This is a genomic window from Lentzea sp. NPDC036955 (genome assembly GCF_055608005.1).
Map to the genome: position 1 here is coordinate 1 of NZ_JBVJRC010000011.1, position 55,467 is coordinate 55,467.

The 55,467-nt window shown below is 68.9% G+C and carries 60 protein-coding genes and 2 pseudogenes (1 of these 62 only partly in view); 37 read left to right on the forward strand and 25 right to left on the reverse strand.

The features are described from left to right. Positions 1–11: 11 nt before the first annotated feature. The 4 genes from ACZ7CF_RS33390 to ACZ7CF_RS33405 all read left to right on the forward strand — a co-directional run bounded on the left by ACZ7CF_RS33390 (position 12) and on the right by ACZ7CF_RS33405 (position 2,163). A complete protein-coding gene (locus ACZ7CF_RS33390) occupies positions 12–164 on the forward strand; it encodes an Imm1 family immunity protein (protein ID WP_470371810.1) in 153 nt (50 codons plus the stop codon). Positions 165–182: 18 nt separating this feature from the next. Further along, a complete protein-coding gene (locus ACZ7CF_RS33395) occupies positions 183–875 on the forward strand; it encodes a recombinase family protein (protein ID WP_470371485.1) in 693 nt (230 codons plus the stop codon). Between the two features lie 85 nt (positions 876–960). After that, positions 961–1,701, forward strand: a complete 741-nt coding sequence (locus ACZ7CF_RS33400; protein ID WP_470371486.1) for a hypothetical protein — start codon at positions 961–963, stop codon at positions 1,699–1,701. A gap of 144 nt (positions 1,702–1,845) precedes the next feature. Continuing rightward, the gene (locus tag ACZ7CF_RS33405; protein ID WP_470371487.1) at positions 1,846–2,163 is read left to right on the forward strand and encodes a hypothetical protein; all 318 of its coding nucleotides are present in this window, start codon (positions 1,846–1,848) and stop codon (positions 2,161–2,163) included. Positions 2,164–3,059: 896 nt separating this feature from the next. Here the strand turns inward: ACZ7CF_RS33405 and ACZ7CF_RS33410 are convergent. The 7 genes from ACZ7CF_RS33410 to ACZ7CF_RS33440 all read right to left on the reverse strand — a co-directional run bounded on the left by ACZ7CF_RS33410 (position 3,060) and on the right by ACZ7CF_RS33440 (position 6,830). After that, entirely contained in the window at positions 3,060–4,241 is a 1,182-nt protein-coding gene (locus ACZ7CF_RS33410) for a tyrosine-type recombinase/integrase (protein ID WP_470371488.1), read from the reverse strand. Positions 4,242–4,282: 41 nt separating this feature from the next. After that, complete coding sequence (locus tag ACZ7CF_RS33415) at positions 4,283–4,732, reverse strand: hypothetical protein (protein WP_470371489.1); 450 nt, start codon at positions 4,730–4,732, stop codon at positions 4,283–4,285. Then, positions 4,729–5,253: a hypothetical protein gene (locus tag ACZ7CF_RS33420; protein ID WP_470371490.1), complete on the reverse strand. Its 525-nt coding sequence runs from the start codon at positions 5,251–5,253 to the stop codon at positions 4,729–4,731. The genes ACZ7CF_RS33415 and ACZ7CF_RS33420 overlap by 4 nt, the downstream gene beginning before the upstream one ends. Then, the gene (locus ACZ7CF_RS33425) at positions 5,250–5,474 is read right to left on the reverse strand and encodes a hypothetical protein (RefSeq protein WP_470371491.1); all 225 of its coding nucleotides are present in this window, start codon (positions 5,472–5,474) and stop codon (positions 5,250–5,252) included. Before ACZ7CF_RS33425 ends, ACZ7CF_RS33420 begins: the two co-directional genes overlap by 4 nt. Continuing rightward, positions 5,474–5,755: a hypothetical protein gene (locus tag ACZ7CF_RS33430; protein WP_470371492.1), complete on the reverse strand. Its 282-nt coding sequence runs from the start codon at positions 5,753–5,755 to the stop codon at positions 5,474–5,476. The genes ACZ7CF_RS33425 and ACZ7CF_RS33430 overlap by 1 nt, the downstream gene beginning before the upstream one ends. A gap of 169 nt (positions 5,756–5,924) precedes the next feature. Next, entirely contained in the window at positions 5,925–6,254 is a 330-nt protein-coding gene (locus ACZ7CF_RS33435; RefSeq protein WP_470371493.1) for a hypothetical protein, read from the reverse strand. Positions 6,255–6,317: 63 nt separating this feature from the next. Beyond that, the gene (locus ACZ7CF_RS33440) at positions 6,318–6,830 is read right to left on the reverse strand and encodes a DUF6283 family protein (RefSeq protein WP_470371494.1); all 513 of its coding nucleotides are present in this window, start codon (positions 6,828–6,830) and stop codon (positions 6,318–6,320) included. Between the two features lie 227 nt (positions 6,831–7,057). Between ACZ7CF_RS33440 and ACZ7CF_RS33445 the strand changes: the two genes are divergently transcribed. Both ACZ7CF_RS33445 and ACZ7CF_RS33450 read left to right on the forward strand, forming a co-directional pair. Next, complete coding sequence (locus tag ACZ7CF_RS33445) at positions 7,058–8,302, forward strand: hypothetical protein (protein ID WP_470371495.1); 1,245 nt, start codon at positions 7,058–7,060, stop codon at positions 8,300–8,302. Then, positions 8,299–10,248, forward strand: a complete 1,950-nt coding sequence (locus ACZ7CF_RS33450) for a pentapeptide repeat-containing protein (protein WP_470371496.1) — start codon at positions 8,299–8,301, stop codon at positions 10,246–10,248. The genes ACZ7CF_RS33445 and ACZ7CF_RS33450 overlap by 4 nt, the downstream gene beginning before the upstream one ends. Positions 10,249–10,426: 178 nt before the next feature. On the opposite strand, the gene ACZ7CF_RS33455 is transcribed toward ACZ7CF_RS33450, so the two are convergent. Then, a complete protein-coding gene (locus ACZ7CF_RS33455; protein WP_470371497.1) occupies positions 10,427–11,653 on the reverse strand; it encodes a hypothetical protein in 1,227 nt (408 codons plus the stop codon). Between the two features lie 464 nt (positions 11,654–12,117). Between ACZ7CF_RS33455 and ACZ7CF_RS33460 the strand changes: the two genes are divergently transcribed. The 8 genes from ACZ7CF_RS33460 (at position 12,118) to ACZ7CF_RS33495 (ending at position 20,842) form a co-directional block, all read left to right on the forward strand. Continuing rightward, positions 12,118–14,121: a hypothetical protein gene (locus ACZ7CF_RS33460; protein WP_470371498.1), complete on the forward strand. Its 2,004-nt coding sequence runs from the start codon at positions 12,118–12,120 to the stop codon at positions 14,119–14,121. Positions 14,122–14,282: 161 nt separating this feature from the next. Beyond that, positions 14,283–14,672: a hypothetical protein gene (locus tag ACZ7CF_RS33465; protein WP_470371499.1), complete on the forward strand. Its 390-nt coding sequence runs from the start codon at positions 14,283–14,285 to the stop codon at positions 14,670–14,672. A 319-nt stretch (positions 14,673–14,991) separates the two neighbouring features. Continuing rightward, complete coding sequence (locus ACZ7CF_RS33470; RefSeq protein ID WP_470371500.1) at positions 14,992–15,558, forward strand: hypothetical protein; 567 nt, start codon at positions 14,992–14,994, stop codon at positions 15,556–15,558. Further along, entirely contained in the window at positions 15,555–16,391 is an 837-nt protein-coding gene (locus ACZ7CF_RS33475; protein ID WP_470371501.1) for a hypothetical protein, read from the forward strand. Before ACZ7CF_RS33470 ends, ACZ7CF_RS33475 begins: the two co-directional genes overlap by 4 nt. After that, positions 16,388–16,735, forward strand: coding sequence for a hypothetical protein (locus ACZ7CF_RS33480; RefSeq protein ID WP_470371502.1), 348 nt, complete (start codon positions 16,388–16,390; stop codon positions 16,733–16,735). Before ACZ7CF_RS33475 ends, ACZ7CF_RS33480 begins: the two co-directional genes overlap by 4 nt. 491 nt (positions 16,736–17,226) lie before the next feature. After that, positions 17,227–17,535, forward strand: a complete 309-nt coding sequence (locus tag ACZ7CF_RS33485) for a hypothetical protein (RefSeq protein ID WP_470371503.1) — start codon at positions 17,227–17,229, stop codon at positions 17,533–17,535. A gap of 318 nt (positions 17,536–17,853) precedes the next feature. Continuing rightward, a complete protein-coding gene (locus ACZ7CF_RS33490; protein WP_470371504.1) occupies positions 17,854–19,491 on the forward strand; it encodes a hypothetical protein in 1,638 nt (545 codons plus the stop codon). A gap of 220 nt (positions 19,492–19,711) precedes the next feature. Beyond that, a complete protein-coding gene (locus tag ACZ7CF_RS33495; protein WP_470371505.1) occupies positions 19,712–20,842 on the forward strand; it encodes a hypothetical protein in 1,131 nt (376 codons plus the stop codon). A gap of 138 nt (positions 20,843–20,980) precedes the next feature. Here the strand turns inward: ACZ7CF_RS33495 and ACZ7CF_RS33500 are convergent, their stop codons facing one another. Together ACZ7CF_RS33500 and ACZ7CF_RS33505 are read right to left on the reverse strand one after the other, a co-directional pair. Beyond that, a complete protein-coding gene (locus ACZ7CF_RS33500) occupies positions 20,981–21,244 on the reverse strand; it encodes a hypothetical protein (RefSeq protein ID WP_470371506.1) in 264 nt (87 codons plus the stop codon). A 112-nt stretch (positions 21,245–21,356) separates the two neighbouring features. Continuing rightward, positions 21,357–22,388: a hypothetical protein gene (locus ACZ7CF_RS33505; RefSeq protein WP_470371507.1), complete on the reverse strand. Its 1,032-nt coding sequence runs from the start codon at positions 22,386–22,388 to the stop codon at positions 21,357–21,359. A gap of 437 nt (positions 22,389–22,825) precedes the next feature. Between ACZ7CF_RS33505 and ACZ7CF_RS33510 the strand changes: the two genes are divergently transcribed. The 4 genes from ACZ7CF_RS33510 (at position 22,826) to ACZ7CF_RS33525 (ending at position 29,064) form a co-directional block, all read left to right on the forward strand. Beyond that, positions 22,826–24,058 (forward strand): hypothetical protein, encoded by a 1,233-nt coding sequence (locus ACZ7CF_RS33510; protein WP_470371508.1) that lies wholly within the window; start codon positions 22,826–22,828, stop codon positions 24,056–24,058. Further along, complete coding sequence (locus tag ACZ7CF_RS33515; protein ID WP_470371509.1) at positions 24,055–26,301, forward strand: M3 family metallopeptidase; 2,247 nt, start codon at positions 24,055–24,057, stop codon at positions 26,299–26,301. Before ACZ7CF_RS33510 ends, ACZ7CF_RS33515 begins: the two co-directional genes overlap by 4 nt. Before the next feature lie 262 nt (positions 26,302–26,563). After that, positions 26,564–27,418, forward strand: a complete 855-nt coding sequence (locus ACZ7CF_RS33520; RefSeq protein WP_470371510.1) for a ParB/Srx family N-terminal domain-containing protein — start codon at positions 26,564–26,566, stop codon at positions 27,416–27,418. A 5-nt stretch (positions 27,419–27,423) separates the two neighbouring features. Beyond that, positions 27,424–29,064 (forward strand): hypothetical protein, encoded by a 1,641-nt coding sequence (locus ACZ7CF_RS33525; protein WP_470371511.1) that lies wholly within the window; start codon positions 27,424–27,426, stop codon positions 29,062–29,064. On the opposite strand, the gene ACZ7CF_RS33530 is transcribed toward ACZ7CF_RS33525, so the two are convergent. From ACZ7CF_RS33530 to ACZ7CF_RS33540, 3 genes are all read right to left on the reverse strand, one after another. Beyond that, the gene (locus ACZ7CF_RS33530) at positions 29,046–29,420 is read right to left on the reverse strand and encodes a hypothetical protein (RefSeq protein WP_470371512.1); all 375 of its coding nucleotides are present in this window, start codon (positions 29,418–29,420) and stop codon (positions 29,046–29,048) included. The two genes, ACZ7CF_RS33525 and ACZ7CF_RS33530, sit on opposite strands and share 19 nt — an antisense overlap. Before the next feature lie 235 nt (positions 29,421–29,655). Next, on the reverse strand, positions 29,656–30,087 hold the full coding sequence (locus tag ACZ7CF_RS33535; protein ID WP_470371513.1) for a pentapeptide repeat-containing protein: 432 nt from the start codon (positions 30,085–30,087) through the stop codon (positions 29,656–29,658). A 952-nt stretch (positions 30,088–31,039) separates the two neighbouring features. Continuing rightward, a complete protein-coding gene (locus ACZ7CF_RS33540; RefSeq protein WP_470371514.1) occupies positions 31,040–32,344 on the reverse strand; it encodes an AlbA family DNA-binding domain-containing protein in 1,305 nt (434 codons plus the stop codon). A 38-nt stretch (positions 32,345–32,382) separates the two neighbouring features. Here ACZ7CF_RS33540 and ACZ7CF_RS33545 point away from each other — a divergent pair, with 38 nt between their 5' ends. From ACZ7CF_RS33545 to ACZ7CF_RS33555, 3 genes are all read left to right on the forward strand, one after another. After that, the gene (locus tag ACZ7CF_RS33545) at positions 32,383–32,526 is read left to right on the forward strand and encodes a hypothetical protein (protein ID WP_470371515.1); all 144 of its coding nucleotides are present in this window, start codon (positions 32,383–32,385) and stop codon (positions 32,524–32,526) included. Between the two features lie 76 nt (positions 32,527–32,602). Further along, positions 32,603–33,214, forward strand: coding sequence for a hypothetical protein (locus tag ACZ7CF_RS33550; protein ID WP_470371516.1), 612 nt, complete (start codon positions 32,603–32,605; stop codon positions 33,212–33,214). A gap of 13 nt (positions 33,215–33,227) precedes the next feature. Further along, on the forward strand, positions 33,228–33,593 hold the full coding sequence (locus ACZ7CF_RS33555; protein WP_470371517.1) for a hypothetical protein: 366 nt from the start codon (positions 33,228–33,230) through the stop codon (positions 33,591–33,593). Positions 33,594–33,627: 34 nt separating this feature from the next. Here ACZ7CF_RS33555 and ACZ7CF_RS33560 read toward each other — a convergent pair whose 3' ends face one another. The 5 genes from ACZ7CF_RS33560 to ACZ7CF_RS33580 all read right to left on the reverse strand — a co-directional run bounded on the left by ACZ7CF_RS33560 (position 33,628) and on the right by ACZ7CF_RS33580 (position 37,399). Further along, on the reverse strand, positions 33,628–34,701 hold the full coding sequence (locus ACZ7CF_RS33560; protein ID WP_470371518.1) for a hypothetical protein: 1,074 nt from the start codon (positions 34,699–34,701) through the stop codon (positions 33,628–33,630). 536 nt (positions 34,702–35,237) lie between these two features. Next, on the reverse strand, positions 35,238–36,032 hold the full coding sequence (locus tag ACZ7CF_RS33565) for a hypothetical protein (RefSeq protein WP_470371519.1): 795 nt from the start codon (positions 36,030–36,032) through the stop codon (positions 35,238–35,240). A 261-nt stretch (positions 36,033–36,293) separates the two neighbouring features. Then, on the reverse strand, positions 36,294–36,938 hold the full coding sequence (locus ACZ7CF_RS33570; RefSeq protein WP_470371520.1) for a hypothetical protein: 645 nt from the start codon (positions 36,936–36,938) through the stop codon (positions 36,294–36,296). 111 nt (positions 36,939–37,049) lie between these two features. After that, entirely contained in the window at positions 37,050–37,241 is a 192-nt protein-coding gene (locus tag ACZ7CF_RS33575; protein ID WP_470371521.1) for a hypothetical protein, read from the reverse strand. A gap of 20 nt (positions 37,242–37,261) precedes the next feature. Next, on the reverse strand, positions 37,262–37,399 hold the full coding sequence (locus tag ACZ7CF_RS33580) for a hypothetical protein (RefSeq protein ID WP_470371522.1): 138 nt from the start codon (positions 37,397–37,399) through the stop codon (positions 37,262–37,264). A gap of 339 nt (positions 37,400–37,738) precedes the next feature. Between ACZ7CF_RS33580 and ACZ7CF_RS33585 the strand changes: the two genes are divergently transcribed. The 13 genes and pseudogenes from ACZ7CF_RS33585 (at position 37,739) to ACZ7CF_RS33645 (ending at position 46,299) form a co-directional block, all read left to right on the forward strand. Beyond that, positions 37,739–38,074: a hypothetical protein gene (locus ACZ7CF_RS33585; protein WP_470371523.1), complete on the forward strand. Its 336-nt coding sequence runs from the start codon at positions 37,739–37,741 to the stop codon at positions 38,072–38,074. A 170-nt stretch (positions 38,075–38,244) separates the two neighbouring features. Further along, positions 38,245–38,451 carry a hypothetical protein gene (locus tag ACZ7CF_RS33590; protein WP_470371524.1) on the forward strand — a complete coding sequence of 69 codons (207 nt, stop codon included), beginning with the start codon at positions 38,245–38,247 and terminating at the stop codon, positions 38,449–38,451. A 22-nt stretch (positions 38,452–38,473) separates the two neighbouring features. Further along, on the forward strand, positions 38,474–38,749 hold the full coding sequence (locus tag ACZ7CF_RS33595) for a hypothetical protein (protein ID WP_470371525.1): 276 nt from the start codon (positions 38,474–38,476) through the stop codon (positions 38,747–38,749). A 78-nt stretch (positions 38,750–38,827) separates the two neighbouring features. Continuing rightward, entirely contained in the window at positions 38,828–40,162 is a 1,335-nt protein-coding gene (locus tag ACZ7CF_RS33600) for a helix-turn-helix domain-containing protein (protein WP_470371526.1), read from the forward strand. Positions 40,163–40,341: 179 nt separating this feature from the next. Continuing rightward, positions 40,342–40,686, forward strand: a pseudogene (locus ACZ7CF_RS33605) (SAM-dependent methyltransferase); the annotation flags it as partial. A 55-nt stretch (positions 40,687–40,741) separates the two neighbouring features. After that, positions 40,742–41,245 carry an SAM-dependent methyltransferase gene (locus tag ACZ7CF_RS33610; RefSeq protein WP_470371527.1) on the forward strand — a complete coding sequence of 168 codons (504 nt, stop codon included), beginning with the start codon at positions 40,742–40,744 and terminating at the stop codon, positions 41,243–41,245. Then, positions 41,242–41,502 carry a hypothetical protein gene (locus ACZ7CF_RS33615; RefSeq protein ID WP_470371528.1) on the forward strand — a complete coding sequence of 87 codons (261 nt, stop codon included), beginning with the start codon at positions 41,242–41,244 and terminating at the stop codon, positions 41,500–41,502. Before ACZ7CF_RS33610 ends, ACZ7CF_RS33615 begins: the two co-directional genes overlap by 4 nt. 296 nt (positions 41,503–41,798) lie before the next feature. After that, positions 41,799–43,025 (forward strand): tetratricopeptide repeat protein, encoded by a 1,227-nt coding sequence (locus ACZ7CF_RS33620; RefSeq protein ID WP_470371529.1) that lies wholly within the window; start codon positions 41,799–41,801, stop codon positions 43,023–43,025. A 155-nt stretch (positions 43,026–43,180) separates the two neighbouring features. Beyond that, positions 43,181–43,552, forward strand: coding sequence for a helix-turn-helix transcriptional regulator (locus ACZ7CF_RS33625; RefSeq protein WP_470371530.1), 372 nt, complete (start codon positions 43,181–43,183; stop codon positions 43,550–43,552). 243 nt (positions 43,553–43,795) lie between these two features. Then, positions 43,796–44,650 (forward strand): helix-turn-helix domain-containing protein, encoded by an 855-nt coding sequence (locus ACZ7CF_RS33630; protein WP_470371531.1) that lies wholly within the window; start codon positions 43,796–43,798, stop codon positions 44,648–44,650. Positions 44,651–44,774: 124 nt separating this feature from the next. Next, positions 44,775–44,962, forward strand: a pseudogene (locus ACZ7CF_RS33635) (helix-turn-helix domain-containing protein). A gap of 742 nt (positions 44,963–45,704) precedes the next feature. Next, positions 45,705–46,070, forward strand: a complete 366-nt coding sequence (locus tag ACZ7CF_RS33640; RefSeq protein WP_470371532.1) for a hypothetical protein — start codon at positions 45,705–45,707, stop codon at positions 46,068–46,070. A gap of 85 nt (positions 46,071–46,155) precedes the next feature. After that, complete coding sequence (locus ACZ7CF_RS33645; RefSeq protein ID WP_470371533.1) at positions 46,156–46,299, forward strand: hypothetical protein; 144 nt, start codon at positions 46,156–46,158, stop codon at positions 46,297–46,299. Between the two features lie 73 nt (positions 46,300–46,372). Here ACZ7CF_RS33645 and ACZ7CF_RS33650 read toward each other — a convergent pair whose 3' ends face one another. Both ACZ7CF_RS33650 and ACZ7CF_RS33655 read right to left on the reverse strand, forming a co-directional pair. After that, positions 46,373–47,308, reverse strand: coding sequence for a hypothetical protein (locus tag ACZ7CF_RS33650; protein ID WP_470371534.1), 936 nt, complete (start codon positions 47,306–47,308; stop codon positions 46,373–46,375). Between the two features lie 537 nt (positions 47,309–47,845). After that, positions 47,846–48,196: a histone-like nucleoid-structuring protein Lsr2 gene (locus ACZ7CF_RS33655; protein ID WP_470371535.1), complete on the reverse strand. Its 351-nt coding sequence runs from the start codon at positions 48,194–48,196 to the stop codon at positions 47,846–47,848. A 95-nt stretch (positions 48,197–48,291) separates the two neighbouring features. On the opposite strand from ACZ7CF_RS33655, the gene ACZ7CF_RS33660 reads away from it, so the two are divergent. Beyond that, on the forward strand, positions 48,292–48,696 hold the full coding sequence (locus ACZ7CF_RS33660; protein ID WP_470371536.1) for a hypothetical protein: 405 nt from the start codon (positions 48,292–48,294) through the stop codon (positions 48,694–48,696). On the opposite strand, the gene ACZ7CF_RS33665 is transcribed toward ACZ7CF_RS33660, so the two are convergent. Together ACZ7CF_RS33665 and ACZ7CF_RS33670 are read right to left on the reverse strand one after the other, a co-directional pair. After that, a complete protein-coding gene (locus tag ACZ7CF_RS33665; protein WP_470371537.1) occupies positions 48,670–49,842 on the reverse strand; it encodes a hypothetical protein in 1,173 nt (390 codons plus the stop codon). The two genes, ACZ7CF_RS33660 and ACZ7CF_RS33665, sit on opposite strands and share 27 nt — an antisense overlap. A 718-nt stretch (positions 49,843–50,560) precedes the next feature. Then, on the reverse strand, positions 50,561–50,848 hold the full coding sequence (locus tag ACZ7CF_RS33670) for a hypothetical protein (protein ID WP_470371538.1): 288 nt from the start codon (positions 50,846–50,848) through the stop codon (positions 50,561–50,563). Positions 50,849–51,211: 363 nt separating this feature from the next. Here ACZ7CF_RS33670 and ACZ7CF_RS33675 point away from each other — a divergent pair, with 363 nt between their 5' ends. Further along, positions 51,212–52,204, forward strand: a complete 993-nt coding sequence (locus tag ACZ7CF_RS33675; RefSeq protein ID WP_470371539.1) for a hypothetical protein — start codon at positions 51,212–51,214, stop codon at positions 52,202–52,204. 358 nt (positions 52,205–52,562) lie between these two features. Beyond that, on the forward strand, positions 52,563–52,796 hold the full coding sequence (locus tag ACZ7CF_RS33680) for a hypothetical protein (protein WP_470371540.1): 234 nt from the start codon (positions 52,563–52,565) through the stop codon (positions 52,794–52,796). An 884-nt stretch (positions 52,797–53,680) separates the two neighbouring features. Here ACZ7CF_RS33680 and ACZ7CF_RS33685 read toward each other — a convergent pair. The 3 genes in view from ACZ7CF_RS33685 to ACZ7CF_RS33695 are tightly spaced (each overlapping or abutting the next) and all read right to left on the reverse strand, a layout consistent with a single transcriptional unit that may run on beyond the window. Further along, a complete protein-coding gene (locus ACZ7CF_RS33685) occupies positions 53,681–53,917 on the reverse strand; it encodes a hypothetical protein (protein ID WP_470371541.1) in 237 nt (78 codons plus the stop codon). After that, on the reverse strand, positions 53,914–54,678 hold the full coding sequence (locus ACZ7CF_RS33690) for a hypothetical protein (protein ID WP_470371542.1): 765 nt from the start codon (positions 54,676–54,678) through the stop codon (positions 53,914–53,916). The genes ACZ7CF_RS33685 and ACZ7CF_RS33690 overlap by 4 nt, the downstream gene beginning before the upstream one ends. Continuing rightward, on the reverse strand, positions 54,675–55,467 hold the 3' portion of the coding sequence (locus ACZ7CF_RS33695; protein ID WP_470371543.1) for a hypothetical protein. 203 nt of this gene lie beyond the right edge of the window; only the last 793 of its 996 coding nucleotides appear in the window; its start codon lies beyond the right edge, outside the window — the gene reads right to left on this strand; its stop codon occupies positions 54,675–54,677. Before ACZ7CF_RS33695 ends, ACZ7CF_RS33690 begins: the two co-directional genes overlap by 4 nt.

A 55,467-nucleotide genomic window follows, 5' to 3' on the forward strand; every position in this document is an offset into this window, starting at 1 on the left:
TCCCGGACGACGTGCCGACCCTGTACGTCGATTCGGCGAACGAGACGGAGTTCCCGCGCGACGCGATCATTCCACGCGACCTCGCGGTCGCGGCGTTGCTCGAGTTCGCGGTGACCGGCGTGCGTCCGGAATCCGTTCGATGGCAGCCGTTCGAAACTTACTGACGCAGCGAACTCACGGTAATGATCGACATCCGCATCGGCTACGCCCGCTGTTCGCACCTCACCCAGGAACTGCAGTACCAGCTCGACGCCCTGGCCGCGCACGGCATCCCGCGCAACAAGATCTACGCCGAGAAGATCTCCACCCGTGTCCGAGTGCGGCCGAAGTTCGAGGCCGCCCTGCAGCAGTGCCGCGAGATCAAGGCCCACGCCCCGCACTGCCGCGTCATCCTCACCGTGCACGAGATGAAGCGCCTCGGCCGTGACTCCGCCGAGCTCACCGCCCTCGCCGATCACCTGGTCGCGCACGGCATCGTGCTGGAAATGCTCGCCGGGCCACTCACCGGGATCTACGACCCGACCGGCACTGGCCGGGTGCTGTTCGCGTTCTTCGCCGCGATGGCCGAGACCGAACGCGAGAACATCCGCGAGGCCACCCTCGAAGGCCTCAACGCCGCCTCCCGCAAGGGAAACCATGGCGGACGCCCCAACGTGATCACCGACGACATGCTGCACACCCTGCTGCGCCGCCGCGAGAACGGCGAGTCCGTCGAGGACATCCGCAAGGACCTGATCATCCCCACCGGCAAGCGTCGCGGCCAGAACCCCAGCCCCGCGAGCGTCTACCGGGCCCTGGCCGAGCACGACCGCGCGCAGCGCTATCCCGACGCGATCGCCCAGGCGCACAACGACCTCGCCGCATTCACCAGTTGAGCGTTCACCGGCGTGTCAGACCCGATGGGCGCGACGCCGACACAGCACGATCATGTGCAAGTCCACCTGGGGGAGAGGAGTCGCGGTGAGCGACCTGGAACGCGCCACCGAGAACAAGCTCGTCCGCGGATGGGCCTCGGCGCCACGGGTCCGCGTCCGGCAGGCCGGTGTGGACGACCTGGACGACCTGGAGCGGATCTGCGGGCTGGCCGACGTGCCGTTCGAGACGCCGCTGCGCGAGGCGATCACCGAGCAGATGGCCGGGGCCGGACTGCGCGCCGGGCTCCGTGGCGGCATCAAGGACTACCGGATGTTCATGGCGGGGAAGTTCCTGGCCATGCGCCAGCAGAACCTCAGCCCGCTCGGCGCGTACATGTACGCCGCCCTCGTCCTGGTCGCCGAGCACCGCGACCACGGCGTGGTCGGCGGGCTGATCGCCTACCCGCCGGTCAACGTCGCCGAGGACTTCCTGACGACCCTGGAGTCCGCCGGCGCCTCCGGCCCGGAGATGGAGAAGGTCATGCTCGGCATGGGCATGATGCTGACCAGGGTCAAAGCGGTGGCCGTGGACGAGCACGCCCGCGGCGCGAACATCGGCGGCTCGCTGCTCAAGCGCACCCGGCAGGTCTACACCCAGCTGCAATACCGGTACATCTACGGCGCCATGCCGCCCTCGCCCGGCCTGGACGCCTTCTACCAGCGCGTCGGCTTCACCGTGCTTGACCCCGGCGACCCCGTGGACCTGTGGGTGCTGTTCGGCAATGACACGAAAATCTTCCCGGCCGACGAGGAACGGCTCTTCGTCCGGTACACCGCCGCCCAGTAGATCACTGACGTCCCAGCCCGGCTACGTACGCTATTTTCGCTGGTCAAAGACATATCCGCCCGATGTTCGGCGGATACTACTGCGACCCCCACCTGGCAGGTCACTCCAGCTCGCGTCCGCGCTCTGCTGCGCCGCGAGGTCGACGTGATCCGTCGCGGCACCTGGCCCTTGTGGGAGCGAGCGATCAACGGCAAGGCGGTGATCTCCTGCGATCCGCGGGTGCCCGGCCTGCCTGGGTCGCACGGTGGCACGCTGATCAGCCTGTCGCCGGACGAACACGACGTGGAGCGTGACGCTGCACATCGGATGGCCGGCGCGGACGTCGACCCGGCGGTGCAGTGGTTGACCGGTGAGCTGACCGCCGAGGAGATGGCGGTGGTCTGGTTGTCACGTCGACGGCGGGGCCACGTGGCGGCGGGCGGCGCTGCTCTGCGAGTAGGACGAGCGGATGGGCGAGAGTAGGCGGTGCAAGGCCAAGCGCCTGGTGCGCCGACGTAGAGGCATGCTCGGTGCCGCTGCTCGTTGACAGACTGGCAAGCAGCAGGCTCACTAGCAAGCACAGGCTGAAGTGGCGGATCTTCGGCAGCAGTCGGGACGGCTCTGACGCTCTGTGGTGCCCGCAACCACTGGCTGTGGCGATGGTCACATGGCGATGGCTGTTCGATGCCTGGCCGCGTCGCGCCGCTCAAGTTGGATCCAGACGGTGATCATCCTGCACACCGCGTTGTTCATCGCCGTGGCGGGGCTGGCCACCGCCGAAATGATCATGATCGTCAGCGGTTCAGGAGGGACACAAAGGCTAGGTTAACGCCGCTGACCTGCGGTAATAGTGACGGAGATGTGGATGGGCCTCAACGCGGCGCAGAGGAAAGAAGGTACACCGAATGCCCCTGGGGTTGATCACCAGGGGCTGGCGCGCTAGGATCCGTCCCGTGCCTGTTGGCGCAGGCACAGTTCGGCACCACGTAGCTAATCTCTAGCCACTCAAAGCTCCGGCTTTGAGATTAGCCAACTCAATTAGGAGCGTCAAGTTAGGACTATCTAAAGCCGGATAGTAACCGATAAGACAACTTCAGAGGGTCGGGGAGATGGCCTCCCCGGCTGTGGTGCCGCCTACCCGAAAGGAAGGCGCACCATGCGCTATGACACTCAGTACTGCTACATCACCTGCCAGGACTACACCGAGTCGTGCTTCGACGGAGTGACCTGGGTCTGTGCGGGGTGTGGCTGGCCGAGACCGCGTCGTCGTCGCACGACGCGTTGAGTGAGCGGTCCCCCGCGGTACGCGGGGGACCCTCCCATCGATCATGATCATTCAGGCTGTCGATGTTCCCGGCGGGCATCGTCTTCTTCGTCGGCTACGCGCCGGTTCCGCTGCGCCGAGGTCGGAAGGTCAGCACCACGGCGCCGTCGGAGTCGGTGGAGTCCGCGGTGTTCTCGGGCGCGGGCGCGATGTCGGGCGGCGGGGCAGCTTGGCGTTGGTCGTCCGCGCTTCGGGCTGGCTCGCGGGCCGCGCTGGCTTCGGCGTCGGCGAGCGCGCCGGCCAGGCCGTATGAAGGACTGTTGTCGAGCTTCTCGCGGCTGGCCAGGTAGATCAACGTCGTTCGGGGGTCGGAGTGACCCAAGAAGTCCATGATCTCCAGCAGGCCTCGCTTCTGCCCGAGGAGCAGGTGGGCTGCGGAGTGTCGCAGGGTGTGCGGGGTGATGCGGTCGATCTCTGCCAGGCCGGCGCCGGTCGCCAGCTCCTTGACGAGGTTGTAGATGTCGCGGGAGGTCAGCGCCGTGCCGGTGGTGGTGACGAACAGCAGCCCGGCCAGCTGGTCGACGTCGACGCCTTCACGCGCGGCACGCGCGGCCTGGTAGGCGTACAGGCTCCGGAAACTCCAGGGCGGCAGGACGGCGAGCTTCTCCTTGCCGCCCTTGTTGCGGTAGCGCAGGACCTGGTGGCCGCCGGTGCTGAACAGGTCACCGCCGGGCCCGCACGTCGCGTGCAGGACCGCTCCCGTCCGCACACCGGTGACCAGCAGCAGCTCGAGGATCGCCAGCCGCCGCAGGGCAGCCTCGGTGCCGAGCCGTTCGGCCTCGGTGACCGCGTAGTGCAGCAGCCGCCCGATCTCCTGGCTGGTGAGGGTCTTGGGGGCGAGCCCGTCTCGTTCCGGCCGTGGAACGAGCTTGGCCGGGTTGATCTCGCACACCTGGTTGTTGATCAGGTATTGGTACCAGGCGGAGACGGCGGCGAGCCGGTTGCGCACGGTCTGCGGGGAGTCGCTGTCGAGCCAGTCCGTGCGCCACTCGTCCGCGTCGAGCAGTCGCGCGGCCATCGGGTCGAGCCGATGCCAGTCGCAGTACGACAGCCACTCCCCTAGGCCGCGCCAGTACGAGCGGCGGGTGTTGTGCGTCTTGAGCTGCCGCAGGAAGACCTTGGTCAGCGAGCGCAGACCGTACCGGTCACCGATGTCGGGCGGCAGCGCGGGCAGCCCGGAGACGAGCTCGGCGAGCACGTCGCTCAACGCCGCCGGATCGGGTTCCTTCGCAGGCATGGCCGGGACCGCGTACGGAGCAGGCAGAGGCAGTGCAGCGGTCACGAGCGGGTCTCCTCGACATCGTCGGGGACGGGCGTCGCGTGCTCGAACGCCAGCACCGCGTGCGGGCCCAGCCCGCGATGGCAGTTGCCGCACAGGTCCTCGTCGGCGAACACCGACACCGCGGCGTCACCGTGGCCGTCGCGGTCGTGGCGAGCCGCGTAGCCGCAGACCGTGGCGACGGGCGCGGTCAGCATCGCTCCCAGCTCCGACCAGGCCAGATCCACGATGGGCGTACGAGGATCGGCCGGGCGCCGCACGTGCACGGTGCCGGTGTGCCGATGACGCACGAACCGCAGCTCGACCGGCGGCCCCTCGGCGGCCGCGCGGTCCAGCAGCGCACGCAGCGCCGCACCGCCGGCGTGCACCAGGCACCGGCCCCCGGCGGTGGGCAACACCGCCGGGGTGGTCACGGCCCCGGCGTGGATCGTGGCGCCCGGCGTGGTCATCGTCGCGCGGCCGCGGCGGGCAGGGCCGTGGCGTCGCCCCGCGCGAGCGCGCGCAGCCGCTTGGTCGAGATCGAGCGCCAGTTGAGCCGGTCGAGCTGGCGCAGGGCTTCGGCGAGCAGATCGGTGCGGATGTTGCCCTCGTCGAACCGGCGGTGCAGGAACGCGGCCTGCGCCGCCATCCGGAAGAACGACGAGCGCGCTTGCTCCGCCGACTCCGGCAGGGCGTTGTCGACGAGCTCGTCGTGCCAGTCGCCGGTGTCGTGCCCGGCGGGCAGCAGCCAGGACTGCAGGCGGCGCGGGTCGGCGTCCGGGGAACGCAGGACCGGCACCGTGGCCGGGGTGTTGGCGTGCGCGATGTGGTGGACCACGACGTCGTCGGCGGGCGGCAGGTGGACCGGCTCGCTGACGCCGAAGTCGGGCACGGACAGCGCGGCCAGGCGGACCTGCCCGTCGATCTCGGTGGTCGCGTAGACGGCTGTCGCGGGCCGCACGCCGTCGTGGAGGGGCGGACTCGGGCTCATGTCTGGTTCTCGTCTCGCTGGTGTCCGGGGAGAGGGCGGCGTGCGCCGGCCGGGATGTCGAACTGGGCCCGCAGCCCGCGGACCTGGGTGGGCGTGATGCTCAGCGCGGCGGCGATGGTGGGATCGTCGCGGCCCGCGCGGGCCAGCGGCACGATGAGCTCCGCCAGGCTGGCCCGCACCGCGCCGGTGAGCGGCCGGGCCCCTGCTGCACGCGGTGGCATCACGCCGCTCCGGCGAGCTCGTCGGTGAGGTACCGGGCGACCTCCGTACACACCGACACAGTCGGGCCGACGAGCTGGCCGTCGCGACCGACGCGCAGGCCGCCGTCCTCGAGGTCGGTGGAGGTACACAACACCCGATACTTGCGGTCGTCGTACACCCCGCCCAACGCCTGCTGCGGTGTGACGATCTTCAGCCCCCCGGCGGCGTCGAGCACCAGCACGGTGCGGTCCTGGCTGCGCGCGCACAGCGCGCGGACGTGTTCCACGGTCACGATCGTCATTGCGTTGCCTCCGTCGCGTCGGCGACGAGCCCGTGCCCGCCGTCTCCGGTGCCGCGAGTTCCGAACGGCGACTCGGTCCGTGCCGAAATCACGGTCGTGTTCGGTCGGCCCCTCATGTTGGTGCCTTCTGCTCGTGGTGACGCCGCGGCGATTGAACGTCACCGTGACGTTAGTGGCTGGTGTCTCCGGATGGACCGGCGACGAAGTTGGGGCGGCTCTCCTGGGCAGCGCCGGGCTCCACGATCGCGCGGGCGAACGCCACGGCGGCGCGGGCGAGCTTCGGCACCCGGTCGAGAATCGTCTGCTCGTCCCAGCCACGCTCCTCGTACGGCTCGACGTGGTCGATCGCGGCGACCAGCAGGTCGGCGAGCGGGTTGACGTCGACCTGGCGGGCCGGGGCGCCGGTGAGCACGGCCTGCACCTCCAGGTGGCCGTCCTCGCGGATGCGGCGGGCGGCGTGGCGGAGCAGGCCGGTCAGCGTCTGCTCGGTGTCGGTCATGTGAGGGTTCCGTTCGGTCGCGGTTTGCGGGCGGTTGTCGCGTGGTCGGCGGGACGGGGCGGGTCAGGTCCCGTCGGCCGTCCTGGTGTCGGGACGTGCGGGCTCATCGGGATGGGCGGTCTGGTGGCGGACGACGTCGTCCCAGGTGTCGTGCAGCGGGGGCCAGTGATCACCGGCCTTCAGGGCAGCCGCGGGCAGGCGGCCAGTGGCGATGGCGAGCCGGACGGCGATGTGGTCGGCGCCGAACTGCGCCAGCCAGCCGGCACAGGCGAGGTCGTTGTCGGTGCCCGGCTCGCCCTTATGACAGCCGAACATGTCGTCGTCCGGCATCGGCTGGGTGCCGGTCTGCGGGTCGCGCACGGTGACGCTGAGCGCGTCCCACCGCTCGGCAGGGAACTTCGCATCGGGGTTGTCGCGGTTGTCGGCCCGGATCGGGCACGGGCCGCAGGGAAACTTCCGGTACGGCAGCGGCCGCGTTCCGGAGGCCGGTGCGGCGGGGCACCGGCCGGCATCGGCGTCCCCGGTGCTCGCGGTCCGCTGCGACGGCCCGAGCCGCACGTGCTCGGCGGCGGTCATGAGTGCCCCTGTCCAAGTTGGTGCCCACTTTTCGGGCGTCGATCCAGGTCACGCGCGGGCGCGCGCGAGGTGTTCCACGATAACCGGGATTATCGTGACTACGCAAGTTAGAGGTTTTAAAACCTAAAACTAAACACAAGGTTTCGTTTCCGAAACTGATACCCTGCAGTGTGCCTGAAAATCCCCTGGTTAGCCCCTCCGCACCGTCTAGTGCCGGGCAGCGCTCCGTGCCGACCGTGTTCTGCCGGTTCTCGCTGTGTGGTGAGCCGATCGACTGGACGCCCGGCGCGAGCGGTGGCCGCCCGCCCACCTACCACCAGGACAAGACCTGGGCACCCGACGGCCAGACCTGCGCCCAGCTCGGCAAGCAGGAACAGGCGCCGCTACGCGCCTACGAGGCAGCCGGGCGCACCACCGCGCCGCGGCTGGACCTGACCGAGTTCGCACACGAGCTGCGCACCTTCGACGACCGCACCCTCGACCCGCTGCGCGAGCTCGCCCAGGCCGTGCACCACCTCGACGGACGCGTCGGCCAGGCACACACCCTGCTGAGCCACGACGTCACCGAGTCCCGCGCCGCCGAGGACAGCGCCCGCGAGCACGCCGCCGAGCAGCGCCGCCTGCGCGAACGCGCCGACGCCGACCGCGAGGCGCACAAGACCGCCCGCGAAGCCGCCGAGGCCGTCGCCGCCGAAGAACGCCGCCGGCGCGAGGAGGCCGAAGCCGCGCGCGACGCCGCTGCGCAAGCCGCCCACCAGGCCATCGGTGCACGCGACGCCGTCAGCGCGGAGCGCGACCTCGAGAAGCAGCGCCGGGAGGCGGCCGAGGCCGCCTCCCAAGAGGCAGCCGCCGATGTCGCCGCACTCAAGGCCACGCTGGAGGCTGAGACTGCCCGCGCCAACACACTGAAGGGCGAGCTGGAAGCGGAGCGCACCGGCCGCGCCGACGACGCCCGCGCACACGTCGACGAGATCAACCAGCTCAACACCACAGCGATGACCCAACGCGATGACCTGCGCACGCAGCTCACCGCCGAGCACGAACAGCGCCTCAACGCCCGCGAGGCCGAGCATCGCGCCACGCTCGCCCAGCGCGACCACGACCACGCCCGCGAACTCGAGGAGCTCCGCGCCCACCTGCAGGCTGAGGCGGAGAGCCAGCTCGCCCAGGCCACCGCCCTGCACGAGCAGCAACGCGACGCACTCACCACCCAGGTCGACGACCTCACCGGCCGCGCCGAACGTGCCGAAGCCGCGCTTTCGGGCACTCAGGGTGACCGCGACCGCTACGCCGACGAACTGCACACCCTGCGCGAAGCTCTGCTGCTCGAACTCGCCCAGGGCCCCGATGCCGCTCCCCTGGCAGGCCGGATCGCCGCGGCGCTGGGTGCCGGTGCCCGGCGGATGGCACTCGGCACCCAACCCGGACCGGGCGCGGAGCCGGGCCCGGACGCGGACGGTGATCTCCGATGACCGCGGCCGACAGGCCGAAAGCCACTGGTCCGCGCGTACCGCGCCTGCCCGAGGACGAGTGGGACCAGTGCGACCGTGATCAGAATTGCACCGGCATAGTCCTGCCTGAGGCCCAGGGCGCGTGCCTGGCGCACGCCGACCCCGGTGCGGTAAAGAAGGCACTGTCCCGCATGCTCGCCGACCGCGCCTACGACCTGCGTGGCACCACGCTGCCCGGCGACACGCTCGCGACGATCTTGGCCGCTCCCGACCAATACGACAACCGTCATGCAACGAACCCCCGCACCACCGACCCCACCGTCCAGCCCGAGATCCGCTACGACCTGCGCCACTGCACGATCGCCGGACCGGTTCGCCTTGTCGCCAGCCGCGTGCTGCGCGGCTACCTCGACCTCTCCCACGCCGAGTTCGACAGCCCCGTCGAACTCTCCAACTGCCGAATTCTGGCCCGATTGGTGTGCGAGCGCACGCGGTTCAGTCGCGGCGTCACGTTCAGCGAGACACAGTTCCAGGGCACCGCGTGGTTCGTGTCGTCCGTGTTCATGGCAGGAGCGGACTTCACCAACGCCGCGTTCACCGCCACTGTCTCGTTCTACTCGGCAGTGGTGGTCGGCGAATTGGCGTTGCCGGGCGCGATCTTCACCGCACGCTCCGACTTCGACCGAGTCCACGCCGACAGGCGACGGATGTTCCCCAAAGCGCGCGTCGATCTGTCCGACACCGTGTTCGAACAACGCGCGACCGCCGATCTCAGCACCGACGTCGTGTGTGACGGCGCCCGCTTCGAGGCCGGACTCGACCTCCGCTTGGCCGGCGGCCGGCACGCGAGTCTGCGCGGAGTGCGGTTCGGCGCCGCCTCCACCGTAACCGGCGTCCACCACCTCGAACTCGACGAACAAGATAACGACGAGGTGGTGTCTCTCCGGATCTGGTCCCGATCGGTTGAGCAACTCCACCGATTTCGGGCGCCGCTGCAGGCGCGATTCCGGCCGCCGCTATTGCTGTCGTTGCAGGAGACCGATGTCGAGAAGCTCAGCCTCGCCGATGTGGATCTCAGTCACTGCCTGTTCGCCGGCGCCCACAACCTGGACAAGCTGCGCTTGGACGGCCCAATCCGGTTCGCGGCACTGCCGCAGCACGGCTTCCGCACCACCTGGAACTGGCCCGTGGTGTGGCGGTGGAGCCGCCGCGACGTCATTCGTGAGGAGTACCTGTGGCGGATGGGCCGACTCACCGCCGCCACCAAGTTCGAGTACTGGCTGCAGCAGTTCAAGCAGGAACTCGCAGACGAGCACGACAGCCCTGCCCGACGTGTCGAAGTGATCACCGGCGAGCGACTGGCCGCGCTGTACCGCTCCCTGCGCAAGGCACGCGAGGACGCCAAGGATGAGCCTGGCGCCGGCGACTTCTACTACGGCGAACAGGAAGCCCGCCGCGGCTCTCGCTCAACGCGGCTGCACGAACGGTGGCTGCTCACCGCCTACTGGGCCCTGTCTGGCTACGGGCAGCGCGCAAGCCGGGCGTTTGCCGCGCTCGCGGTACTGCTGGGCGCGCTCACCATCCTGCTGACCGGATACGGACTCGCCGACACCGCACCGCCCGTCCAGCGCATCACTGAGACCACGCGCACCACCACTCCGCCGCCGCAAGTAATCACGATCGACATCACCGGCTCGCGTGTGACCGCGACCCTTCCGCCTCCCGCCACCCCACCGGTCGCACTCGACGTCACCGCGGTCGCGCCGACACTGCCACCAGATGATCAGCGGTGGACCGCCGCGCGTGTCCAGCGGGCGATCCGCACCCTGGTCACATCCCTCGTGCCCCTCGGCACAGATCAGCGCCTCACCACGCTGGGTGGCTACCTCGTCCTGGTCGGCCGCGTCCTCGGCGCCGTCCTGCTCGGGCTGGCCGTGCTCGCCGTCCGCTCCCGCGTCAAGCGCTGAGCCTCCGCACTACAAGGAGAACATCGTGCAGGACCCCAGTGAAAACGAGATTGGCGACGCCATGGCGCGATTCACCGAGTTGTCGGAGGTGATGCCGGGCGGCCCCACCTTCATGGCGGATCGCTCAGCGCAGCCGGGGTGCCCGCGGTCGTGCTGCGCCATCGTCGATCTCGTTGTATCACACGCCGCAGGGATCATGGTCGAGGCGTCCGTGATCGTGGGGGACGCGTATGCGCAGAATCCATGGGTTGCTCCGTTGACGGGACGGCTCGTCGATCTCCCAGACTTCGGCAAAGCGCCATGCGGTTCCTGGGCGGCCCACGCCGATTTCCTGGGCGATCCGTTCGGCCGTCGTCCAGCCCAGCGTCCAGCAGACGGTCTGCCAGGACGAGCCTGGTTCTCCGGTGTGGACGCGCAACTCGCACGCCGGAATCGGGTTCCCGGCGTTGGTGAGCACCATGATTGGCTGCGCGGCCTCGTGTGCAGGGTCCGGGCCGGGCCAGTCGACGGGGTCGACAGGGGCCGCCAGTGCGAAGTCGGTGTGTAGGTCAGGAATGTAGGTGGCGGCGACCTCGCGCCCGGTGCGGCTCGGCCGCTGAACCTGCGTGGCGAGGATTCCGTCGCCCACCTCGCCGGGGTACGTCTTGACCGCCGCGGCTATCCGGTGTGCCCATTCCAGCGAGGCACACCAGGCCAGCAGTTTCCAGTGCGGCATCACGGTCCGGTGGCTGCTCTCTTGCCCGTACGGAAAGCGGTCCGGTCCCCAGCACCACCGCACGTCGTAGAGCAACTCCGGGGCGGGCGGCTGCAGCGGATGCGCGTCGGCGACCTTGCCTGGATCATCGAGTGCCCAGCCCGTCTCCACCCAGAGCCACCGGTCATGGGGACGGGCTGCCAGCGGGCGGATCTGCCGGGAACGGCTTTCGCCTGTCTGCGGGTCGAGATAGCCGATCTCGATCGGTCCGACGAGCTCGTCTGCATCGCGCTCGGCTTCGCGTACCCAGCCGAGCTGGTGCACTACGAACCCTCGCGGTGCGGGCCGTACGAAGCCGTAGATACGCCCGTGCTCGGGCACGGCGGTGAGATCATCCCGATTCCGCCGCCAGTCCACGACACACACCGAGGGCCGTGACCGGTCCTGGGACTCGATCGTGATTCGGCCGTCGGCGTCGTCGAACAGTTCCTGAGCCTGTTGGGGGCTCATACCGGTCGCCTCGGCCAGGTCGCGGATCCGACCGATCTCGTCAAGAGCTTGCTGGTACGGCAGGTTTCGCTCAGCGGCGCGTTGCCGTGCTGCCTGTGCCAGTGGCGAGGTTTTGCGCAGCGCGTCGGTGTAGTTGACGGTGGCATGCTCGGCCATGAACGCGCGAGCGTCTTGTCGGCGCTTGCGGTTGTGTCGCGTCATCAGGGCGTCCTTAGCGAAGTCCCACGCACTCCGCGAGGCCAGCCTGGTCAGCAGGTGATCGCGTCGGGTGCCGAACTGCACTGAGGCGGAGCCGTCTTGTCCTCGACGCCGTGTCGGCCGCGTGGGGACCGGATCCGGCTCGGAGAGGGGCCTGTGCGATGCCCCAGGTACACCTTATCCAGAAACCTCGACAGGATCGAGCACGTCACCCGTTCGGCAACGCCGAGAGTCGCCGGCTGGGCCGGGGCAGCAATCCCGGTTGGACATTTTGCCTCGTTACGGGCTGGAGCTCGACTTTCACCAGATCCTCAACGGCGTGACGACCTTTTCACGCTGGAGCTCGACCCGCGCTACTTCAACATCACCGAGCGCTGAGGTCCATCGACCTGTGTTTGCTGGAGTCGCTGCTGCACGTACCGGGGTGGCGCTGACAATCCCCGATATCAATCGGTACTTTGACGCCTGTGACCGGCACCGAGCACACCGACTTGGAGATGCGGCGGCTGTCCGCGCTGCTCGCGCTGCGCACCTGGGCGGTGCAGGACGGCGGCGACGCACGTCAGCGCGCCGTGCTGGTGACGGCGGCATGGGAAGCCGGCGAGCGTCGGTTGACCGAGCTCGCCCGCGCGGCCGACGTGAACCAGCAGACCGCGTTCGAGGACCTGCTCCGCCACGACATCCGCCCCACCGGCCTGCCCTCCGACACGCCCAGCCCGATGCTGCTGCAACACCGGCACGTCGCCGTGTTGGCTGACCACCTGTCCCAGGTGCTGTTGCCCACGATGGTCGCCCCGGTAACCGAACCGCTCGCGGGCGTGGCATGGGCCGCGGGCCAGGTCCTCGCCGCCCTGGCCCGCGCCTTGGACCCCAACCCCGACCCGAAGCAGGACTCCCGAACCGTGTGGCTACACGACATCGCCCACCGAGCCGACACCATACGCCACGACGCCCACCGGCAGCTCGCCGCCGAGTGCACCGATGCCGAGCTGGCCACACTCACCGTTGAGGACACCATGAGCGAGGCCAGTGTGATGGGGATCGCCTTTGTGGAGGCCGCGGAGGTGCGCCTGACTATGCCCGACGGGATCACCGGCGTCCGCGTGGACCTCGACACCGCCGGCCGCTCCGGGTCGCAACCGGAGGGCTGGACCAGGTGGAGCGGCACTGTGGAACTGGGGCCGGTTGACCGGTTTCGGCACCTTGAGGTGGCGCATCTGATGGGCGGGCTCGCGGAGGTCGTGCGCTACGCTGGCGCACGCTTCACCGCAGCAGCCCGCCGCTTGTGTCGGGCTGAGGATCGCAACGACCGGCCAGTCCGGCGCACCGTCCGTGCGCCTGTTGTCGTGCCATGCCGCATGCGAGCGGAGAACTTAAGTGTCCACTTCGGACGATCTTTATCAACAGGCCCTTGCCGCTGTTCCGCCGGCGCGTGCCGGATGCTCGTCGCGCACAGCCGTGCCCGGCTCAGCCATGTCGAGCTGGTGCGGGATCTGCTCGACGACGACCGCGTCGTGGTGACGCGCCACGACGACGGCGTCACGTTGGTCTGGGACGAGCACAACAGCACCGCCGTGTCGGCGATGTTCGAGCTCACGCTGGGCATGGTCTTCGCAGGCGACGCGGTGCTGCGCGATCCGCCGGAGCGGTTCTACGCGCACCCGGACAGCTGGTGCCCCGCGTGTGCGGAAGCCGACCTGGAGGGGCCCGCGATCTGGGGCATCTGGCTCCCGCAAGCCTGGTACCGCAGCCGCGTGCGTGCCGAAGCGCAGGACGGCGCACCCACCCGCGTGCAGCGCTTCGCCAACCGCGAGGTCGCCGAGCGGATGATGCGCTCATACCTGACCACGCTGCGGCATCACCGCCGGCGGTCGCGCTCGATCCGCCCCACGGAAGTCGACGTGTTCGAACGCGACCCGCGCCAGGCACCGCGCTTCCGGCCGGAGTTTCTGCACAGCGACTCCCAGCTGTGGTCGTGGCACACCGATCTCACCGGGCCGCGAACGGCCCGCGGCAACGGCGGCTGGCCCGACGAGGTCTGGTTCTTCCGATTCGACGACGACGACGCCGACGGCGACATCGTCGTGACGACGGGCGCCGAGTTCGCGGTGCTGGCCGACGCCGAGGACGAGGCCGCGCAGCAACGCGACCAGGAGCGCCGAGAGTCCCGCCGCACCGGCGACCAGGTCACCCGGCTCGACAGCTGCACCATCGCCTGGCACCGGGAGAACGAGGCGAACGGCGAGGGCTACCTGATCTCGATCCACGACGACAACTCGACCGACCCCGCGCAGCGGATGCTCGCCAACGGAGCCAGCGAAGGCCTCGACGGCGCACCCCAGGGCCTGATCGTGTTCGGACGCACCAGGTTCGACCGTCCCAGCTTCGCCGCGGCGAAGGAAATGGCACCGCAGTACGCCTATCTACTTGACGGGATCAAGCAGTCACGCGGTATGACGGTCGGCCGCTAACGTTACTGCCGGACCCTGCATAAGGCGTCGACCATCAACGACAAGCACATCCGAACCGTAAAGCAACAGCGCCACGCTGGTCTGCCTCCCGCACCGCCGAGACTGAGTGGCGCGCTCACCCGCGAGGGTGCCGCGACCGGCACCTGACAGATAGGCAGCAGATGACTGATCCTCTCAACCTCACCGATGACCAGTACGAACGCCTGATCAAGGTGATCTCCGAAGTCCGTGACGCCAGCCCTCGGCTCTCCGACGACGCTGAGTCCACCGACATCCTCGATGCCCTGCTTCCCGAGATCGGGAAAATAGCGGCCGAGCAGCACGGTGCCGACACCACAGCGGCAGCGTGGCATGACGCGGGGCTCGCGGTGTGGCATTACTGGGACGAGTTCCGCAGCGCAACCAATCCTGTGCAGACCGCTGCTGCGATCACGAGCCTCAACAACGCGATCTTCGACCTGGCCACGTTCCTGCCTGGGTTCGACTACACCACCGGAACGGTCATCGATCCGGACGAGGTACAGGAACCTGTTCCCCCGCGCAGTCCATGAGCTCCGGCTCTTCCAGCGCCGGAGCCCGAGACAATGATGGCCCTGCAACATGAACTGGAGTCGTGCAGCGTGAACTGGAGGCCTGCGCCGTGTCCTCTGGGACTGGTGGCTGTTGCTCGCCATCCCGGAACTCGTGCGCGCCGTTGTCTCAAGCCGGAGGGGCGAGCACGGCACCGTGGCGAACCGCAATGTCCACACAGGTCTCACCGGCGCTTGCTGACGACGTCACGGTGGAGCATTGACGTGCAGGTGACGGGTGCTTGCTGACATGTCGACGACGACTCACAACGATGCGCAGTCCAGCCGCGTACAGTGCGGCATGGGGCACACCGAGCACGACCGCCAAGCCCGCACCGCGACCGCCGCGGTTGCCGCCGAGGTCGCCGTCGAGCCGGGCTGGCCGCGGCGGCGATCTCGGTGCGCGGCCGACGTCGAACCGGACGGCACGCTGCGTCGAGGTGCTCCCCCGGCGCGGCCGACACCGTGGGCGGCGTCGGTCACCCGCGGACCGCACGGCGGGGTCTGGGACGCGCTGGAGCTCGACGAGTCACGTTGCGCGCGGATGCGTGCCGAGGATCTCTGCCAGGTCTGCGGCCGACCACGCCCGGAGCAGGTGTTCGTGCTGGCTGCGGCGACCCGCACGCACAGCATAGTGCTGATGTACGGCGGCGCGCTGTGCTCGCTGGCCTGCGCTCGGCTGACCGCCGTGCAATGCCCCGAATACACGGACAAGTCCGCTGTGATCGAGGTGTTCCGCGTGCCGCGGCACGCGCGGGTGGACCTGATCGGTGCAGGCTTCGCCAACGACGACAAGCACGACATCGCCGGGCTGCACCCCGTCGCTCGGCTGCAGGCTGTCCGGCAGGCGCGAGGTGTTCGAGGATGACGTCGGTGTGGCGGATGCGGCCCGTGCCGCTGCTGCGCAGGGCTTCCCACGCGGTCCGCGAACAGGGCCGGTTCCGGTTGGCCGGCAGTGAGATCGACGTGCCGGTGACAGGCTTCGCGGACTGGCTCGACGCTTCCGCTGTCGCGCTGGAGCAGGGCGGCGATGCCGGCGCCGCGGTGGCATTCGCGGAGTCGCTGCCGCTGACGATCGCTCACGAGCCGGTGATCTCGCCACGGCGGCCGCGCGGTGGTCGGCGTACGGGCACCGAGCTTGTGTGCACCTGCGAGGACAGCTTCGGCCTCGTTTCCGAGCTTGCGCCCTCGCGGGGCGGCCGCGAGGCGGCACTCGAACGTCATGCGGTGCACGTGCGGCATGTCCAGGGCGTCGATGAGGCGGAGTTCCAGCGCGCGGTGGCGCAGCGGCGAAGCCGGGAGCAGGAGGAACTGCGACGGCTTCGGGAGAGCTGTCCCGAGCGCGATCCGTGGGCGGACCGGCCATGGGAACGGCCCGCCCAGCACGATTGGTGCGTACGCGTGACAGGCAGACTGCGGACAGCCGCCAGCGCGGGTACCGCTCGGCTCGAACGCCGCCAGTATCCCGCCGGCAGCGAGCTCACGTTGGTCATGAGCGGCCGTGCCGGTGCCGTGCCGGTGCTGGACTACTGGACCACCGAGGAAGACTCCGCCCTTGACGAGGTGTCCTTCGCCGTTGACGTGGTGCGGGTCCTCACGGTGTTGGAGGAGAGTCCCCCCTGGCCGGAGCACCCCGGTCAGCCGCTGGTCACAGACGAGATGCGCGCGTCAACGCAGGACGAGACAAAGGAGTGGACATGACCGACGTACACGCACCGGCGACCAGCCCGGCGCGGGACTTGGCGACCGTGCTCGACGGCCTGCTGGCACCGGTGCGGATCGCCCAGGACACCGATGCGGTGCTGGCCGCGATGCAAGCGGCGCTGCCCGGTGTGGACCTCGCGCCGGCGCGCCAGACGGCGGTGGCCGCGGTCCAAGCCGGTCGGCACGCCCTGCTGACGGAGTTGGCCGTAGCTCTGCTGGCCGAAGCCGGACCGGGCGAGGCCACCGGAGCAGAGGGCGGGGTCAACTACGACACCGGCTCGTTCGCCGATGCCGCGGACTGGATCCAGCGCTCGCTGGACCGCACCGGCAAACAGCCATGATGACCCAGGGCGTGCATCGAACCAGAACGAGACCACGTCGTGGATCCCCGTGTACGACGAAACAAGCGAGAGGGGCATGGTGAGCACGCCGCGCACACGCGCGCGGTTCCGCACCGAGCCGTGCGGGCCGGCGACGGAGTCGGCACGATGCCATGCCCGTGGCGGGTCACGCGTTGGCGCTGGTGCCGTGACGCCACTGCCAGGCCCGGACTTCGTGGCCTCGCTCGCGGCGCTGCACGCCGCAGCCCACGATCCTCGCCCGTAACCGACGTGCAAGCGCAAGCTGATCGTGGTGGAGACGGCCGCATTGACGGGCACCCGGTCTCGGCTGATCCGCCACACAACTCGGCGGGTCGAGTAGATCCACGGAGCCGAAGTGGTGCCGCTGCCGAGCGATGCGCCGTCTGCGAACTCCGCCACCTCTAACGATCGGCCGGTGCCTGAGTTAGCCAGCTCGCCAGGTCGAGAAGACTTCTGCCACGCTGAACCACATGGAAGCAGGAAGCGCTGGTTCGGCCTACCCGGCTGCTGTCGTCCGGACACTCATGAGCGATTTCCCGGACTTGGCCGACGGAAGCACAGCTGACATCGTTCGGGACGCGGTCGAGCGGCAACATCGGCAGCCGGAGTCGACGTTCGAGTGCATCGTCGATCACCCGATGCTGGCGAACTGGAAGCTGGTTGCCCTGTGGGAGGATCCGGCGCGCGTTCGCCTGACCTGCCTTCGTCTTCACCGGACCGCCGATGATCAGGCCCGCGAGGAACGCATCAATCGTGCCCTCGGTGAGCTGCACGCCTGATCGAGACCACCAGGCCGCTTCCCTGTGAGAGTTCGCGGGGCTCATCAATCTGCGGGTGCCCGGTGTCGCGATGCGGCAGGAGCTTCTGGTCAGGATTTGTCCGGCAGACCGCGGTTCTCGTGGCTGACGCGATCCATAAACTTTCGGGTATGGATGACGAGGTTCTGATGCGGCGGCGCGATTCCACCGCTGCGGCGCCCAAGGCGGCGGCTCGCACACCGCGTACTCCAACGGTTTCGCGCCTGGTTTCCGTCGACCGGCCTGGATGAGACGACACCCGGCGTGACTCGGCCAGGTTCTCCGCCTTACGGTGCTGACGTGTGGATCTTCGATCAGCGATGCCCCAGCTGCACCGCGGAACCGGGGGCACGGTGCAGGACGCAGCGCGACACGCCGCGCCTTCCCCACTTCCGCCGGATCCGGACCGCCGTCGTCATGCGCCTGATCCCGGCCATGGCCGGCTGGGTGAGCCCGTCAGAGGGCGAGCAACTCGTCGACGCACTGCTCGAACGCGAGCTGCGACTCGATCCAGGCGGGTCGCCTACGCGCCAGCACGACCGTCCGCAGACTGCCGATCTCGAGGTCGCGACGTGGCGCCTGCTCGCCGCCCAGCACCGTGTCGTGCGGGCACAGAGGCTGCTCGGCGATCCGCGAATCGGCGTTGATCTGACTGAACTCACTCGCAACTTCGAGGCGCTCGCCGACACGGCTCACGAGGTGTGGGAGGTGGTGTGCCAGGCGAACGCGTCAGGGGTCGGCGTCGATCGCGGCGACAGCCCGGCGAGGATCTCCTCGGCGGTCAACCGCCACCGGGCAACGGTCGTCGACGCCGAACTGCCCCCGCTGCCGTCTCCTGCGCCCGAGACGCCGCACTGGACGGTGCACTACTACTCGCACGGCGGATTCGTCGCGACCGTGACCTCCGGGCGAAGCGACACCGGCCCTCACCGGGGATGGGGGTACGCGCCCACACCGCAGTCCGCCATCGCCACCGTCACCGGGTTCACGCACTACCGGCCGCCCGTCGTGGTCGTGGATCCACCAGCGCCGGAGCCGGTGCGGCTGGCAAAGCCGTCCCGTGAAGCCGACACGTCGCCGGAAGGTCAGCGCGTGCGGGAACTCCTGCTGCACCGCGGGGCGGCGTACCAGGAGCACGTGGAGGCGTGTGCGCGCGCTGCAACTGTGCTGCGCGAGACCGACATCGGCGCCTACCTGCGGGAACGGGCTCGTCTGCTCAACGACACCGCACCGCAACTGGAGCACGCGGACATCCTGTTCGATTCACCCGCAGCCGCCAACAACGATCATCGCGGACACTTCGACACCACGCTGTGGGTCCCGACCCGGCTGGTCGTCTCCACCGACCACCGGACCTGGGGTGAGTTCGGGGGCCATCGCCAGTACATGCTGCGCCAGATCGCCCAAGGCCTCGCCGACGCGACCGACCTCGACGCGTTCACCACCGAACTGTTCACCGACGAAATCCACCTGACGCACACGCCGGCATGGGCCGGGCCCGTGTACGAGGTGTCCACCAACGGCAACCACCGCGTGCACATCGCCCGCATGCTCGAGCTGCCCTGGCTCGCCACCGTGGTCACCTATGAAAAACCGCCGCCAGCGTGGCAGTCATGGAGCATGTACGCGGTGGAGTCTCGATGGGCCAAGACTCACTGGAGCGAGAGATGGGCACGGCAGCGCCAAACCTTGATAGAAGGGCTCATCCGGCGCGGCATCGTCGAAGGCGAGTTCGACGACACCCCGGAGCTGTTCAACCGCACGTTGAACTGCACCAGGCTGCCCGCACCGTGGCTGATCCGAGCACCGGAACTCGCGGCCGCCGCCAACGCCTACTACGAGTCCCTCTACCCCGGCGCGCTCGCGATGCTGGGCATTCCGGCCGAGGTGGGCACCGATGCGGAGGCCTGGGCACGATGGCTTGCCGCCGGCGCGTGACCGGTCATCGGGCGGTGCTGGTCGGCCCACGACAGTGCCACTCCCGTGTTTGATACCGTCATCGCCGAGTCAGGACGCGCACGCTTGAGCCGCATTCGCTCCGCCCACGCCGGGAAGTGATGTTGTCGGCCAATGGTCCCTCGGGGCCCGCGATGGTTGTGGCCTGCTCGGACATCGTCAAGGGCTGGTGGCGTGGGGACCAGGACCAGAGCGGACGATCATGCCGAAGAACCGCAGCGCCAGCCTGCGCACGAGGGTGCGTGCCCACGTCGATCAGCACAACATCAGCTACGTCGCTGCGCACGCCGAGCTCACCTCAACCACGGAAGCCACGCCGGACGCCGAGGTCACGAACAGCACGGCCCGTGACCTCTACCGGATCGTCGACATCAACAACCGCGGCTGGCTCTACCACCCCGACCTCGGCCAGCTGGGCTGCTACGACCCGACTGCGTCCATGCCACGGCCACTTACCGACGAGCAGCTCGCAGAACTCGCTGTCCATCCTGGCCTGCCGGCGCTCACTGTCGAGCAGATCGCCGCAGTCGTCGAGCTTCTCCCGCTCGGACGCCGATCGGTCTCCACCGCGCAGGCACTCGCAGAGCGCCTGGCCAGCGATAACGTCACCACCGAGCGAATCGTGCTGATCATCGATCGGATCGCCACCGAGAAGATCGAGCGCTACGGCCACCCGGTGCCGAAGTTCGACCTCGACCGGAGGTCGATCACTGCCCGGCCGCTGGAGGAGATCGAGCGTCACTTCGGCCCCTGGCGTCACGTCGAACCGATGACCGCGGTCGACGCAGAAGAATTGCGGACTGCGTTCGACCTGGCGGGCCGCAAGCTGATCACCAGTGTCGCCTCCGCTCTGGAGCAGATCTGGTACGAGGCCCGAGAGCGGTTCGGCTTCTGGCGCACCGATCCCAGCGGGACCGGCGACTACGCACAGCGGACGCTCACCGCCGGGCGACCCGGTTCCTGGGAAGCCGAATCCGTCATGCACATCGTGTGGTTCGGCAACGAGCTCAACCTCTACCCGTACAAGGGACGGCTGTCGGTAGAGGACATGCGGGCGACTGGGCCCAATCCGAAGCGGGTGCACATCGAGGCCCGTGAGCAGATCACCGCGGTGCTGCGGCGCTGGACCGACAGCCCAGACTGTTTCACCGAGGTGCCGGAGACGCTGGCGAGCTCTATCTCGTCCTACGCTGACGACAAGCACGGCGCCGACGGCTGGAAGAAGATCGCCGACCAGTGGCTTCAGCCTGGAGGGATGGCGAGGGAGAACTTCGTTCGCTGCTACAGCCTGTTGTACAGCACCTCTGAGCACTTCAACACCGACTTCATCTAGGCCTTGCCCAAGCCGGCAGTTTCATGCTGCCCAGGTCGGCGCCGTTGTTGCGCGACTGAAGGTCCCACGGTGGCGGTGCCGCCGCAGTGGCGCGGGCGCAGCATGGCGCGGCGGTCGTCGATGCGGTGTACCCGTGGGTCAGCGCCGGCGCAACAGCCGGTCTGTGCCAGGGCGCAGCGCGAGGTCTCGGTTCAGCAGTACCACCAGTGCGGCGGGTGCCCGTTGCGCGGGGGTGTCGCGGTACCCCAACCCGATCGGGCGCGGGTACACCGTCATGATCGTGACGACCGAGTCCGACCGCACGAACAACGCCGTCACCGCCGGCACGGTCAGTCCACTGCCGGCGCGCCGATGGTCGTGAGGCGCCCGCAGCGAGGTGCCCGCGGATCTGGACGCCGGCACGCCGGGCACCCCGCGAACGGCGCGGGCCTGGTGCCGAGCGAGGACTTCGCGGCGTTCATCGGCATCGAAGTCGCGCTGCAACACCTGGGTGACCGGTCTGCACGCCCTCGCGTCAGGGGTCCTGCTCCGCCTCCTCGGTGACCATCCGATCGGCGCCGAGACGCCGTCGCTCCTTGGCCTCATCCTCTGCATCGCTCGCGAGCCGGTCCAGGATGGCTTGCAAACGCCGCGCCGACGGCTCGATCCGCGCCAACTCCCGATAAAGGTTGATGTACCGAAGCGCCAGATTGACCAGCGATGTGATGTTCTGCTTGAACTTGACGGCCCGGTTGTCGAAGGACGTCAGCCGTGCCGGAGTGACGTTGTCGAGAACCGTCAGCAGGCGGTGGAAGTCATCCTCCTGGCCGGGGCCGTCCTGGACTTGTCCAGACTCGACCGCGTGGACCAGCAGCACGCGTGCGGTGCCCACCATACGACCGAGCTCTCTGACCCGCTTCTGGGCGTGCTCGCTGAACCGACCGGCCATGGCCTTCAGATCCGGTCGCAGGCCATCGACGAGCAAACCGGGCAGCCGATCGGGGGTCATGACGGGGCCAGCCGAGGAGCTCATCACGTACATCGCCGGTCGGTGCCGGGCGAGCAACTTCCCGGCCAGCACCATGTAGGCCACCACCAGATCGCGGACCACATCCCCGTCGAGGGTGTCGCGGTGATAGGCCGCGTTGCGGTACTCGTGCATCCGCAGAAGAACTTGCCGTTCCTCGTCGGTCACCACGTCATGCTTGAGGAGATAGCCGGTCTTCTCGTGCAGATGTTGGTCTTGCCAGCGGCGTTTGTCCGCCCCCAGATGCGTGTCGACGAGCTTGGCCAACGAGGCGGGCAGCTCAGTGCCGCAGCTTCGGGCCTCGCGCAGTTCGTCGATCAGGCGATCGGGAAGCTGCCACGTCAGCAGTGTGTTGACCTCTCGGTCGACCGTCACCTCCACCAGGTGGTCGATCAACAACAACGCGAGCCGGTCATGGGCCTGGTCCCCGACGGCCACACAGCGCCGAATCTCGGCGATCTCCACGGCAAGCCAGTTCCACTGCTCGGGGCTGTAGGACCCAGGGCGTTCCCAGTCCTCGGCGAAAGGTTGAAACGGCATGGGTCAACGATGGCCGATCCACGCAGTCGGCCATGCCGCGGGGCAGCGTCCGGGCGGCCCAGGCCGCGCAGGTGCATGAGCGTGTCGACCTTCAGCGGCGCGTCCAGCCCCGCGCGGCGGGCATCGGGCAACTCGGGGTGCCAGCCGCTGCCACGTTTCCCGTTGCGCGTGCTGACGGGCGTGCGCGACGAGTTCGACGACGATGACCGGACCGGGCCAGGCCGCGGTGGCGGACCAACCGCTATAGTCGTTGGCAGGCAAACGGGGCCACGCGCGGTCCCAACTCCGAGTCGACCCGGTTCCCACGTGACCACATCGGCGCATCGGACAAGACGGCCCAGAGTCTCGGCGCGGCAGTGAAGCACCACGCGATGACGTCGAATCACCTGGACGAACCTCGCGGGGTTGACGTGGGCTCCCCGCTGGAGGACACCCAGATGAGCAACAGCCACTCCAAGCGCAGGGCCGTGGCGGCACAGCGCGCTGCTACCGGCACCGGGCATACCGAAGCACGCCGCGCCGCGTCAGCAGCCCGGCAGCACCCGATGTCCGACGTCGACCCCCTCACTGTTCCCGCGCCGGTCGCCGTGACGGTAGCCCGGCACCTGCGGGCTGCCGGGTTCCACGTCGGCGCCGTTCACCGGCTCGCCCGGGACAACGGCGTTCTTCCCCAGTTCAGCTCCGACAAGGCGACCGGACCAGCCGCCCAGCTCGGTACCGCGCTCAACCAGGTCAGCTCCCGGCTGGTCGACCTGAGCATGTGGAGCGAACGCACCGCGCACCAGTCGGGAGCGATCACCTGCGTTCCCGATTTCGGGTCGAGGTCCGCTGACACTGCGGCAGCGCTGCGGGTCCTCTACCCCGAGCTGGCCGACGACGACGGTGGAGACCGCTGGTGCGCGAACACCGGTGGCCGGATGCCGCTACCGGGCGAAGGCCACGTCGATCCCGACTCCGGCACGGCACCCTGGTCGGCACAGAGCCTGCTGCCCGGAGCTGTCCCGCAGTGGACGTTGTCGGCGCACGCGAGCGGTACGAACGTGCGCAGCGCGAAGGACATCGTCCCAGGGACGCCGTCCGCGGCGATCTGGGACGCGCACGAGCGCCTGCACAGCTATCTGTCGGGCTGGATGAGCCGCGCCGGCGACTCCCCCGCCGATCTCGCGGCCGCACTGGACGGGCTGGTCGAACTGGCCGACGCCGTGCCCGAGGCCATCGAGATGGTCAGCCGCGAGATCGCCCGCAGGTCCGAGAAAGGACAGCTGCAGGGCGTCGACCGTCAGCGACTCGCCGAATCCACCGCGAAGCTCACGGCCATGACCGCCGAGACCGACGAGGACCACGCCGGCCGGACCAACCACCTCCGCGGCGCGGTCGGCGGCATCCGCCGTGCGCTCACCGGCGCGACGGCGGTGCTGCCGCCCACGCCGGGGATGCGCGCCACGCTGCAACGACTCGCACCACAGTTCACCGGTCGATCAGCGGCACAGCTGCGCACCGCACTCGGCGAGGAGGGCTTCGCACAGCGCCAGTTCTCCAAGACCGGGGCGAGCGACTACAGCCGTCACGACGTGCTCGAGCGGATGCTCACCTGGATGCACGCCACCGGTGCCACCGAGTACGACGCCGCAGCGCACCTGGCTGCCGAGAACACGGCGGTGACCGCGTGATCAGCGGTGAGGGTGCGACGGCGTTCGCGAAGCAGCTCGAACAGTGGGAGACCAACCCGGTCACCCGCCGCTGGCCGCAGGGATGGCCGCCGCTGGACGAGATCACCGACCAGCACATCGAGTCCGCCGTCCGGGCAGGCATCGACGCCCGCACCGCCGAGCTGGACAACGTCCGCTACGACCCGAACCCGCCGGCGTTCCGCGACGTCGTGGCAATCGAGCGCGCGCACGCCGTGCTGTGGCCCATCCGCCAGCTGTGGACGGTGCTGCTGCAGACCGCGAGCACCCCGGCCCGCCGGGAACTGGCCGCGGTGATCACGCCGCTGCTCGCCGCGGCGGACACCGCCGCGTGGGTGGATCCCCAGCTCTATCAGCGCATGGCCGTCCTGCATAAGCAGCGCGGCGAGCTCGACCTCGACCAGCACGACGCCGCGCTGCTGACCCGGATCCACGACCGCTTCGTCGACGCCGGCGCGCACCTCGACCCCGCGGCACGGCACCAACTGCGGATGCTCGACATCCGTGAGGCCGAGCTCGAACGCGCCCTGGACACCCGGATGACGACCGGGTTGCACGCGGCGGCCGTGCACGTCACCGACCGCGCCGAACTCACAGGCCTGGACGACGACGAGATCGCCGTGGCGGCCGCGGCCGCCACCGACCGTGGCCTCACCGGCTGGGTGCTCACACTGGCCGCGCCCACCGTGCAGCCGATCCTGGCCCGACTTGCGCATCAGGGCCTGCGGCACCGCGTCCACGAGGCGTCGATCTCGCGGTGCTCACGAGGCGACGACAACGACACCCGTGAGCTGCTGGTGCAGCTGTACCGGCTGCGGGCGACCCGCGCCCGCCTGCGGGGCTTCGCTCACCACGCCGAGGCGGTGCTGTCCAGGCAGACCGCCGGATCAGCCGAGACCGTCACCGCCCTGCTGCACGCGCTGGCGCCCCTGGCCGCAGGCAAAGCCGCCGAGGAGGACGCCGTCCTCACCGACAGCCGCATCGCCGCCGCCGACCGGCTCCACCTGGCCCAGCAGACCCGGCACCGTCACCGTCGTCCCGACCGGCACTCCGGCAATGTTCGCGAGTACCTGCCGCTCGCCGCGGTCCTGACCGGCGCGCGGAAGCTGGTGCAGCACCTGCACGGAGTGCACCTCACCGAGCGCATCGACCTTCCCGTCCACGTCCCCGGTGCGCGCGTGTGGGAAGCCGTCGGCGAAGACGGTCGGCACCTCGGCATGGTCCTGGTGGACCTGCACCAGCGAGACGGCAAACGAGCCGGGGCCTGGACCACCGAGATCACCGCCCAGTCCCAGCTGCTCGGCCAGCGTGCCCTGGTGTGCATGTCGCTCAACCTGCCCCCGCAACCGCCCGGCGGCCGCGACGTTGTGCTCACCGTGGACCAGGCCGTGACCGTGTTCCACGAGATCGGCCACGTCGTGCACGCGATGGTCTCCGACGTCCGCTACCCCTCCCACAGCGGCTTCGCCTATCTCCCGCGTGACATCGTGGAAGCACCCGCGGTCATCCACGAGATGTGGGCGCTGCACCCGCACGTCCTGACCTGCTACGCCCGCCACCACCTCACCGGCGAGCCGATTCCCATCGGCCTTGGGATCACCGAGCTCATCCCCACACGCCACGGTGTCGGCTACCGGATGGTCGAGGACGTCGCCACCGCATTGCTGGACCTGGCCTGGCACAGCATCGGCCCGGACGACGAAATCAGCAGCGTGGACGAGTTCGAGCAGCGGGTCCTGACCGCCGCCGGCCTGGCCGGCAGCCTCCCGCCCCGCTATCTGAGCAGCTTCTTCCGCCACTCCCTGACCGGCGACTACAACGCGACCTACTACGCCTACGTGTGGTCCGACGTCCTCGCCGCCCAGTTCCACGCGATCTTCGCCAACTTCGGCCTCAACGGCCCCACCCGCGCCGTCGGCCAGGCCCTGCGCGAGGTCCTCGCGCACGGCAGCACCAACCCCGGCGAGTACCTCGCACTGGTGGGCGGACATCTCCATCCGGCATCCCTTCTGCTGCGGCTCGGCTTCACCCCCTCCGACCAGGAATACCTGCCCGTAGGGCCTGGCCGGGATGAGCGGGTGGCGATCCTCGAGTCGGCGGCCGCTCTCGCCCGCCCGACCCGGATACCGGAGCTGGACGAGGTCGTGGAGATTCTGGAGACGCGCCTCAGCAGGTCGATCTGGGACGACGGAAGCGACAGCGACGACGACATGATCGGCAAGTAGGCCTGGCGCGTGCACCACGTGGCCCGCGGGCGCGGCTGCCCGTCGGCCAAGGCCTGCCGTAGCCCGGTTCATGTCCGGTTCGGCACCACCGTGCCTGCCGCAGCAACGTCTCCGGTCCGGGCATGCTGTAGCGGTGACCCCACCGCGCCACAACCCCGCCGCACTACCGCTCGACGAGCTGTCCGGACCCCGCGTCCGGACGCTCGACGAGCACAACTACAACATCGACGGCGGCGGCCTCCGGTCGACCTTCCGGCTGCAGTTGTTCGTCAGCCACCACGGCCTTGCGCCGGTCGCGGTCGCCATCCGGAGCACCGACGGCGCCCACGGGATCTCGCTGACCAACGGCTGCGAGCGGATCGTGAGCCACGTGTGGCACGAGCATTTCGCAGACGAGGCGCTGCCACCGGTGGGGATCCAGCGGATCATTGTGCCGAACTACCCAGGCAAGGACAGCGCGCTGAGCTCCTGGCAGAAGATCACCTTCCACGTCCATCCTCATCATCACCTCTCCGATCCACAATGGACCTTCCTGAGTCATGACGATGTCGAGGCACTCGTCGGTGGCCCGGTCGACGATCAACGCGGCCGCGTCGTCGGCGCCCCAGAGCCTGAGCCCACGTCTGCGGACATCGACTACGCACTCGTGCCGATGAGTCGCATGCCGCTGGAGACGCCGTTCCGCGAGTCGTGCATGTCCACCGACACCGACGCGGCCGCTCCCACCACGTGGTGGAAGCGGCCGCGTGGGCTCGCGAAGGCAGCCGCCGGCATGAACTGCTGCTGGTACCACCGCGGCGACTGGTCGACCGTCATCGACACCGCCACCCGGCTCATCAGCGCCGCCAAGGCCACCGGACTTTGCGGCGACGAGGAGCTGTGCGACGCCGTCCTCGACGCGGCCCGTGCCGAGGGCGTCACCGGATGGACTCTGCAGGCGCTCTGCAGCCTGCTGGCAGACCCGATCGTGATCGGTGAGAACGACGGGGAGGTGTGGTTCGTCAACGGCCAGCACCGAACGCGCGCGATGCGCGAGGCTGGCGTCACCGATGTCCTCGTGGCCGACTGCCCACACGTCGGCACGACCATCGGGGCACACCACACCGGAAAGCACTGAGCAGCATGGTCGCCCGCCGGGAGACGAATGTCCGCGTGCTGCCGTGCGTGCTGGAGGCACTCGGCCGGATCGCCCACGCACTCGGCGTGTCGCGGGACGAGGCAGTACGGCAGGTTCTCACCGAGCACGTCGCCGCACAGGAGGCCCGCGAGCCCGAGGACCGCCTCACCCACGTCGCGACCGTGCTGCGTCACCCGCAACCCGCGCGGCGTAGCGAGCCACGAGAGGATCGGCCGTTGCGGCTGCGGCTGCCCGAGGGCCTGGCCGACCGCGCCCGCGCGGTGTCCCTGCAACTGCCCGGGCAGTACCCCCGCGCGCACAAGGACTACGTGTCGCGGCTGCTGACCGACGCGGTGACGACCGCGATCGCGGTGCGCGAACCGTTCACCGACTCTGTCCTCGACGGCCTGCTGCCGGTGCTGCAGCACAAGGCAGCGCTGGGGTTGTGGCAGCTGGCGATCGCCGTGACCATCACCCGGCCGGAGCTGGCGATCCAGGACAGCGCCGAGGACATCCGTGCCCGCATCGGTGGGACGCTGAGTCCGCCGGAGAAGCGTCTGCTGCTCATCGCCGAGCAGCTCGACGAGCAGGTCTCCTGGCACGCCTCGTTCCGCTTCGCAGCCGCCGCCAACCTCGCCCGCGCGCTGCTGTCCGGAAACGACGCGACGGCCAACGAGACCATGCTGTACGAGCAGGAAAAGGAGTGGAACGAGCGGCGACTGGACCTGCGCCACGACGAGCGCCGCGGCCGCTGGCTCCAGGGCGTCGCAGCGTGGGACGCCGACGGCCGCGGCTCGACCGCGGTATGGCGGGCCGGCCGCAAGGTCGATCTGCAGGACTTCGCCGACTGGCTGCTGGCACTCGACGGCCGTGCCCCCGCGGACCGGGTGGTGTCCACTCCCGGCTGGGTCGTGCACGCGCCCGCCGGATGGGCCACGAACGTCGTCCCGCGCGGGCACGCCCTGCCGGAGCAGTTCGCGCGCTGGGCCGAACAGAATCGCGTCATCGTGTGGTCCGTCGACAGCAGGCAGGTCGTGTGGCCGGTACGTCCGGGACACCCGGCGCCGGTGCCGGGGTTCGAGCCGGTTGCCGCCGTCGCCCGCGCCTTGCGGCCGCCGGAGATCGCCGAGCTCATCGAGGCGGTCCTCATCGAGTGGGGAACGCATCCCACCGACACCGACACCGACACTGGCATCTGGCGTGATGAGGACGAGGGACCCGACCCCTACGACGCACAGGTCGAGGCCGAGCACGAGACGCCGAACTTGTGGTTGCCGGTCGACAAGGCGTTCGAATTCGGATTCATCGACGCCGAGCAGCGCAGCACGGCGATGAGCGCCGCGCGCGCGTACACCCGGAAGCTGACCCACTGGCGAGACAAGGTGGAGCCAATCGTGGCCAAGCCCGAGGTCACCCTCGACCCGCGGTTCCGCCTACTCGTCACTCGCCGACGCGACTCGCGTACGGCCAAACCCGTGTGGCTGTGGCCTCGGGCCTCGGTGGCACGCGAGGTGTTCGCGGGTACCTCGCCGGCCGTCATCGGCTGGCTCACCGAACGCGCCCTGTGGATGGCCCGGTGGACCGTGCACGGCACGATGGAACAAGCGTGGCACGACGGCTTCGATCACTACTCCAGCGTCTCCTGAAAGCTCTCTTCGGCTGGCGTGACCAGACCCGTGTTCGTGTCGGGGTGCCCGGGGTCAGGCACCCCGACCTCGGATCCGAAGGTGCGCTTGCGCTCCAGGCGCCGCGTGCTCATGATCTGGTCCCTCACGTACGAACTCGCGAACTTTCCGGTGTGGGAAGGGTTCGGAGCCGTCACTTCGGACTCGAAGGTGTGCAGCGGGGCCTGGGACGACGAGGCGTCGGTTTCCGGCCCAACGCGCTGGTGCAGGTGCTGCACCAGTTCTGTCTCCCACCGTTCCAGCTCGTGGAGGTCCTCGATGACGGACTCGATGTGGGGGGCGTCGGGCTGGGGTTCACCCGCGATCGTCGACAACATGCGAAGCGTGCCGGGGTGCAAGTTGCCGCGGGCGATAAGGACGCTGGCCAGGTACCTCACGTGTGAAGTTGGAGGAGGACCAGGACGCTGACCTGCGGTCTGCCAGCTAGATCCGGACATCTCGGTAGCGAAGTGTTCGGACCTAGCTGGCGGATTCGGTATCGAGGGACTGTGTCAAGAGCACGGCAGGCGCGGCCGTTGCCCCTGGATTGTGCGGTGGGTGGTTTGTTCGGACCTAGATTGAAGAGTCGGGGTTGGCGGGCGAGGCCTGTATTACGGCTTTTCTGTTGGAGCGCAGGTAGGGCTTGACTTCGTTCGGGACCACGATGCTGAACCGCACTTCGTCGAACCGGGTGTCGTGTTTGAACCGCATTCCCTCGAACCGGGTGTCGCCGTTGAACTGCACTTTGTTGAACAAGGCGCCGCCGCCGAACCGCGCGCCGTCGAACCAGGTGTAGTTGTTGAACCGCGCGCCGTCGAACCAGGTGTCGCCGTTGAACCGCGTTCCCTCGAACCTGGGGCCGCCGCCGCTGAACTCCGCACCGCTGAACCGGGCGGTGCGGATGACTGCGCGGGCGAGGTCAAGGTCGATGAGAGTGGCATCGGTGAGATCAAGGTCGATGTCAGGCCAAAAGGTATGGCGGGGTCGTGGGAACCACCGGTACAAGGTGCGGGTGCGGGTGTGTGGTTGAAGGTGGTCGCGCAGGATGCGTTGGGCGGTGAGGCGGACCTCGCGTTCCTGGCGAGTGTCGTCGTCGCTGACGGTTGCCGGCGCCTTGGCGGTCGGGCGGGCGACGGGCCCGGCGCGGCCAGGGCGGCCCGGAGCGCGTAGGCCACCGATTCTGCGGGTGCCTGTTGTGCTCGGCGGGGTGAAGGGCCCCGCAGGTAGGCGCAGATGACGTCGACGATGGTCTGGCGGTGGCCTGGGTTGTCCTGGGCGACCCGCTCCAAGGCGTAGAGCCCGCCGTGGCGTACGGCGGGCTTGTCCGACCCAAGTTGATCGACGGCCTTGACGTACAGTTCGGTTATGCGCCGCTCGGTGGCGTCGTGCTCGGTGGCCTGTTGGCGGCGTAGGGCCAGTGCCAGGGTAATCAGGGCGCCGATCCCGGCGGCGACGGCCAGCCCGGTGCGCACGGTGTCCAGCCGGTCGGGCGCGGTGTTGGGGGCCATCTTGGTGAACAGCACCACCATCGCAGCCGCCGCGCTGACCAACACCGGCAGCACGATCACCAGCACCGGGCGCCACCAACTCGCCCCTCCGCGTCTTCTGCTCATCGGGCGATCATCGCGCGCTACACCCCCGGTCAGAGGCGAACCGAGCAGCGTGGGCCAGTTGGGGTATCAGTGTGATCAGCTCGCCGAAGGTGCGATCGAGCCAGGACTGGCAACCATGGCGGCAGATTCTCGAGCCCACCGGCGGGGTGCTCAACTCCGACGGCCTGCCGAACGAGGCAGGCCTCGTCCCGAAGTTCTTTCCACAATGGCGGTTACCGGCCTTGTGGAACGCGGTCCACCGGTTCTGGTGGGATCCGGCAACCGGGCGCTTCGTCCACGTGCACGCACCAACAACAAGTTGACCTTGGCCGACCGCATCGACGATCGGCCAAGGTCGAAGCCGATCAGGGCAGGCTGCAGCGCGGATTGCCGAACTGATTGTTGAGGTCGTCCGCGAGCTGCCGGGACACATCGCGCAGGGCAGCAGTATCGCTGCCCGCAGCGAACGCGGCCTCCACCGCGACAGGCACCCGCACAGGTGCAGAACCACCGACGCGCTCAAGCAGATTGCTTCCCCGTCCTATCTGCTCGACTGCGATGAGGTGCTGGCTCGCTGATCCGCTGGTGAGGAGGTCGGCGCGCGTCACGATTGTGCCGGTGCCGCCCAGCGTGCGGACATGCGACGAGGCCAGCGTGACGCCCGCCGCCACCAGCAAGTCCATGACCCTGATCGGCACCCAATGCACATCGGTGTTCTCGGCGTCCTTGGCGTCGTAGAGGTTCGACCTGCGGATGGTGCTGGTCAGTTCGACCGCCACGACGATCGCGCCGTCATGATGCAGCTCGACTACCGGCCACCCTGCCGATGCCTGGAGATCGGCCTCGGAGCGGTGCGAGCGGAACCGCCATCGCCGTAGTCCGGTACGCGGGTTGGCCACGACACCGTCGGAAAGCCTCAACAACTCTTGGAACCACGACGATTCACCTGTGACCTGCTCGGCCAGGGTTACGGCATCGAGAATGGCCTTGATTGCGTTTAAGGGGTCAGGCCTTGACGTGCGCGGAGGTGGGGCAAGGATCGGTCGTGCCGCCAGCGCCAGCCACACCCCCTTGTCCAGATCGATCTCCGGCCTCACCCCGTTGACCAGCGCGACCAGGGCGGCTCGGTCGTCAGCATGTCGCGAGAACCGGTCCCGGTAGGCGCGCTCAAGTTCGTGCTCCGACATCCAGTTCGTATGCGGCCCGTACCGATAGGGCACACCCATCCGGTTCTGCTCGTAGACCACCACGTGCGGAGCGTCGGGACTGGCCGGCACGAACACTGCAATCACGCCAGGTCCCTCCCGCTCGTCGTCTAGCGGCTCGATCACCAGATCACCAATCAGGGGCCGGACCCAACGCGCCGCGTAACTATGCAGGGTCTGACGCTCGGACTTGCCGTTGGCAACACCGAGCAGCTCATCCGCCCGTTCGTCGGAGTCCTCGCTCACCCCGTAGACGATCAGACCGCCACCGGTGTTGGCCATCGCCGCGATGTCCTTGGCGAACTCCTCGAGCTTCTTCTCCGGACCCTGCGGTAGCGCCCTTTTCCACTCAAGATCGTCGGTCTCGGCCATGTCCTGATCCACCGCGCGACGCACCATCTCGTGTGTCAGCGCGGTCGGTGATTCGCCCAGCTCAGCGTGGACTCGGGACCACATGATCGGCATCGTCGGATCCTACGAGACCCCACTCCGACAGGTTCGGCGTGCTGCTGGCCGGGTCGGTGATGCACGCCGAGGCCGCGCACATGACCGTGGAGGAGTTCCTCGGGTCGCTGCGCTACAACCTCACGCCGGCGGCCGACGAGCTCGACGAGCTCCTGGTCGACGACGAAGACCTGTACGAGTAAGGAAAGTAGTCCACTAACGGGTTACCGGGACGCGGCGAAGGCATGGGGGCGTCGCCCGCGTGCCTACGCTTTCCGCATGCGTCCTTGGGACCACATCCGTGTCGGCTTCGACGCCGACTACGAGACCACCTGCAGCCAGTTCGGCGGCGGCTGGCAGCTGCTCGACCGATGGCGGGAGCTGGGCACCCTGCTCTCCGGCCGCCACGGCTGGCACTTCGACCTGCACGGCGGCGGGCCGACGTGGAGCTTCGGGTTGTTCAGCGAAGGCCTGCTCGTGCTGCACGTGACCGCGCAGGGCAAGTTCTACTGCCACGACCACGTCACCGACTCCGACACCGTCGCGGACGATCTCGCCCAGGTCGAGGCCTGGATCGACAGCCGGACCGTCAGCGCCGAACGTCCCAGCGCGCCTGCGGTGGAGATGGCCAAGTCCTTCGACTGGAAGACGCTGACCATCGTCGAGTTCCGGCTGCTGGTCAGCTGGTCGGACGGCTCGTTCGCGGGCAGCTGGCCCAGCCACGCCGACGCCGTGATCGCGCCGACGCTGCAGGAGGTGCTCGACGGCGCGGCCGCCCAGGTGTGCGCGCTCTACGGCGCGCCTCCGGAGCTCGCGGCCAAGCTGACGATCCGCGCCGAGCTCGACCCGTCCGCGGTCACCCAGCTCCGGCAGACCACCTCCGGATCCTGACGGGAGAGCAGCGATGCCGAGATCACGAGGCAAGAAGGGCCACACCGGTACCTCGATGGGCGGGTCGATCGTGCGGATCCCCCGCAGGCCTCCCTTGCAGCGCAACGACAAGCAATGCCCGGTGTGCTACTCGGTCGCCGGTCAGCCGTGCCGGCGTGTGGAGTCCGCGCCCGGCGCGGCAAAGCTGAAGCTGGGCAGTCCGATCGCGACGATGCACCGCGCCCGCTCAGGCAAACCCAAACCGGAGCCTGGCCAGCAGCGTCGGACTCCCGCTCGCAGGCGCGCGCCGGAGCCGGTGCCGATCGAGCGCCTGTACCCCGAACGGGCGGGGTTCGTGCCGCGGAACCAGCGCAACGGCGGCCCGCTGGCGAAGGGCTGACGGTCCTGCAGGGCCCAGCGCACCCGTACGCCGGTCACCAGTTGGGCGTGAGGTCGCGCAGCTCGTCCGCGAACGCAGCTACCTGTCGCTGCTGTCGCCGGGTGGGGCGGGGCGCGGGCCGGTCGGCCAGCTGGGCGAGTTCCTGCTGGCGGGCGTGGTGCTCGTCGACGTGCCGCGGGTACCGCTTCAGGTGCCGGCGGGCGTTGAGGACCCGGACCCGGCCGTAGCGGACCTGCCCGTCGCCCATGCCCTCGTAGCTGCGCAGGCTCGGCGACGGCTTCAGCGGCTCGATGCGGAACGCCGCCAGGACGCGGTCCAGCTCGACGTCGTCGACGCCGAACACGGCCGCGACCTGCGCGCGGGTCAGGCTGCGCTCGTCGACGACACCGTGTAGGTCCAGCAGCGGCTCCAGGCGGTCGACCAGCTCCGCCAGGTCGCCGTCCAGCCGGTAGCAGCGGGGGATCATGTTGTAGCCCCAGTTCACCCACAGCAGCCCGCGTTCGGGCTCCGGATACATCACCTCCGGGTCGTGGCGGCTGCTGCTGGGCAGCACGAGCACGTAGCCGTCGAGCGTGTGCATGTGCCGGTGGCACCGGATCGACCGCACCTGGGCGTCGGCGTACTCGGCTTTGATCCGCGCCCGGATGTCGGCCTCGTCGGACATGTCCACGTCCGGCAGGTCCGGGTCGGCGGCGAAGTTCTCCGCCGCGTTGCGCTGCTGCAGCAGCTCCGTGATCTGGCCGAGCAGCCGCTCGGTGGTCTCGACACGGACCTCCTCGGCCAGCAACGGCTCCGCCTCCTCGGGACGGGCCGGCCGCACGGTCAGCACCCAGTAGTCCAGGTCGAACTCGTCGGATGCCCCAGGCTCGGACCAGCCGCCCACGCCCTGGTCCTTGCGGCGCAGCGGCACGACGATCGAGCTGTGCCAGGTCTGGGGTTGCCCGTCGCGACCAGGCCGCTCGTCGGTGGTCAGTCCGGGGTGGTCGTGGGCCAGCCACGCCGGTGCGGCGCTGTGGCGAGGCCACTCCAGCCGGACCGGGGCGTCGAGCTCGTGGAACTCGTCGGCGATGATGGCGAGGGTCGGGGGGCGGTCATCGGCTGCGGCCATGACGGTTCTGCTCCTGGGTGCGCTGTCCCGGCGGGGACGGAAGACGGATACGGCCAACGCCGCAGGCCCCCTTGCGGCATCGTCCCGGTGCGCGAACGGCGTCCGGTCGAAGCGCGAGCGTGGCCTGCGGCCATGAAAATCCGTGCGTTGTGATCCGCGCCGGGCCCGAACAGGGCTGGCGCTGCGTGCCCGCGGGGACACGAGAGGGTGCCGCAGTTGCGATCCTCGCCAGGCACATCGTGCCGGCGCTGCCGTCCCCAGGACGGTGTCATGAGGAGGTGAGGCCACCCTAGCGGACCGGCCCTCTTCCGTAGAAGACGTCAGGGCCGCCGCGGGTTCCGCCTTGAGTACGCGGTGCGCTCATGCTCCGAGCCGGCGAGGCCGGCGAACGTGGGCCGCACCTCACCGGTGGCCAGTAGACGGGTAGTTCGTCGACGAACCCGCGCGGGCGCGGTGGCAGCGGCCGGTCGACGTCGAGCACCCCAGTGGTTGGTGACCGCGTGCACAAAGGTGGTGAAGTGCCCGGACACTCTTGCTCAGAACTCGTCGTACTCGGGATCGGTGGTCAGGCCGAGGTTGGTGTCGTAGGGCAGGTCGCACACCACGAACCCGTCACGGATTTGCCATTCCACTGCCAGTACCGCCTTCACCGGCGCCGGCGCCAAGTGGTCGGGGTCTGGGCCGCCCTGCCCGAGCAGCGAGGGCGGCACCACCGCGATGCTGTGGCCTCCGTCGGCGATATAGCAGTACCACGGGGCGAGTTCGGCAGGCAGCTGCGAGTGGTAGGCGCGGTCGGTGGCGATCATGCCGGGGAACGCCTCGGCCAGCACTGCGGCGGGAGAGCTGGTCAGCGCGGCCGGCACTGGGGCCGGCGGTAGGGAGGCCAGCGGGCCCGTGCCCGGTGCTGCGGTCGGCTCGCCGCCTGTCCAGACAAGGTCGGCTCGCTCGGCCACCAGCTGCTTCGAGCCGTCCTTGTCGGGGTAGCGCTGGAAGAGGTTGTTGAGGAACGCTGCCTCCGCGGTCTCGTTGAGTCCCTGTGCGCGTTGGCGAGTCAGTGTGGCGCGCACCGCGTCCGCCGCGTTCACTGGCCACCCCACCTGGCGGATCGCGCACAGGATGCCGGTGTCCGCGTCGATGAGCAGGATCGTCGCCGCCAGCGCGGTGCCCGGCTCTCCGGGCAGCCCAGCGCGGTCGGTTAGCTCACGTTCGGCGTGGTAGGACACGTCCGACCACGGCACGCCGCCACGGCCGTCGGGCGAGGTGAACATGAAGCACAGCAGGGCAGCGTGGTCGCCCTCGATCCACGCGAAGCGGGACTTGCCGCTCCGCACCGCCGCGATCTCCTGCTCTGTGGGCGCGCCGTAGAACAGCCGCAGCTCGACACCGTCGGGGCCGATCGACAGATCCGGACGCTCCGGCCACCGTGTTCGGCCGGGGATGTAGGGCTTTCCCGCCTCGAGGGCGTAGCGGCGGGAGCCGGGGAGTGCTGCGGTGGCGCTCGACGCGCCGGGCGAACGCCGCGGCGCTGATGCATGGGCCTGAGCGCGCCCCCGGCGCGGTGCCGGGGGCGCGCTCAGGCTGTTCGGTGGTGCTCACGAGCGGACATTCTCCAGCGCTTGGTAGGCCGCGTGCGCGTCCTGGCGGTCGGTGTGCAGGGTGTACTGGTCGTCGGCGTCGCCGTCCTCCCCGTAGGACCACCACTCCTGCTCGACCTGGTACAGGCTGAGCATCGTGCCGTCGGCCAGGGTGAAGCGGTGCTCGCGCAAGGCCCGCGCGGTGCCCGACCGGCCGGAGAACCCGTACCGCTGCTCATCGTCATTCTCGTCGAGCCCGATGACCTCATGCGAGCGGGCGGTCATCAGGGTTCGCCACAGGTTCTCGCGCTGCGGCGGCGTGGTGCCGTGTTCGCCCAGCACCAGCGCCACACCCGCGGCGGCGGCCGGGTTCAACTCGCGCGGTCGGGCGTCGGCGGACCAGTACCCGACGGCGAGTTGCTGGTCGGACCACAACTGCCAGCGGTCGCCGACGTGCACGACCCGGACCGGCGCGGTGTCGACGCGCACGTCGGCGGCGTAGGCGGGGCTGCTGGTCAGGTACTCGCGTGCCCGCAGCGGCGAGTTGGTGCTCACCGCGTCGGTGCCGGGCGCGGTGAGCACGATCCGGGTGGCGTCGTCGGGCAGCTCCGTGCGCCGGGCGGCGAGTTGGGCGTCGCGGGTGGTCAGGCCCCCGCGGTGCATGCGCGTGGTCTCGGAGGCGCAGATACCGGCTTCGGCGAGCCGGACGGCGTGCGCCGCCGCAGGCCGGTGTCCGGAACCGTGGGGAGGATCGGTCAGCCAGTGCGTCTCCCCTCACCACGCCGCGTCGTGCGTGGCGAGCGTGGCCGCGTCGTCGGCGGTGTCCAGGGCTATCACCATCGCGACGTCCAGTACGTCGGTCCAGGCCCACCCGGCGGCTAGGAGCGCGCTGATCGCCTCGGCGGAGGCCTCGCAGCGCGCGGCGAGGGCCTTCGCCGAGGCGTACTCGGTGAACAGCGCGTCCACCAGCTCCTGCCGTTCGGGTGTCAGCGGGGAAATTCACGCAGGTAGGCCGCCTCGTCACCGGCCCACACCACGCCCGCGTCCCGGTCGATCCAGCAGGTGGGGTTGCAGGCGCGGTGCGGGCCGCCGCCGGTCGGGACTCGGACCGCCGTGGCGGACACCCGGTGAACCTGCGTCCGTTGCGCGTCGTCGGCCCGCCGTTGAAGAGCTGCCCGACCTGGTCGGCCAGTTCGCGGCGACGGCGGGCTCGGGCTTCGCGATCCAGTTGCTAGGCGGCCTCGTGCTCGTGGCCAGCCGCACCACCGCGTCGTAGCGGTAACCCTCGTCGGCCCCGGCACGACCGGTGTGCGAGCTGTTGTACTTGTACCGCTTTGATCACCATACGAACGCCAACTCGTGAGCACGACCCGAGGAATTGAGCAGAGATCCTCAAGACTGCTCCGCCTGTCGGTTGTAGCATCTTGACCAACCTCGTCACTTTGAGCTGTGGTGGTCCTCCGATGAACGACGGCTTCAATCAGAATGCGTACGACGCGGCTTACCGCGAGCTGGCGAAGGCGTTCTACAACGGCGATATCAGCCGGACCGCAGAGGCGATCGTCGACGAGGTGCAGGCTCGGCAGCGAGACCAGGGAAGGGACTGCCTTGTGCTGCTCTCTCGATCCTTCAACGGTCGGAGCGAGCTGGTTCGCGCGATCGTGCTTGCTGGACGCGACGGCTCTACGGCGGCATTCGGCGCCGTCGACCCGGCTGTAGCCGCAGCAGCGACGGAATTGCTGCGGATCGAGGCGCGGCAGGCGGAGACGCAAGCCCTAGCCGCTCGTTCGCAAGGTTGATGATGCCGCGTGTCTTCTTGCCTGTTCTGGGCTGTTGCATCCTTCAATCGGGCAGGACCAGTTCGCCAAGAGGCTTGACACTCCTATGCCTGAGATACCTGCGTCTAGAGGCCAGTTTCACCGAGTAGGAAATCCCGACGTGTTTGTCGGATTTGGATGGTGTTTCAGCCGTGGTCGACTTCACCACATTCCGGCATGGTGCACTACGTTGGGTACTGCTAGCCGCTGGGGATGAAGGCGCTGCGTTGGCGAAGAGGCGCCGGCAGTTCGGTGGTTCCCGCTTCCTTGATGAGTTGACTCTCGAACAACAGCTTGAAGTTCTTGACGGCGGTGGGGACGACACCGAAACCACGAACGACATCACCCGGAGGTGGTGAACACGATGGCAGTGGACGGGGCATGCCGGTGCGTTGGAAGCACGTGCTTCTCGATGTCGCGCAGGCTTCTCCTACTGCATCGACATCAGTCACGACGGACAGCCCGGCCTATGCTTCCGCCGTGACATCGCTTCGAGACCGCGCCATCAGCGTGATCCACGAGTACATCGCCGGGCAGGTCGGTGACGACGCCGATCTGGACGTTCTTCACGATCAAGCCGTGGAGCTGGCGGACAGGCTGATCGAGGCGAGGGTGCTGCCCGCTGTGGTGGTTGACGCCACGGATTCAGTGGACTGAAGAGGAACTCGCGGTAGGTGGGCGTAGAGGTGCTAGGCCCGGACACTGACGTCTTTGAGGCCGCCGTAGCTTTACCAGTTGCGCAGCGCAGACTGGACGCACCTGCTTGTGACCGGGCACCGGTATCGTTGGCAGGAAAGCAGAACGGCTCCGACCAGTCAGGGGATGGTGTCGTTGGACGAGGCACAGAGGTTTGGCAGGCGGGTCAAGGAGGTCCGTCTCGCCCGCGGCCTGACGGTGCGCCAAGCGGGCCCTCTCGCGGGAATGAGCTACGGCAACTGGGCTAAGATCGAACGCGGCGAAGTTGACGTCACCAGCCGACACGGCCTGAAGAGAATTGCGGACGCGCTGCGCGTCTCACCTCACGACCTGCTCGGGCAGCCTTTGACGCTCGCGAATCCCATCGCGGCGGACGCGCACGCGGTGCTGGTCGACGTCGAGGAAGCGCTGGTCGAGGTAAAGCTGGGGGAACGGCCCGACGGTGTGGTTCCTCGCCCGGTCGATCAGGTGCTGGCCGAGGTCGACCACCTCAACGCGGTCCTGCGCCCGACGACCGACTATGCGGCGCAGGGTGCCGTCGTTCCGGGGCTGCTGCGGGAGTTGTACGCACTGCATGCGGACGCACCGTCGCATGCGGTGCTGCAGGCGCAGCTGGAGGTCATGCACACCGCGGCTGTGATGACGAAGAACCTGGGCGTGCGCGGGCTGCCGGCGCTGGCCGCTCACCACGCGCGCGAGGTCGCCGAGGAGCTCGGAGACCCGGCGTGGCTCGCGCTGGCTGCGTGGCTGCGAGGCCACGCAGCGGGGTCGGCCGGCCGATCACGCCAGTACACGCTCTCCGTGGACGCGGCGGCCAAGCTGACCGCGCATCTGGACGACACCAACGCGCGGCAGATGTACGGGATGCTGCACCTCAACGCCGCGCTGGCGGCCGCCGCCGGTCACGCACCGAACCCCGTGCGCGCACGGGAGCATCTGGCGGAGGCCGCGGCGATTGCGCAGCGGATGGATGCCGAGGTGGGGACGTTCGCCAACCTCTACTTCGGTCGGCCGAACGTCGGTGTCTGGACGGTCACCCTCGCCACCGAGCTGGGGGACGGGGCCGGACGGGTGGCGGAACTGGCGCGGGATGTTCACGCGGAGTTGATCCCGTCTGCGGCTCGCAGGGCCGCCTTCCATGCGGATGTGGGCCGTGCCCTGATTTTGGAGAAGAAGTACCGGTTGGACGGTGTGCGGGCGCTTGTGCAAGCGGAAATTGAGGCGCCGCAACGGATGCATCACAACCCCTTGTTCCGGGCGTCGGTCGCGGGCGGTCTGAGGTGGGCCAACCGCACTACTGTCGAAGGCCGTGAGCTGCGCAGGCTGGCATACGTCCTGGGCATGCGCGTACGTCAGCGGCATGGTTACCCCTAATAGGTGAACTTTGATCGTGTGTCATCTCATGACACAGATGTGTTTTGCCTGCTCATAGCCTCATCAACGTGAGCAGAGAACGACAGGTCGCACAGAGTGGCGCCATCGGCGGCACCGCCGCGGAGCACCACGGCGGATCCCCGCATCGGCGCGGACGTGCGGGCCAGGACAACGCCGTGGTGCGCCGCAGTTCGGCGGAGTCGCCCCGGCCGGGCACGACCGGGGCGACAGCCGGCAGCGAGACGGGCATCGCACCCGCGGCATCGGCGCGGGTACCGCCCGAACTTCCGGGGATCGACACGTCGATCCCCAGCGCTGCGAGGGCCTACGACTACCTACTCGGCGGAGGCCACAACTTCGCCGCCGACCGCGAGCTGGCGGAACAGCTCCTGAGGGCGCAGCCGGGTGTGGTGCGGATCGCCCGGGAGAACCGGGCGTTTCTGCGGCGGGCCGTGATGTTCATGGTGGACAACGGGATCCGGCAATTTCTCGACCTGGGTTCGGGCATCCCGACCGTGGGCAACGTGCACGAGATCGCCCAGACCGCGGCGTCGGACTCGCGTGTGGTCTACGTCGACCGTGACCCCCGTCGCCGTCGCGCAGAGCCGGTTGCTGCTGGCCGGCAACGACCGCACCGCCGTCGTGAACGCCGACATCACCGATGCCGACGAGGTGCTCGGCGCCGAGCACGCCCGGCTGCTCGACTTCGGCACGCCGATCGGGCTGCTGGCCGTCACCATCGGCCACTACATCGCCCCTGAAGCCGACCCCGTGGCACTGTTCGCCCGCTACCGCGAGGCGCTGCCCGCGGGCAGTCTCCTCGCACTCACCCACCTCACGAATGACTTCGACTTCGTCCGCGGTGAGGAGATCGTCAGCACGATGCAGACCAGCCGCGACCATGTGTACCCGCGGACACGTGACGACGTGCTGGCCTTGTTCGGCGGCTACGAGCTGGTCGAGCCAGGCCTGGTCACCACCTCACGCTGGCGACCTGAGGATGAACCGGGCAGCGCGCAGGGCGCCGGGAAGGACATCGAGCAGGACGGCCTGTACGCCGGTGTCGGGCGGCGACGTCCATGACCGACGCTCTACGGCCGCTGCGGGGTGCCGAGCGCTGCTGGATCGCTGCCCGGCTGGCCACACTGTTCGCGCAGGACGGCAGCTCCATCCACGAGCTCGCCGCCGCGATCGACCGCCGGCAGTGCACCGTGCGGAACCTGTTGATCGATGCCGGTGTCGAGGCCTACACCACCACCGCGTGCCTCGGCCCCTCGCAGACCGCGGCGCCGCCGAACTCGCCCAGCGCTGGCGGGCCAGCTGCAGCATCGAGGTGCTGAGCGACGACACCGGCATTGACCCCCGACGGGTGCAGGCCCTGCTGCGGCAGGCAGGCGCCCCCGGTTCCCCGGCGCGGCACCAGCGATGTCGACCGTACGCCCGACATCGTCCAGCGCCACAACGCCGGCGCCAGCCTGCACCAGATCGCCGCCGACCTCGGCACCAACTACGGCACCATCCGCAGGCTCCTGATCCGTGCGGGCCAGCTCCCTACTCGACCTGCACCTCGACACAGGCCTCATCACGCCGATGGGCCGACGTTCATCGGCGCCGTGACTCAGTCAGGAACGACATCATGACCACCACGCTGTCCCCGCTCGCCGGCGAGATCTTCAGCGCCCTCACCAGCATGCCCGACATCTCCCTCGACGTGCCGCACGACCTCGTCCGGCACGTCGTCGGCGACCGCGGCGACACCGAGCAGGTCATCACCGAGTGGCACGACGCCGGTTTGATCTTGCACCGCGGCGAGCACCACCTCCAGCTCGCCATGATCACGGTGCCCGCGTCGGCCTGCTCCTCCGCCTACCACGCTGTCATCGAGTGGTACACGATCCGGGCAGCGATGGCGGACAAGGCCACCCAGCCACATGACCAGCGCCTCTACTCCACGCGCGGCACCGCGGGCCCACCTCACGGATCCGCCGCAGACGCCACCAGCTGGTACGCCGGGCACCGCGAGCGACTGTCGACCATGCTCGAGGCCGCCTTCGAAGCCGGCTGGACCGACCTCGTGCAGCGGCTCGCCGAGTCGATGTGGGCGCTCGATCGGTGGACCTCGCACCCGACCGGCCTGCTCACGCTGGCCTATGCCAACGTCACCATGTACCACCTGCCCCGCGACCAGTACCGGTTGCACCAGGCGATGACCTACAGCCGCATCGCGGACGCCATGACCACCCTGGGATCCTCCTCCGACGACGCGCTCAAGTGCGCCGAGCAGGCTCTGGAGCTCGCACGCCAGAGCGACGACCGTCGACTCCAGACCTCCTGCCTGCTCAGCCTCGGCCGCGCTCTCCGCGCAACAGGGTGGCCCCGCGCCGCGCTGGACTGCCTCGGGCAGGCGCGGACCCTCGCCACCGAGCTCGGTGACCCCCGTCTCGCCGCCCTGGTGTTCAGGCGCATCGGCGAGGTCCACCTCGACCTGCGCGACACCGACGCGGCACTGCGCGTCCTGACGACCGCCGCCGACCTCATGGCCACCGCGGGCGACGCCGCGGGCCATGCCCGCATCACCACGGTCCTTGGCCGCGCGCTGCTCGCGGCCGGACGACCTCAGCCCGCCTACGACGCCGTGTCCGCCACGCTGCAGGTCCTCGCCTCCTGCGGCTGCCATCGCTGGGCAGCCGAAGCTCACGAGGTCTGCGGACACGCCGCCGAGCACACCAGTGCTAACGCCCACCACCACTACGAGCAGGCCGCCCAGGCCTACGCGGCGGCTGGCAACCCGAGTTCCGCGACGACGATGCGTGCCACGGCGACCGGCTCGACGCCGCACGGCGCTGTCCGTAGAGCGCCGTAGCCGTTGCTGCGAGGTCCACATGCTTATAGCGCAACGGAAGGCAGACAGGCGGCCTACAGCCGCCACTGTGGGTTCGGCTGCGGCCGAGGGCACCACGCCGAACAATCCGTTCCTTCTCCCCTGCCCACATCACCGATTTCAGCGAGGACACACAGATGCGCACCAACCCCCGCCGCGTGCTGGCGGCGCTCGCCGAGGATCCGACCCGGGAGCTGTACGGGCTGGAGATCACCGAGGCCACCGGCGGTGTCGGCACCGGCGGACTGCTACCCGGCACGACGTGGCCCATCCTGGTCCGTTTCCTGCACGAGGGATGGATCACCAGCCGAGCTGTCACCGGGCCCGATCCGACCGCGCCGTGCCGCTACTACTACCGCATCACCGCGGCGGGGTTGACCCAGGCGTCGCGGGTGTTGCGTGCCGACATCGCACGCCGCCGGCACGCGGCCGCTTGGTCGCGGCGGATCCCGGTCGTGGCCTTCGTGATCTCGGCGCTTCGGATTGGCGGATCGGGAGTATCGCGGTGAGCGGCGGTGCCGACCGTGCCGCGTCGGGCGACCGTGCCTCAGCGGAGCTGGGGTGTGCGGTCAACCCCAGGCCACGCACCGGGCCCGTCCCACCGGTCCTGTGGTGACCACCCCGCGCACCTTCCCACCACACCATCGTCCGAGACCGTCGGAGACCTTCCGTGAGCACCACCGGCATGAGAACCGCGACAACATTCACCTCGCTCCCCCGCCCGGACGCGACCGGTGCTGCGGAGCGTCGCCATGACCTCACCTGAGCGGTCGCGATTGGCCCGGAACCGGCTCTCGCGCGAGCTCCGCCGGCTGCGCACCGAGGCCGGGATGACCGGCGCGGCCGTGGCACGCCTCACCGGGATGAGCCAGTCGAAGCTGTCCAAGATCGAGAACGGGATGCTCCTGCCGCCCGTGGCCGACGTCGAGCGCCTGGCGTCGGCGCTGGGCGCGACCACGCAGACGCGGGGCGAGCTGGTTGAGGTGATCCGCCGGTTGCACGCCGAGGCCGAGACGCGGCGTGTGATGCTGCACCGCAGCCCGCACCGCCAGCAGTATGCCGTGAGCCGCATCGAGGCCAGAGCGGGCATGAGCAGCTTCGTCGATATCGCGGGCGTGCCCGCGCCGGTGCAGACCGAGGCCTACCTGCGCGCGGTGCTCGGTGGTGTCCCCGCGTGCGAGTACGACTCCGCCGTCGCTGCGCTCAGGGCTCGCAGCGCCCGGATGGATGACCTCGGTAAGCGGTTCGTTCTCGTGCTGACCGAAAGTGCGCTGCGGTGGCGGGTGGGGTCGGCGGAGCTGATGTGCGAGCAGCTCGACCACTTGCGCCTGGTCGCGCGTCGCGTGAACGTGCGGCTCGGCGTGGTCCCCTGGACGGCCGAGGTGAACCTGGTGCCGCCGCACGGGTTTCAGGTCTACGACGACCGCGTGGTGACGCTGAGCATGCTGACCGGCACCGCCACCATCACCGACCCGCTGGACGTACGCGAGTACCTGGACCTGTTCAGCCGGCTGGACCGGCTGGCCCTGCGTGGGCAGGAGCTGGAGGACCTGCTGGAGCAGATTTCCAGCGATCACCGAGGGCTCGGCCTGGTCCCGGCCGGTTGACCACGCGCCGGCCGGGACCTACCCCGCCCTTATATCGCGTGGCGCATTTTTTGCCACACCGCCGCCATCTTCGCAGATCCCACCCAACTGAAAGGCAGGTTGCTCGATGGCCAACCTCCACCCGATGGCTCACCTCCAGAAGGGTGTCCGCATCACCGGCACCGACCGCGACAAGGTTGCCGCCGACCTGAAGACGAAGTACGAGACCGGCGCCAGCATCCGCGCGCTCGCCGAGTCCACTGGCCGGCCTACGGCTTCGTGCACCGCACACTCAGCGAGGCAGGTGTGCGCTTTCGCCCCCGCACCGGGTGAAGAAGACGTCCTGAACAGGACCGCAAGCTGCTGCGACAACGCGGCGCACCGGTGCGCGGCCTAAGCCGGGTGGAAGCCGCCGAACCTTGATGCGCGGGCCACGGCGAGCAGCGAGGCGAATGTCGCCGGTCACGGCAGCGCAGTCCGGCAGGGCGGTGTGCGCCAAGGCGGACGGCATCCAGTGCGAGTCGTGGCCGCAGCGACGACGCAGCTGCGCGCGGCCTTCCGGCTGTTTCACGCCGGCCAGGAGGCCGAGAGCTTGATCGCACTGCGCCGTCCGTCAGGTGCTCGCTGAGGACGAGCACCTGACGGACGCGGGAAGCGCGCAGGCGTGATCAGGCGCGAGATCGCCGTGTACCGCCCAGGAGATTAGGCAGGCCAAGAGCCTGATCATGGTGATCCAGGCCTGTGGCGACGCGGCGACGTTCGCGATGTCGCGGGAGGTCTCAGCGTGCGAACACCACGCTGCGCGACTGTGCCGCGATCATCGTGGCGTTCGGCAGCGGTACCGGTGCGCCAGCCGACGAGGTGGTGGCTGCAGCGCTGTCCATGCTCGGGAGCAGGGGATCGGCAGGCCGTTTGCTGAGGCCGTCGACACGGAGTAACCGGCTCTTGGATGGGCTGGTCACGAGCGTATGGAGCGTGCCGCGGCGGTGGTGGACCCGGTAAGGCATGCGGCCGGCGGAAGCCGCACAGCTCGGCTGTGTCGTGCGTCACTGGTGATCGACTAGCATCGCTGATTGTGACCATCGAGCCGCCTGAGGACGCCGACCCGATCGCGATGCTGGCGGCCGCGGTCGACACCGCGGTGGCCGCACTGGACGAGCAGGCCGACGAGGTGATCGACGAGGTGCTGAGGATCTTCGCCGCCTCGGTGTCCCCACTGCAGCAGGAGCTCGCCGCACGGGTGGCAGCGCTGCCGGGTGGCCCGGACAAGCCGATCGGCACGCTGGCCACGGCGATGGCGCACCTGCGCGACGCGTTCGGTTACCTCGGCATGGGCGAGGTCGACGCCGGCCGCGCCGAGCTGAGCAACGCCCAGCAGTGGCTTCGGCTGTTGACCACCGTGGCCGACGACAACGACGCGCTGCGCTGGCGGCCGTCATGACGGCACCACGGGTCGGCGGCCGGATTGTGTGAACCGGAATGCTTAGCGCAGCCACCGCCGTAGCCGACGCCGCGGCCTAGAGGCGTTGCGCCGCGACCGCGCGGTGCTCAAGGCTGCCTTCACCCTGTTCACTGGCTGGCGCGGCACCTACGGCCAGGCCGGTTCGGTGCGCGAGGCAGCGCAGATGTGGGCCAACGTCGTGGACTTAGCCACGCTGGAAGCGCTCTGAGGGAATGCGGTTCACAGCCATCTCGGGCTAGCCGGACCCTGGTGGGGTCGCCTCAGGGCGCGGTCGCTCTGGATCATCTGCTACGCGCGGTTGTCGGCTTCACGAGCTCGTCGACGGCGGTGATGGTGCGTGCGACGCCAGCGTCGCGCATCGCGCGGCCACGGTGCTGGCCGTTTTCGTACCGGGTTTTGCCCTTGTTTTCGTCGTGCTGCAGGGCGATCGGGTCAAGGAACAGGCTCTGCACCGCCTGCAGCTGCCATCCGGTGAGATCTTCGGCTTGTGCGGCCTCGGCCAGTTCGAACTGCCACTCGTCGGGGTCCGTGCCGGTCTGCGGGGTGGTGGCGAGCAGCCGCAGCGCCGCGGCATTGGCGGCTCGCCAGTCGCCGCGGTGATACCAGCAGCAACTCGACGGCGCCGGTGCAGGGCGCAGCCGGGCCAGTAGGTGCCGCCACCGGCGGAACCGCACGGGTGGCATGCAGTCCTTGGCGCGGAACGGCTCGTCCGGTGGCAGCGAGGCGACGGGCGTGGTGACGAACTTTGTGCGGTAGACCGGTTTCGGAGCTGGAGCGGGGCGTTCGCCGCGGTCCAGATCGACCTCGGTGCCGACGAGCCGGTGCAGATGGGCGGCGTTGATGGCGTCCCAGCGGGGTGCGGTCAGCGTGTAGCCGGGATTGGCGTCGAAGGCGACGAGCGCGAGCATGGTGGAGCGGTGCGCGTGCATGTTCTGCACCCACAGCGGCGGCTCGTCGCGCTCCGGGAAGTGGGTGCGCCAGACGCTGGCGGCGTACCGCTCCGCGCCGTTGATCAGCGAGCATCCCTCGCTGGTGGCGTCCTGGGTGGCGATCACGACCGGCCGCAGCCCGTCGCCGGTGTAGATCTGCAGGCGGAACGAGCCCAGCCGCCGGCTGCCGTCCATCACCTGGTGTACCGGCACGTTGAGCACGCGCGTACGCACGCCTGCGTCCTCGGCGAGCACCTGCCGGCGGCGACGTTGCGCACGGTCGGTCACGTCTGGGCTCCTTCATGTGCTGGTCGCCGTGGTTCGATCATGCCGTGTGGACCGCAGCGCGCCGGCCACGTCCGCGCTCGAGTCGTTCACCGAGTTCGTCGGCCGAGTTGTCCATCGCCCCGGTATGGGTCGTTGAAGCTCAGCGGCTGGCGGGCTTCCTTCCAGGTCCGGTCCGCCGGTTGCCTTGGGGCGACGGGGTGGTGCTGGCGCAGGATGGGTGCGGGCATCGGGCGTCCCGCCGCGCCGGGGCCATAGCGGTGCTGGAGCACCCTCGGCAGCCACCCCATGGAGTCGCGCGCATTCTGGGCAGCGGTCGGTGCCGACGTGCCGGGATCACGCCACAATCTGCGTGACGTGCATCGCTGATCGCACGCATCATTCGCGCATCGGAGATACTGCGCGATCTTCAGATAACGGTGTCCACACTGCGGCTGCCGTGTTGTGCCAGCGACAGCATCGACTTCATGCAGACGTGTGCGGTGCTCTGATCCATCGAAGCGTTACTGCCCCGGCGAGTGACCAGCGACTCCTGACGTGTCAGCGATGAGCTGTCTCGAACTCTTCGATCACGTTCTTGGGGATGCGTCCTCGATCAGAAAGCGAACGGCCACGGGTCCTCGCCCATTCCCGGATCGCTCTCGTCTGCTCCTTGGTGCGAGACTCGGCCACGATGGTATGGGTGACGTCCATGGCCTTCTTGCTCCGTCCTCGCGTTCGCCGGGCGCTGGATACAAAGTCAGCCAAAGCGGTGCGGAGCCTGGACGCGTTGTCGGGTTTGAGTTCCATCTCGTAGGTGACGCCGTCCAGGCCGAAGCTGACAGTCTCGACATTCTCAGCCACGGTGCCGTCTAGGTCGTCGATCAGCTGAACAAGCACTTTCTGCGCCATATCCGGTCTCCTTTGAGGTTTGGCTTGTGACTCTAGCAATATCTCTGTCGTTGCTCGGCGTATCAACACTGAATTCTTCGCGGAGTGGCGACGAGGTGATCCATGTGATGCTCGGGCGCCACATACTGCGCCAGGACGGCGAAGACCTCACATCGGCGATCGAACTCGCCTACGCCGCCGACCGGACTCACTACGCACTCGACCGCAGTGTCGTCGACGTGTTCGTCGCCGAACGCGCCTCGGTGCTGAGCGGTGAGCAAACCACTTCGCCACCGACGCTGTGGACCAAGCGCCTGCCTGCTTGGCTGATTTCCCAGTCCAGACACGAGGACACGACCACGAGCGGCCCCGACTTCGATGGTCAGGACAAGCCGGAAGCAGAACGCCCAGCACACGCACTCCACCGGGGTACGCGTCAGCCGAACGAGGCACGAAGCGACGTCGTGGCCACCGGAGCTTCCAGCAAGCCACGGTCAGCACAGGTTCGACAGCCGGTCTGAGTCAGGACGCAAGGCGAGGTCACGGTCCACCAGCACCGCCAGGGCGGCAGGTGCTGGCCGTGCCGGGTGGTCGCGGTACCAATCACGCAGCCAGGCCCGGACGTCGGCACGGTCGACCCGCAGACAGGCCGTGGACCTCATCGCGGGGAATGTATCGGCGAACTCGGCGCAGGGCAGGGCCGGTGATTCCATGGCGGTGGCCGAGGCCGCGTCGATCAGGATCGCCAGCGCGGTCGTTGCCCGGTCGGTGTTTGATGCGGTACCCCAGCCGTAGGTGGATCCACGGGGTGCCGACAGCCTGTTGATGTGGGTGGTGGCCTGGCTGTCCTCGGCTACTACCGCGATGACGTCAGTGGGGCTGAGCTCGGCGCGGTAGACCACAGCGGTGTCCGCTGTGTCGAGCAGGAAGGGGTCGATCGGCCGGCACACCTTGCACGGCTTCCACGATCGCCGTCGTCCGTTGCTGGGCATGGTCGAGGCGCGGGCTTCATGCACGGACATGCAGTGAATCCGATGACAGACTCCGACTTCGCCGTCACCGGGTGGAGGCCCGTAGGGGCGGTCCCACCACTCGCCACCCGGCTCCAGGTCGTCCCACGACACCACGACGCTGTCGTCGGCGAGAACGAGACGCTGTTGGCCGTCGTCACCGGCGTGCACGAACCGCTCCAGCGTAGGCGCGTGAGGCGTGGGCGCGGCCGCGATGTGTGTGCAGTCGCGCAAGTGCACCGCGGAGGTGGAGGTTACGTAGGGATAGGCGGTCGCCCCGGCCTGCCAGCGTTCGAGCGCACGCTGGTGATCGCGCTGATCTTGCGCGTAGACCCCCTCGTGTTCGGTGCAGCGCCGGCACGCGTCCCCGGTGTGCAGCAGAGGATTCACCTGCAACTGGACCCCCTCGACCAGGCCGAGGTCAATGAGCTCGTGAGTGACCCGTGTGTAGTCCCGTGCTGTGCACCAGCCCAGTGAGGCAAACTCCTCGGCGAGCTCACTGGTCAGCTTTCCCGCCATGCCGTGATTGCGATGCAGCCGTACCAGCACCGCCAGGTGAAGCGTCGTCGGCACCGAAGAGGTGAACAGCGACATAGTGTCGGGCACGTAGCCCGCCAACTGTCGATTGAAAGGCACGACCGCGCAGAGCTCCGCCACCCTTTTCCTCCCAGCGGAAGACGTTAGTGGCCAAATGTCTACCAAGAGCGTCGAGACGGCGAACACTGAGGTCCCTGGTCTCGCCGATGCGGGCAGGATGCTTGCGGCTTGACAGCCGGACCGGTCCAACGGCCTGCCTCAATCGCGCCTCCTGAGATCACATCCAGCAGCGCGAGACTGTGGTTTGTGCCTCAAGATGTGCGACCGCGTCGTCGATGTGCAGTCATGGCACACGAGCCCGTACTGCCTGCCCTTGACAGCCGCTCAGCAGTCGACCCGATCGATTGGGAGCTGACGATCTTACTGCTGGCGGGCTCGGAGAGCGACGGTTTGTACGAGGCGGCGCAGTGAGCACCGACCGTCACAAGAACTAAGGATCTCGCTCGTGGAGAATGTGTCATGGGGAGTGACTGAGGCTCTTCCAGGCGGGCTGGATGAATCCGAGGCCCTGGTGTTCCGTCAGAACGCCAAGGACGGATCAGCGCGAGTGCTGATCAGCGGTCTCTGGTTCGTGTGGCCGGACCGGGACGAGGTGCGGCGGCAGGTACCCGTTGCCGAGAAGGATGAGGGCGGTAGCCCAGCGGCCGGGAAGCCGTCTTTCCTCTGGCGGCGCAGCCACCTCAAGCCTGAAAGCTTCAGGAGTTCGATGTGGGAAGAGGTCACGCAGCCGCCTCCCCAGGCCCGTCATCTCGTGACGCGGTTCGCGCGTCGGTCAGTGTCAAGATCGCAAACGTAGAGACCAGACGGGTGTGATTGTTTGGATGGTCGGCGGCGGCAGGAACGCGGCTGGAGCCGGGGTGCTGACCTTGAGCGCAGACCTGGTGCCGAGCATCTGGCGAGGCGTGCGGGTCTGTCCCCTGCGGCGGATGCGTTCGCGGCCCACCGCGAACAGCGATCCGAACCCGACGAGACTGAGCAGGCTTGACGATGCGGCGCTGCGCGCGGCCGCCGAGTTCGGCCCGGCCACCGAGGAGCAGGCCGAGTACGCCGCCGGGCTGATGACCACGGTGCCCGCTACGGTGATGCGCGTAGTGCGCCGCTACACAAGCCGCAGGTCGCTTCCACAACGCGCCGCTGGTGCGCAGGCTGTTCGTCTGGGACGCCGGGTCCGAGGCGGTGGGCGAGGTCGGGGCTCTGCGTAGGTCGCCAGGCAAACGGAAGCTGACCAGAGGCTGGAGCTCCCGTTGCGGGCGCCTGTGGTCTGCCGACCGGCCCCGAAAGAGTCGAACCTCCCACTCGTTCGAGTGTTCATCCAACTGCAGGACCTAGTGCGCCTTCGGAAGCAACGAGCATGAAGTCTTCATGTTGGAGGCGGTGCCAGCCGAGAGGTCGAGGTGGGCGCGCTGCCTGGTACTCGGCAGGGACGGTCATGGGGCAGTACACCTCGGCGGAGGCGCTCGACGCGCGAATTGTGATCGAGGAAGTCTTCCATGTTCTGCGCAATGTCCCTGGCTTCCAGGGTTTGCGGCATCTCTGGATCGCTCACCTCCGTGAGTGGCCTAGCAAGGTAGCTCCCGTTGGTGAGCGCCAGATCCATGCCGCCACGCTGAGTTTGATCAGCCGTGCGGAGTGGCCAACTCACGAGGGCCGCGACCTGGGGCGAGAGCTGGCCAGATTCTACGACGCCGGATGGTGCAACCACACGATCGTTCACATGCTCGATCACAACCCGGATGGCACCCGCGTGCCTCCGTGGAACACCGGCACAGCCAGGCAAGCCTCCGGGCTCGTTAAGTACATCCGCCGGCGTTCCAAGGCCTGGAGCACGACGGAGCAGATGCCGGGCACAGGGACCGACCAGCCGATCCCCGCACCGGTCGCACCAGCGGTGAGCTTCGCCGACTGGGCGCTGCGAATGCACCAGGTCTATGGCGAGATTCTGCTGAGCGAACGGAACGAGGGGCCTGGCGCTCACCATGCAAAGGCGGCCGAGGCGAAGGCCCGACGTCGCCGTGTCCTTCCAACAGATCGGGTCAGGCAGCGTGGCGATCGCATGGCGAGCGCGATGGAGCTGGTCACGTCCCTGCTGTGGCAGGATGCGAGCGAACGCGGACGCGGTCGTGCCGTTCCTGTCAGGAGCCGCCACGACAGCAGCGATCTCCTGCCCTCAGGCAACGAGCTGGCGCTCTTGAGGGATGAGCGCGTGCTCGCAGCCCTGCGTGGGTGGGCGGGCACATCCGAGCGGAATCGCTCGCACGCCCAGGCTCTGCGCAGCGCGGTGGTCCACGCACGACGTGCCGGGCTGGCTGCTCAGCCCATCTCCTATTCGGAGGTCGCCAAACTCGCGTCCACCGTCAAGGGCATCGACGGCAGGCCCATCTCGTATGCCACCTTGCACCTTCTGCTGGAGCGCGCACGTTGAAGACTGCGCCAGCATCCGTGGCCTCACGGTGTGTTAGAGGTGGCGCTTGTGATGATTTGTACGGTCCACCGAGCCGAGGAGGAAATCCATCGACACGCCACCCCGCCACGACTTCGCGATCACCGGCGATGAGCTGACCGCGTGGCACGAGGCCGGGCACGCAGTCGCCTACCTGTGGTATGGCTGCGCGATACGGTACGTCACGCTGCGACCGCGCATGCCCGGCCTCGCGGGACGCTGTGTCGTACGCCCGCGGCGCACCGACTTGGACACTCTCGCGATCGTCGCCCACGCGGGTCCTCTCGCGCAGGCGCACTACATGCTGCGAACGCATCCCGGAGCGCGTGACGATGTAGAGGTGGCCGCGTACCTGCATGGCGGCCACGATGACCTGACTACGATCATCGACATCCGTCATCGCTACGGCCTTGGCCACCACCATCCCGACCCGTGGCAGTCCGCCGCCGCGCAGCTTGTCGACGCGCAGCGGCCCGTCATCGACCGGCTCGCCCGCGCCCTGATGACCCATCGCACTCTGTCGTCACTACAACTGCGCGACATCGTCAAGCTGCGTCACGCATCCAGCTTGTAGCGCTGGTGATGCCGGCCGGAACAGGCACCAGGGGATCACCCGTTCGTGGCGCGGGTCCGCTGCTAAGATCATGCGTAGCGGGTTGGTGCAGAACTAGCTATCTGCACCAACCCGCTTTTGCATCCAGGTCCCGCGTCGCGTCAAGCCCGCTGTCTCCGGCTGCAGCGCTGCTCGACCGCTTGGTACGGCAGATGGTCCTCGTGCTCCCCGGTCTGCCTGACCGGAAGTCACATGCACCTTCCAAGGCCGATGCCGACATTCGGCGCTGCCGTGGGCGACATCGCTTCTCCCGGCGAGAACACCTCCCCCGCCATGAGGGCAACGAGAGCGGCGTGTCGACCAGGTGCTTGAGCAGGGTGAACAGGAGGAACGGGCGCTCAACGCCGTAGGTGGCGACCGCGGTTGCCGGGTCGTGAAGATCTCCTGGACGCTGACATCGAAGGTGATCGACGTCCATGGCGCGGTGCGCAGAGCTGCTCGCGATCGCTGGCGCGGCGACTTCGAGCGCCTGCCCCGGTTGCTGGCCGCTTTTGAGCTGGACCTGCGGGTCTGGACCCGTGTGCACTGCGAACCGCCGGGACCTACGGACAGGGCCGTCGCCGGGTTGTCGCGGCACAGTCGTGTCAGGGCGCGTTCGACGAGCTCGGCGAACTCGCGGTCCCACCGCATGCGGCCGTAGATCGCCATGACGGTCTGGTCCACGCGTGCGGCGGCGGCCGGGAGGCTTCCGCCCCGCCACAGCAGCCGCAGGAACTTCTGCTGCGAGGTCAGCGGGAACGCCGCGTCGGCGAGCGTGCGGCGCCACTCGCGGGACTGCCGGGTGTGCTCGGCGCGGGCGTGCCGGGTGCGTTCGCCGTAGCGGTAGCGGGTGGAGGGTTTGAGGCTCATGGTCGCCCTTCGCGTTCCCACTGCTCGATCTCTCGTTCAGTGATCCGCCACCCGGCTGCCAGCAGGGCAAGCCCGGACACCAGGATTGTCGGCACGAGGACGGCGATCACGGTGCGGTCGTCGGTGAGGCGCAGGGTCACCGACATGGCGACCAGCATCACCACCGAGCACAGCGCCGGCCAGCCGAGTGTGCTCATGATCAGGTGCTGCCGCCGGGTCGTGCGTGCCCTCATCGCTCTCCCCCGCCGAGGTCGTGTGCGTGGCCTGGTCGCCGGGACGTCCGCGCGGTCAGGATGTCGTTGCGGGTCGCGACGACGTGCTCGCTGCGGTGCTTCAGCAGCGGCGTCACGCACTCGCAGGCCATCCGCGCCATGCCCGTGAGCGCGACGGCCAGGCTTTCCCGCGCGATCCGGCTGGCGGGCGTGTAGGTGCTGAGCAGCGGCTGTAGTGCTCGGGTCTGCCAGGGTTCGAACAGGTCGCGGCACGGTCCGGCGAACATGCGGGCAACCTGCATCGGGGGATAACCGGACCCGCGGCGGGTGCGCAGATCGTCGCGGGTCAGAGGCCAGATGGTGGCGATCAGGTCTGCCAGTGGCCGCGCGAGTTCTTCGCCGTGTGTGGCGACCAGGTCGCGGTGGATCGCACGTGCGGCGATCTCGCCCGCGAGCAGGACGATCCCGGCCGAATAGCTTCGATGCCCGCGTGCACGGCTGTGGGCATATGCCACCGCGAGCACCTGTGCCTGCAGGCCGAAGCGCTCAACGGTCTCGGCGGCGTCCCCGCAGTGAAGCTTGTAGGTGATCACGGCACTGGCTGCGCCGCGTTCCTGCACGCGCAAGTTCCTCGTGAGATCGTGGGGCGGGGCGACAGCGCCCAGCCACAGGACGCCGCCGTCATTGCGGTCGTTGTCCTGTTCGGCGGCCAGGACATGCCGGGCCTTGATCAGGTCGGCCGTCTTCGCCCGTGCCAGCATGAAGCGCGCGCCGGCGGTCATGCCTGGTCCCCGAAGCGGGGCACGACACCGGTACGGCGCAGCCGGTCGATCGCGGCTGCGATCGAGGCGTAGACCGCGATCACGGCAGCACGCTCCGCTGCCTGGCCCTGGTCATCGGTGGCGCTGAACGGGGTGCTGGGCTCGTCGGCGAGACGCAGCAGGTCGAGCTGCAACTGCGCGAGCCAGGCGTCGGGCCCGGCGGTCACGGCGAGGGGTTCGGGCCGCCAGGGTGTCGCGGGCCGGTCGTCGGTTTCCTGCTCCAGCGCTGCGAGGTAGCGGGTGAGGTTAGCGTCGTCGTCGAGGTCGCCGAACGTGGCGGCGTCGACCGTGCTGGGTGGCAGCAGCAGCTCGTCGGCGATGTTGCCGGCGATCCGGGTGGCGACGTGCTGCCAGACCCGCGCGGCCACGGCACTCCCGGCAGGCGCGTCCGGTTCGCCGGCTTGCGCGGCGAGGTGCCTGCCGTGCTCGATCAGGCCCTGTGCGAAGCCGCGGAGCACGTCGTGGTCGCCGGCCTTGAGCGCGGAGACGACGATGTTGCCCTGGGGCCGGATCCTGCGCAGCCGGTCGAGGCTGACGCCGGCCTGCTCGTGCATGGTCAGCGGGTCCACACCGACCGCGAGCGCGCCGAGGAACAACACCTCCTCGGTGTCGGCGACCTCCTGGCGGCGCAGGGCCCAGTCCTGCAGCGCGTCCAGAGCGGCGTCGGCGTCGGCGAACCACAGGGCGGGCTGGGCCTGAACGACATGATGGGTGGCCGAGGGCGGGTCGGTAGCGGTGTCCTTGGCCAGG

Coding starts and splice junctions, on each gene's coding strand:
- ACZ7CF_RS33395 (WP_470371485.1), top strand. CDS start 183: ATGATCGACATCCGCATCGGCTACGCCCGCTGTTCGCACCTCACCCAG.
- ACZ7CF_RS33410 (WP_470371488.1), bottom strand. CDS start 4,241: ATGCCTGCGAAGGAACCCGATCCGGCGGCGTTGAGCGACGTGCTCGCC.
- ACZ7CF_RS33415 (WP_470371489.1), bottom strand. CDS start 4,732: ATGACCACGCCGGGCGCCACGATCCACGCCGGGGCCGTGACCACCCCG.
- ACZ7CF_RS33420 (WP_470371490.1), bottom strand. CDS start 5,253: ATGAGCCCGAGTCCGCCCCTCCACGACGGCGTGCGGCCCGCGACAGCC.
- ACZ7CF_RS33425 (WP_470371491.1), bottom strand. CDS start 5,474: ATGCCACCGCGTGCAGCAGGGGCCCGGCCGCTCACCGGCGCGGTGCGG.
- ACZ7CF_RS33430 (WP_470371492.1), bottom strand. CDS start 5,755: ATGACGATCGTGACCGTGGAACACGTCCGCGCGCTGTGCGCGCGCAGC.
- ACZ7CF_RS33435 (WP_470371493.1), bottom strand. CDS start 6,254: ATGACCGACACCGAGCAGACGCTGACCGGCCTGCTCCGCCACGCCGCC.
- ACZ7CF_RS33440 (WP_470371494.1), bottom strand. CDS start 6,830: ATGACCGCCGCCGAGCACGTGCGGCTCGGGCCGTCGCAGCGGACCGCG.
- ACZ7CF_RS33450 (WP_470371496.1), top strand. CDS start 8,299: ATGACCGCGGCCGACAGGCCGAAAGCCACTGGTCCGCGCGTACCGCGC.
- ACZ7CF_RS33455 (WP_470371497.1), bottom strand. CDS start 11,653: ATGACGCGACACAACCGCAAGCGCCGACAAGACGCTCGCGCGTTCATG.
- ACZ7CF_RS33465 (WP_470371499.1), top strand. CDS start 14,283: ATGACTGATCCTCTCAACCTCACCGATGACCAGTACGAACGCCTGATC.
- ACZ7CF_RS33470 (WP_470371500.1), top strand. CDS start 14,992: ATGGGGCACACCGAGCACGACCGCCAAGCCCGCACCGCGACCGCCGCG.
- ACZ7CF_RS33475 (WP_470371501.1), top strand. CDS start 15,555: ATGACGTCGGTGTGGCGGATGCGGCCCGTGCCGCTGCTGCGCAGGGCT.
- ACZ7CF_RS33480 (WP_470371502.1), top strand. CDS start 16,388: ATGACCGACGTACACGCACCGGCGACCAGCCCGGCGCGGGACTTGGCG.
- ACZ7CF_RS33485 (WP_470371503.1), top strand. CDS start 17,227: ATGGAAGCAGGAAGCGCTGGTTCGGCCTACCCGGCTGCTGTCGTCCGG.
- ACZ7CF_RS33495 (WP_470371505.1), top strand. CDS start 19,712: ATGCCGAAGAACCGCAGCGCCAGCCTGCGCACGAGGGTGCGTGCCCAC.
- ACZ7CF_RS33505 (WP_470371507.1), bottom strand. CDS start 22,388: ATGCCGTTTCAACCTTTCGCCGAGGACTGGGAACGCCCTGGGTCCTAC.
- ACZ7CF_RS33510 (WP_470371508.1), top strand. CDS start 22,826: ATGAGCAACAGCCACTCCAAGCGCAGGGCCGTGGCGGCACAGCGCGCT.
- ACZ7CF_RS33525 (WP_470371511.1), top strand. CDS start 27,424: ATGGTCGCCCGCCGGGAGACGAATGTCCGCGTGCTGCCGTGCGTGCTG.
- ACZ7CF_RS33530 (WP_470371512.1), bottom strand. CDS start 29,420: ATGTTGTCGACGATCGCGGGTGAACCCCAGCCCGACGCCCCCCACATC.
- ACZ7CF_RS33540 (WP_470371514.1), bottom strand. CDS start 32,344: ATGCCGATCATGTGGTCCCGAGTCCACGCTGAGCTGGGCGAATCACCG.
- ACZ7CF_RS33550 (WP_470371516.1), top strand. CDS start 32,603: ATGCGTCCTTGGGACCACATCCGTGTCGGCTTCGACGCCGACTACGAG.
- ACZ7CF_RS33555 (WP_470371517.1), top strand. CDS start 33,228: ATGCCGAGATCACGAGGCAAGAAGGGCCACACCGGTACCTCGATGGGC.
- ACZ7CF_RS33560 (WP_470371518.1), bottom strand. CDS start 34,701: ATGGCCGCAGCCGATGACCGCCCCCCGACCCTCGCCATCATCGCCGAC.
- ACZ7CF_RS33570 (WP_470371520.1), bottom strand. CDS start 36,938: ATGCACCGCGGGGGCCTGACCACCCGCGACGCCCAACTCGCCGCCCGG.
- ACZ7CF_RS33585 (WP_470371523.1), top strand. CDS start 37,739: ATGAACGACGGCTTCAATCAGAATGCGTACGACGCGGCTTACCGCGAG.
- ACZ7CF_RS33595 (WP_470371525.1), top strand. CDS start 38,474: ATGCCGGTGCGTTGGAAGCACGTGCTTCTCGATGTCGCGCAGGCTTCT.
- ACZ7CF_RS33615 (WP_470371528.1), top strand. CDS start 41,242: ATGACCGACGCTCTACGGCCGCTGCGGGGTGCCGAGCGCTGCTGGATC.
- ACZ7CF_RS33620 (WP_470371529.1), top strand. CDS start 41,799: ATGACCACCACGCTGTCCCCGCTCGCCGGCGAGATCTTCAGCGCCCTC.
- ACZ7CF_RS33625 (WP_470371530.1), top strand. CDS start 43,181: ATGCGCACCAACCCCCGCCGCGTGCTGGCGGCGCTCGCCGAGGATCCG.
- ACZ7CF_RS33630 (WP_470371531.1), top strand. CDS start 43,796: ATGACCTCACCTGAGCGGTCGCGATTGGCCCGGAACCGGCTCTCGCGC.
- ACZ7CF_RS33655 (WP_470371535.1), bottom strand. CDS start 48,196: ATGGCGCAGAAAGTGCTTGTTCAGCTGATCGACGACCTAGACGGCACC.
- ACZ7CF_RS33675 (WP_470371539.1), top strand. CDS start 51,212: ATGGGGCAGTACACCTCGGCGGAGGCGCTCGACGCGCGAATTGTGATC.
- ACZ7CF_RS33685 (WP_470371541.1), bottom strand. CDS start 53,917: ATGAGGGCACGCACGACCCGGCGGCAGCACCTGATCATGAGCACACTC.
- ACZ7CF_RS33690 (WP_470371542.1), bottom strand. CDS start 54,678: ATGACCGCCGGCGCGCGCTTCATGCTGGCACGGGCGAAGACGGCCGAC.